The 57671-nt window shown below is 52.6% G+C and carries 50 protein-coding genes, 1 tRNA gene, 3 rRNA genes, 9 pseudogenes and 1 riboswitch (2 of these 64 running past the window's edge); of the genes and pseudogenes, 16 read left to right on the top strand and 47 right to left on the bottom strand.

All coding sequences use genetic code 11. The annotated features are described in order from the left end of the window. From LU633_RS01720 to LU633_RS01660, 13 genes are all read right to left on the bottom strand, one after another. Nucleotides 1-211: the 5' end (the start) of a scaffolding protein gene (locus tag LU633_RS01720; protein WP_016193239.1), read on the bottom strand. 698 nt of this gene lie to the left of the window's left edge; 211 of the gene's 909 nt are visible here — the first part of the coding sequence; it begins with the start codon at nt 209-211; its stop codon lies beyond the left edge, outside the window. A 13-nt stretch (nt 212-224) separates the two neighbouring features. After that, a complete protein-coding gene (locus LU633_RS01715) occupies nt 225-2339 on the bottom strand; it encodes a portal protein (protein WP_072052774.1) in 2115 nt (704 codons plus the stop codon). Next, a complete protein-coding gene (locus LU633_RS01710) occupies nt 2339-3832 on the bottom strand; it encodes a terminase large subunit (protein ID WP_046372154.1) in 1494 nt (497 codons plus the stop codon). Before LU633_RS01710 ends, LU633_RS01715 begins: the two co-directional genes overlap by 1 nt. Then, on the bottom strand, nt 3816-4298 hold the full coding sequence (locus LU633_RS01705) for a DNA-packaging protein (protein WP_046372153.1): 483 nt from the start codon (nt 4296-4298) through the stop codon (nt 3816-3818). The genes LU633_RS01710 and LU633_RS01705 overlap by 17 nt, the downstream gene beginning before the upstream one ends. 5 nt (nt 4299-4303) lie before the next feature. Next, entirely contained in the window at nt 4304-4558 is a 255-nt protein-coding gene (locus LU633_RS01700; RefSeq protein ID WP_046372152.1) for a hypothetical protein, read from the bottom strand. A gap of 17 nt (nt 4559-4575) precedes the next feature. Continuing rightward, nucleotides 4576-5004 carry a hypothetical protein gene (locus LU633_RS01695; protein ID WP_046372151.1) on the bottom strand — a complete coding sequence of 143 codons (429 nt, stop codon included), beginning with the start codon at nt 5002-5004 and terminating at the stop codon, nt 4576-4578. A gap of 9 nt (nt 5005-5013) precedes the next feature. Continuing rightward, nucleotides 5014-5784, bottom strand: a complete 771-nt coding sequence (locus LU633_RS01690; protein WP_233481981.1) for a hypothetical protein — start codon at nt 5782-5784, stop codon at nt 5014-5016. Nucleotides 5785-5838: 54 nt separating this feature from the next. Next, nucleotides 5839-6273, bottom strand: coding sequence for a lysis protein (locus LU633_RS26420; protein WP_016193238.1), 435 nt, complete (start codon nt 6271-6273; stop codon nt 5839-5841). Then, on the bottom strand, nt 6270-6695 hold the full coding sequence (locus tag LU633_RS01680; RefSeq protein ID WP_016193237.1) for a lysozyme: 426 nt from the start codon (nt 6693-6695) through the stop codon (nt 6270-6272). Before LU633_RS01680 ends, LU633_RS26420 begins: the two co-directional genes overlap by 4 nt. Further along, the gene (locus tag LU633_RS01675) at nt 6692-7231 is read right to left on the bottom strand and encodes an NUMOD4 motif-containing HNH endonuclease (RefSeq protein WP_016193236.1); all 540 of its coding nucleotides are present in this window, start codon (nt 7229-7231) and stop codon (nt 6692-6694) included. The genes LU633_RS01680 and LU633_RS01675 overlap by 4 nt, the downstream gene beginning before the upstream one ends. Next, nucleotides 7221-7472 carry a phage holin family protein gene (locus LU633_RS01670; RefSeq protein ID WP_407647021.1) on the bottom strand — a complete coding sequence of 84 codons (252 nt, stop codon included), beginning with the start codon at nt 7470-7472 and terminating at the stop codon, nt 7221-7223. Before LU633_RS01670 ends, LU633_RS01675 begins: the two co-directional genes overlap by 11 nt. Nucleotides 7473-7906: 434 nt before the next feature. Continuing rightward, nucleotides 7907-8332, bottom strand: a complete 426-nt coding sequence (locus LU633_RS01665; RefSeq protein ID WP_016191132.1) for an antiterminator Q family protein — start codon at nt 8330-8332, stop codon at nt 7907-7909. A gap of 74 nt (nt 8333-8406) precedes the next feature. Continuing rightward, nucleotides 8407-9141, bottom strand: a complete 735-nt coding sequence (locus tag LU633_RS01660; RefSeq protein ID WP_016191133.1) for a competence protein CoiA — start codon at nt 9139-9141, stop codon at nt 8407-8409. A gap of 113 nt (nt 9142-9254) precedes the next feature. Between LU633_RS01660 and LU633_RS01655 the strand changes: the two genes are divergently transcribed. Beyond that, nucleotides 9255-9422, top strand: coding sequence for a hypothetical protein (locus LU633_RS01655; RefSeq protein WP_157275232.1), 168 nt, complete (start codon nt 9255-9257; stop codon nt 9420-9422). Between the two features lie 46 nt (nt 9423-9468). Here the strand turns inward: LU633_RS01655 and LU633_RS01650 are convergent, their stop codons facing one another. Both LU633_RS01650 and LU633_RS01645 read right to left on the bottom strand, forming a co-directional pair. After that, a complete protein-coding gene (locus LU633_RS01650; protein WP_016191134.1) occupies nt 9469-11625 on the bottom strand; it encodes an AAA family ATPase in 2157 nt (718 codons plus the stop codon). Nucleotides 11626-11628: 3 nt separating this feature from the next. Further along, nucleotides 11629-11835: a helix-turn-helix transcriptional regulator gene (locus LU633_RS01645; RefSeq protein ID WP_016191135.1), complete on the bottom strand. Its 207-nt coding sequence runs from the start codon at nt 11833-11835 to the stop codon at nt 11629-11631. A 137-nt stretch (nt 11836-11972) separates the two neighbouring features. On the opposite strand from LU633_RS01645, the gene LU633_RS01640 reads away from it, so the two are divergent. After that, the gene (locus LU633_RS01640) at nt 11973-12602 is read left to right on the top strand and encodes a LexA family protein (protein ID WP_016191136.1); all 630 of its coding nucleotides are present in this window, start codon (nt 11973-11975) and stop codon (nt 12600-12602) included. A 407-nt stretch (nt 12603-13009) separates the two neighbouring features. Here LU633_RS01640 and LU633_RS01635 read toward each other — a convergent pair. From LU633_RS01635 to LU633_RS01605, 7 genes and pseudogenes are all read right to left on the bottom strand, one after another. Continuing rightward, a pseudogene (locus LU633_RS01635) lies at nt 13010-14331 on the bottom strand (IS4 family transposase). 119 nt (nt 14332-14450) lie between these two features. Next, on the bottom strand, nt 14451-14822 hold the full coding sequence (locus LU633_RS01630; protein WP_052734724.1) for a DUF2335 domain-containing protein: 372 nt from the start codon (nt 14820-14822) through the stop codon (nt 14451-14453). A 169-nt stretch (nt 14823-14991) separates the two neighbouring features. Further along, nucleotides 14992-16032, bottom strand: coding sequence for an IS481 family transposase (locus LU633_RS01625; RefSeq protein WP_046371818.1), 1041 nt, complete (start codon nt 16030-16032; stop codon nt 14992-14994). A gap of 137 nt (nt 16033-16169) precedes the next feature. After that, on the bottom strand, nt 16170-16367 hold the full coding sequence (locus LU633_RS01620; protein ID WP_016191137.1) for a hypothetical protein: 198 nt from the start codon (nt 16365-16367) through the stop codon (nt 16170-16172). A gap of 75 nt (nt 16368-16442) precedes the next feature. Beyond that, a complete protein-coding gene (locus LU633_RS01615; protein WP_016191138.1) occupies nt 16443-17096 on the bottom strand; it encodes a DUF2612 domain-containing protein in 654 nt (217 codons plus the stop codon). Beyond that, nucleotides 17093-18282 (bottom strand): annotated as a pseudogene (locus tag LU633_RS01610) (baseplate J/gp47 family protein). Before LU633_RS01610 ends, LU633_RS01615 begins: the two are co-directional and overlap by 4 nt. A gap of 2 nt (nt 18283-18284) precedes the next feature. After that, entirely contained in the window at nt 18285-18428 is a 144-nt protein-coding gene (locus LU633_RS01605; RefSeq protein ID WP_016191139.1) for a hypothetical protein, read from the bottom strand. A 420-nt stretch (nt 18429-18848) separates the two neighbouring features. Here LU633_RS01605 and LU633_RS01600 point away from each other — a divergent pair, with 420 nt between their 5' ends. Together LU633_RS01600 and LU633_RS01595 are read left to right on the top strand one after the other, a co-directional pair. Next, nucleotides 18849-18989, top strand: coding sequence for a hypothetical protein (locus tag LU633_RS01600; RefSeq protein WP_161796965.1), 141 nt, complete (start codon nt 18849-18851; stop codon nt 18987-18989). An 8-nt stretch (nt 18990-18997) separates the two neighbouring features. Beyond that, nucleotides 18998-20212, top strand: a complete 1215-nt coding sequence (locus tag LU633_RS01595) for an IS91 family transposase (RefSeq protein ID WP_046371879.1) — start codon at nt 18998-19000, stop codon at nt 20210-20212. Nucleotides 20213-20358: 146 nt separating this feature from the next. Here the strand turns inward: LU633_RS01595 and LU633_RS01590 are convergent. The 6 genes and pseudogenes from LU633_RS01590 to LU633_RS01565 all read right to left on the bottom strand — a co-directional run. After that, a pseudogene (locus LU633_RS01590) lies at nt 20359-20538 on the bottom strand (hypothetical protein); the annotation flags it as partial. Further along, nucleotides 20535-21290, bottom strand: a complete 756-nt coding sequence (locus LU633_RS01585; protein WP_016192275.1) for a Gp138 family membrane-puncturing spike protein — start codon at nt 21288-21290, stop codon at nt 20535-20537. The gene LU633_RS01585 and the pseudogene LU633_RS01590, both read right to left, overlap by 4 nt. Further along, complete coding sequence (locus LU633_RS01580; RefSeq protein WP_016192276.1) at nt 21290-22270, bottom strand: phage protein; 981 nt, start codon at nt 22268-22270, stop codon at nt 21290-21292. The genes LU633_RS01585 and LU633_RS01580 overlap by 1 nt, the downstream gene beginning before the upstream one ends. A gap of 34 nt (nt 22271-22304) precedes the next feature. Then, nucleotides 22305-22604: a phage baseplate plug family protein gene (locus LU633_RS01575; protein WP_016192277.1), complete on the bottom strand. Its 300-nt coding sequence runs from the start codon at nt 22602-22604 to the stop codon at nt 22305-22307. Then, a pseudogene (locus LU633_RS01570) lies at nt 22594-22983 on the bottom strand (phage baseplate protein); the annotation flags it as partial. The gene LU633_RS01575 and the pseudogene LU633_RS01570, both read right to left, overlap by 11 nt. Before the next feature lie 43 nt (nt 22984-23026). Then, nucleotides 23027-23200: a hypothetical protein gene (locus LU633_RS01565; RefSeq protein WP_157275260.1), complete on the bottom strand. Its 174-nt coding sequence runs from the start codon at nt 23198-23200 to the stop codon at nt 23027-23029. Between the two features lie 450 nt (nt 23201-23650). Here LU633_RS01565 and yihA point away from each other — a divergent pair, with 450 nt between their 5' ends. Both yihA and LU633_RS01555 read left to right on the top strand, forming a co-directional pair. Next, on the top strand, nt 23651-24310 hold the full coding sequence (gene yihA / locus LU633_RS01560) for a ribosome biogenesis GTP-binding protein YihA/YsxC (protein WP_016192279.1): 660 nt from the start codon (nt 23651-23653) through the stop codon (nt 24308-24310). Nucleotides 24311-24388: 78 nt separating this feature from the next. After that, nucleotides 24389-25429, top strand: a pseudogene (locus LU633_RS01555) (IS481 family transposase). A 68-nt stretch (nt 25430-25497) separates the two neighbouring features. On the opposite strand, the gene polA reads toward LU633_RS01555, so the two are convergent. From polA to LU633_RS01535, 4 genes are all read right to left on the bottom strand, one after another. After that, nucleotides 25498-28281, bottom strand: a complete 2784-nt coding sequence (gene polA, locus LU633_RS01550; RefSeq protein ID WP_016192282.1) for a DNA polymerase I — start codon at nt 28279-28281, stop codon at nt 25498-25500. Between the two features lie 400 nt (nt 28282-28681). Continuing rightward, nucleotides 28682-29311, bottom strand: coding sequence for a thiol:disulfide interchange protein DsbA (gene dsbA / locus LU633_RS01545; RefSeq protein WP_016192283.1), 630 nt, complete (start codon nt 29309-29311; stop codon nt 28682-28684). A gap of 48 nt (nt 29312-29359) precedes the next feature. Next, nucleotides 29360-30352, bottom strand: coding sequence for a serine/threonine protein kinase (locus tag LU633_RS01540; RefSeq protein ID WP_016192284.1), 993 nt, complete (start codon nt 30350-30352; stop codon nt 29360-29362). A 77-nt stretch (nt 30353-30429) separates the two neighbouring features. Beyond that, nucleotides 30430-30699, bottom strand: a complete 270-nt coding sequence (locus LU633_RS01535; protein WP_016192285.1) for a YihD family protein — start codon at nt 30697-30699, stop codon at nt 30430-30432. A gap of 146 nt (nt 30700-30845) precedes the next feature. Here LU633_RS01535 and mobA point away from each other — a divergent pair, with 146 nt between their 5' ends. Further along, nucleotides 30846-31358, top strand: a complete 513-nt coding sequence (mobA, locus tag LU633_RS01530; RefSeq protein WP_233481961.1) for a molybdenum cofactor guanylyltransferase MobA — start codon at nt 30846-30848, stop codon at nt 31356-31358. Here mobA and LU633_RS01525 read toward each other — a convergent pair. The 5 genes from LU633_RS01525 to LU633_RS01505 all read right to left on the bottom strand — a co-directional run bounded on the left by LU633_RS01525 (nt 31355) and on the right by LU633_RS01505 (nt 36752). Beyond that, the gene (locus tag LU633_RS01525) at nt 31355-31501 is read right to left on the bottom strand and encodes a hypothetical protein (RefSeq protein ID WP_161796987.1); all 147 of its coding nucleotides are present in this window, start codon (nt 31499-31501) and stop codon (nt 31355-31357) included. The two genes, mobA and LU633_RS01525, sit on opposite strands and share 4 nt — an antisense overlap. Before the next feature lie 137 nt (nt 31502-31638). Beyond that, nucleotides 31639-31754: ribosomal RNA gene (rrf, locus tag LU633_RS01520) — 5S ribosomal RNA — on the bottom strand. Nucleotides 31755-31957: 203 nt separating this feature from the next. Continuing rightward, a 23S ribosomal RNA gene (locus LU633_RS01515) occupies nt 31958-34860 on the bottom strand. Nucleotides 34861-35062: 202 nt separating this feature from the next. After that, a tRNA-Glu gene (locus tag LU633_RS01510) sits at nt 35063-35138 on the bottom strand. Nucleotides 35139-35210: 72 nt separating this feature from the next. After that, a 16S ribosomal RNA gene (locus LU633_RS01505) occupies nt 35211-36752 on the bottom strand. Together the 16S, 23S and 5S rRNA genes with 1 tRNA gene alongside form the textbook arrangement of a ribosomal RNA operon. A 590-nt stretch (nt 36753-37342) precedes the next feature. Between LU633_RS01505 and purH the strand changes: the two genes are divergently transcribed. Beyond that, the gene (gene purH / locus LU633_RS01500; RefSeq protein WP_016191401.1) at nt 37343-38932 is read left to right on the top strand and encodes a bifunctional phosphoribosylaminoimidazolecarboxamide formyltransferase/IMP cyclohydrolase; all 1590 of its coding nucleotides are present in this window, start codon (nt 37343-37345) and stop codon (nt 38930-38932) included. 14 nt (nt 38933-38946) lie between these two features. Then, on the top strand, nt 38947-40227 hold the full coding sequence (gene purD, locus LU633_RS01495; RefSeq protein WP_016191402.1) for a phosphoribosylamine--glycine ligase: 1281 nt from the start codon (nt 38947-38949) through the stop codon (nt 40225-40227). Nucleotides 40228-40276: 49 nt separating this feature from the next. On the opposite strand, the pseudogene LU633_RS26055 reads toward purD, so the two are convergent. From LU633_RS26055 to nudC, 7 genes and pseudogenes are all read right to left on the bottom strand, one after another. Then, nucleotides 40277-40531 (bottom strand): annotated as a pseudogene (locus LU633_RS26055) (hypothetical protein); the annotation flags it as partial. 199 nt (nt 40532-40730) lie between these two features. Next, nucleotides 40731-41171, bottom strand: a pseudogene (gene tnpA / locus LU633_RS01485) (IS200/IS605 family transposase); the annotation flags it as partial. Nucleotides 41172-41338: 167 nt separating this feature from the next. Continuing rightward, on the bottom strand, nt 41339-41611 hold the full coding sequence (gene hupA / locus LU633_RS01480; RefSeq protein WP_002438605.1) for a nucleoid-associated protein HU-alpha: 273 nt from the start codon (nt 41609-41611) through the stop codon (nt 41339-41341). A 188-nt stretch (nt 41612-41799) separates the two neighbouring features. Next, a complete protein-coding gene (locus tag LU633_RS01475) occupies nt 41800-42390 on the bottom strand; it encodes a YjaG family protein (RefSeq protein WP_016191404.1) in 591 nt (196 codons plus the stop codon). 67 nt (nt 42391-42457) lie between these two features. Next, entirely contained in the window at nt 42458-43126 is a 669-nt protein-coding gene (gene nfi, locus LU633_RS01470; protein WP_016191405.1) for a deoxyribonuclease V, read from the bottom strand. A gap of 1 nt (nt 43127) precedes the next feature. Continuing rightward, nucleotides 43128-44195, bottom strand: a complete 1068-nt coding sequence (gene hemE / locus LU633_RS01465) for a uroporphyrinogen decarboxylase (protein ID WP_016191406.1) — start codon at nt 44193-44195, stop codon at nt 43128-43130. A gap of 38 nt (nt 44196-44233) precedes the next feature. Continuing rightward, nucleotides 44234-45007: an NAD(+) diphosphatase gene (nudC, locus tag LU633_RS01460; RefSeq protein WP_016191407.1), complete on the bottom strand. Its 774-nt coding sequence runs from the start codon at nt 45005-45007 to the stop codon at nt 44234-44236. Between the two features lie 85 nt (nt 45008-45092). Between nudC and LU633_RS01455 the strand changes: the two genes are divergently transcribed. The 7 genes and pseudogenes from LU633_RS01455 to thiH all read left to right on the top strand — a co-directional run bounded on the left by LU633_RS01455 (nt 45093) and on the right by thiH (nt 51333). After that, nucleotides 45093-45602 carry an Rsd/AlgQ family anti-sigma factor gene (locus LU633_RS01455; protein ID WP_016191408.1) on the top strand — a complete coding sequence of 170 codons (510 nt, stop codon included), beginning with the start codon at nt 45093-45095 and terminating at the stop codon, nt 45600-45602. A gap of 119 nt (nt 45603-45721) precedes the next feature. Beyond that, nucleotides 45722-45822: riboswitch (TPP riboswitch) on the top strand. A gap of 91 nt (nt 45823-45913) precedes the next feature. After that, entirely contained in the window at nt 45914-47848 is a 1935-nt protein-coding gene (gene thiC, locus LU633_RS01450; protein WP_016191409.1) for a phosphomethylpyrimidine synthase ThiC, read from the top strand. After that, nucleotides 47845-48492 carry a thiamine phosphate synthase gene (gene thiE, locus LU633_RS01445; protein WP_016191410.1) on the top strand — a complete coding sequence of 216 codons (648 nt, stop codon included), beginning with the start codon at nt 47845-47847 and terminating at the stop codon, nt 48490-48492. The genes thiC and thiE overlap by 4 nt, the downstream gene beginning before the upstream one ends. Further along, nucleotides 48482-49243 (top strand): HesA/MoeB/ThiF family protein, encoded by a 762-nt coding sequence (locus LU633_RS01440; protein WP_016191411.1) that lies wholly within the window; start codon nt 48482-48484, stop codon nt 49241-49243. Before thiE ends, LU633_RS01440 begins: the two co-directional genes overlap by 11 nt. Then, nucleotides 49227-49427 carry a sulfur carrier protein ThiS gene (thiS, locus tag LU633_RS01435; RefSeq protein ID WP_016191412.1) on the top strand — a complete coding sequence of 67 codons (201 nt, stop codon included), beginning with the start codon at nt 49227-49229 and terminating at the stop codon, nt 49425-49427. Before LU633_RS01440 ends, thiS begins: the two co-directional genes overlap by 17 nt. A gap of 2 nt (nt 49428-49429) precedes the next feature. Further along, nucleotides 49430-50206, top strand: a complete 777-nt coding sequence (locus LU633_RS01430) for a thiazole synthase (RefSeq protein WP_016191413.1) — start codon at nt 49430-49432, stop codon at nt 50204-50206. Beyond that, a pseudogene (gene thiH / locus LU633_RS01425) lies at nt 50203-51333 on the top strand (2-iminoacetate synthase ThiH). The gene LU633_RS01430 and the pseudogene thiH overlap by 4 nt, the downstream one beginning before the upstream one ends. Nucleotides 51334-51391: 58 nt before the next feature. Here the strand turns inward: thiH and LU633_RS01420 are convergent. The 3 genes and pseudogenes from LU633_RS01420 to rpoB all read right to left on the bottom strand — a co-directional run. Next, nucleotides 51392-51990 (bottom strand): annotated as a pseudogene (locus tag LU633_RS01420) (IS110 family RNA-guided transposase); the annotation flags it as partial. Between the two features lie 112 nt (nt 51991-52102). Beyond that, nucleotides 52103-56323 (bottom strand): DNA-directed RNA polymerase subunit beta', encoded by a 4221-nt coding sequence (gene rpoC, locus LU633_RS01415; RefSeq protein ID WP_016191416.1) that lies wholly within the window; start codon nt 56321-56323, stop codon nt 52103-52105. A gap of 75 nt (nt 56324-56398) precedes the next feature. Next, nucleotides 56399-57671: the final stretch of a DNA-directed RNA polymerase subunit beta gene (gene rpoB / locus LU633_RS01410; RefSeq protein WP_233485079.1), read on the bottom strand. Its footprint extends 2756 nt past the window's final position; 1273 of the gene's 4029 nt are visible here — the last part of the coding sequence; its start codon lies off the right edge, out of view; it ends in the stop codon at nt 56399-56401.

The raw sequence follows: 57671 nt of genomic DNA, 5'->3' as shown, positions 1-57671 counted from the left end.
CAATGCGGCGTGCTGCAAACTTTGCATTCTCGTTTGCGGGGGTGTCCGGGTTGGCTGGTTCCTCGTCATTCAGAACAATGTCAAAGCCCTGTTCGCCCTGATCCTCTGGCTGATTTTCCGCTACTCCGGTCTGGACCTGCGGCTGTGCATTTTCCTGATCTGCGGACAGGGTTGATTCTTCAGTTACCTGAATGTCGGTGGTATCACTCATGTTTTTTTACTCTCTACATGGATTGAGGGAACTCGCCCGAAGGCGGAAATTGACCCGGCACCTGGCCGGTGGGTATGGATTGCTGTTGCCGGGTGGCAACCTCGTGCATCAGTTTCAGCGCTTCAATCACCGCTTTGCTGTCTATGTTTCGGGCTTGTGCCAGCTTATAAATAGTGTCAGCCTGTGAGCGCTGCGCGTCCTGCTGCGCGGTAAATGCTTTAATTTCGGTCTGCGCCGTCTCGTTCTGCGCTCTGGCAGCTTCAGCCTGCGCGGCGATCATCTGCGCCTGTGCGAGAACCATATTCGGATCCTGCTGGCCCTGTTGTGCCTGCTGAGCTTCCTGCAGCCAGCGTTCCTCTTCCGGCGTCTCCGGTTTTTTCAGACCCTGAACTACCAGCTGTTTCGTTGCGTAATCGCGGGTGATCTCGATGCCTTTACCGTCCAGCAGCGCCAGATATTGCAGCAACAGTACGTTCCAGACCTGATGCTCTGCCGGGACCGTTTTCAATAGCTCCTGAATCTCAGCCCGGTTCTGGTCCTTCATGCTCTGGAATGACGGCCCCGCGTCGGTGTAGCACTCATAGCGCCCGCGAATATCATTGAGCACCACCACACGCCCGGACTGATAATCAACGGCCTGTGACAGGGTCTGCACCTCGTTTTCGCTGCCGTCCTCAGCCGTTGTCAGCACGGTGCGCGGCACATCGTAGATGTCATTGACCATCGCCTGGTAAATTTCACCGTCGCGGCGCATGGCGGTAGCCAGGTTATCCATGAAAACGAAGGTTTCCAGGTCGGCGCGCTGGTTCAGCTGGTTCACCGTATCAAAGGCCACCTGGTTACCATTTACCTCCTGGCCATCCACGCCCGGATCTGCAACCTCTTTCACCGCCGCGGTGGCCGCCTCCAGCATGTAGGCGTTTGCCTGTGGCACTTCCGGATTATCCATATATGAAATGGGCCGCGCCGGAAGCTGGGCGTTCTGCTCGTCGGTACGATTCATCAGGTAATAAGGGAAATCGTCATCCCCGCTGTACATGTACTCGTAGCCCTCAATCTGCTCCGGCCAGAATATGGGCTTTTTCTTCGGTGTGCGGGCCACGATGTCGGCGTTGAACGACATGATCATGTTGCGCAGGCGCTGGCCGTCTTTCGTCAGCCGGACAATCCCCTCGTACACCTCCACATCGTCAACAAAGCCCCACTCCCCGAAGACCGGCACAATCGGCAGGTGCTCACCGGCTATCAGCTCCCGGTTTTTCAGTACGGCAGTGTTTGAGAGAATGGTCTTATACACCCTGCGGCGGGTGACTTTGCGCTCTGCGACCTTCTCCATGCCCTGCTCAGCCAGCTCATCGATCACGTCTTTAATATCGCGCTTGTAATAGCTGACGGGCTCGCCGCTCAGCGGGTCCTGATAAATGAATACCGTCTCTTTCTTTTCCTCGACCTCGTAATATTCAGCGATAAATACGGTATCGCTGGTCTGCCAGCTGAACAGCAGATCATTGGGAGACGTGAAAGTCGGCAGCTCGTCGGCATCAAGCCCGTACTTTTTCGCGAATGACTTCCAGCCTGATTTGCTGAGGGCGTTAATCACGGTCACATGCCGCGCGTCGGATTTATCCAGCTGCTTGCTGTTCGCATCCCAGATAACGTGGGAGCATGCGCCGTGTATCGGCACGCGACGAATAATCTGGTTGTTGCTGGTCGGGTCCTGATCTTCATGTTCCGTAACCAGACGCCAGGCACCCACCCCCGCCTCGATTTGCTCGCGAACAGCAATGTTTACAGAGGTTCGGGCAGTGTTATGCCGCATGTCAGTACGGTACATGCCCATCAGCACGTCAGCGGCATCCGGATCGGCTCCGTCTTTTGGCCGGTAACGCACATCAACAGGATTCTGGCGCATTTCTGCCACCAGTTTACGAACCACCGGCCGCACAACGTCAAACTGTCCGCGATACTGCAGCGTGGTGTACTGGCTGAGCCAGTCATCCCAATGGCTGACGCGGGAGAAAAACAGGTCGTTACGGGCTTCGGTCCTCGCATCCTCGCTGGCGGTCCAGTCGCTGTCAAACTGGCGGAGAATATCGTCCAGCCGTGAGTTTTTGTCTTCGTCGGCCATTATCTTCCTCGCTGTATCGGCCGGATGGGTGCCGGTATTTTTTTGGTTTTGGGTTTAAACAGATCGCGCTGCATTCTCGCGCTACGGCGCATCATGTACGCATAGCGTACGGCGGAAAGGATATCGTCGTTGAGTTTCACGATCTTGCCGTTCTCGTCCCTGTGATAGAGCCGGAACTCTTCGAAGAAGGGTTCGCAGGTGTTAAACACCCTGAAGCGCCCCTCGGTCATCAGGTCGCGCAGCTCGGTAACCCCCGGTTCAACCGCGTTCCCGCCGTCCGGCCAGGTGGCATGCTCAGGAAGCATCTGAAAACCAGCCTCGGCGTATTTCGCTTTGAGCTCTTCACCGCCCCCCTTCTCATGCTGATAGCCGTCATGCGGCCAGGCTGTGGGAATGCCCTTACTCCAGGCCTTCACCGCGCCCCATGCCTGTACGGCTGTGTTCTCGCGTTTCTTCCAGACCCTCGCCAGATAAAAAATATCAGCGTCCTTGTCCCACCAGAGCTGGATATGAGCCTGCGGGTGATCCCATCCGAAGTCCTGCCCGTTAATAACGTAAAAATGTTCCGGGCATTCGAACGGCTGACACTTGATCGTCTCTTCGGTGATCTGGAATATGCGACCACTGCCCATGGTCGGTATGCCGCGGGCGCGGGCTTCGCGTTCATGCTCAGGATACGAAGCAATGATCTGCTCGCGCCGTTCGTCGCTGTAGTGCTCAGCATCGTAGATCGTCATCGAGACGACTTTCTGCGCCTTGCTGGGGTTCTTCAGAAACTTGGTTACAACGTCTGACATCCCCATCAGCGGAGTGAATGTCAGAATCGAGAACTGACCGTATTTGTTGGTACGCGTCAGCCCTTCGGAATAAATTGCATAAGGCGGTTCTTCATCGAACCAGACGCCGTGAACGGTATCAGCCTGCCAGCGGGCGCGGCCCTGGGAGTAAGGCTTGAAGTAAACCAGGCTCGCGCCGTCTTCAACTCCATCTGCGTTGTGATGCTTCACCAGCACGCGGTCGATCAGACCGGGGAAAAATGGCGATTTAACATAGCTGATAATGTCGTCTTTGGGGATGGAACCGTACCCGGGTTCGTTGCCCTCATCAATACGCCCGCACAGTATTCGCTGCGTCGATTTGGTCACAGTCTCATTAGTTTCACCACCCACCCAGAAGACAACCGGCTCGCAGAACCTGCGCCCTTCCCACTCCCCCTGGTAAGCACCGTCAACGGGGTAACCTTTTGTGCCCGGGTAACGGCCGGTCAGGTGGAAAGCCACTTCCGCGCCGCCGGTCAGCGTTTTGCCCAGCTGGTTACCGGCCATGAAGCAGCGCTCGGTAAACTCGCTGCCCGCATCCATGAATTCACGTTGTTTAACGTATGGGGAGTAGTCGAAGAGGCGGTGAGTGTTCCGGTATTCGTCTTCAGCCTCCAGCAATTCCAGAAGTTCGATTTCTTCCTCTTCGGTCAGGGCTTCAGTTTCGTTTAGCACGGCTTAACAGCTCCTGAATGCGGGAACGGCGCTTATCACGGTCTCCTTTATCCGGCGTGACATCCTCGATCTGCTGCTGGTCCTTCAGACCCAGATCACGCGCAATAATGCTTGCGTTCAGCAAATCGGCAGCCGCGCCCGAAAATTTCTGGTCGTAAATTACATTGGAGATTTGAGTCGTGATCTCTTCAAATTCCTGCTTTGCGCAGTAGTTATTCCAGGTTGTGTGGGAAATATCGAGGAAAAGGCACAGGCCCTTTACTGTCATAGCCCGCATTTTATTAACCGTAGCGCGTGTTACAGCTCCCTGAAAACAAAAAATCTTCTGCTCTTTCAGGGGGTGTTTTTCTACCCACTCGAAATATTCAACACTCGCAGCCCACAGAGCCTCCGGAGATTCAAAAACGGGTTTTCGCCCGTGACTACTGCGGGCCTCCCAGAACCGGTTGCCCTTTGGTGGTGCCACGTTGATTACTCCTTCCCGGCATCGTTAACGCCATCATCAATAACAATTTCGCTGTTAATACCGTTATTGGCCGCCGTGTGCAGCCACAAATAACCTGCGCTTGTGTTGAGATATTCAGAAATGATTAACGCGTCCTTATTGCTGGCGGGAGCGGACGCACTTGATGAAACAAAAACCTTTCCGGAAATAACCTGTAGGACACCATCGCCTGTAGGGTATTTTTGCCAGCTATTGCCAATGGCGTAACGCTTAGTAGCCATTACTCCCCCGTTAATCTTTATGTTGCGGTAATAGTGAGCACTGAAACCAGACCATTCCAGCGGCATGTTATTAATACCTTGCCAGCCCTGAGCAAACCGAAAATCGTCTGGCCGCTGGCTGATGGCGTTTTATATGTCGCTATTGAAGGATCGGATACTGTCCATTCGACTGTGCTGTCCAGCCTGCCGTGGCTTGTGTCGCCATCAATATCACGAAGGAATACGCCAATATAGATCGATCCGCGCGGAGCTGTAGCATTCGGCATTGCGTACTGGGTGTTACTCAATTTCTGCACAGACCATATCGATGAGGGGTCTGTGTAAGTGTCGTTCTGAATAAAAATGTATTGCGTCACTTTCGGCTGCCGGTCACCCATTGCCAGCGCACCCGGTACAGAAATACCGCCAGCAGCGTTTATTGAAGGAGCGCCGGATATATTCATCATGTCGCCTCACTATGCCTGCGCCCGTTGATACCAGTATTCAAATGCATAATTAGGTTCAGAGCCACCGTCGCCAGACGTTACGCTAAGCGGCTTCATCGCTTTTGTCTTCAAATTGCAAAGCTGTGTCGCAGCCCCATATACAAAGAGGTAAATTTCAACCGACGGGGACGACGACGGGGACGACGTTGCCGACGCAAGCTGGTTGGTGATAATCACGAACGGAAGCGCGTTCCCGTCCGCGTCACATGGAATACCTGGTGTGTGATAGATATTCGCGCTGGCGATAACGCTGTTGCCCTTTTGGGCGGCTACGCATGAAACAGTAGTTTTCCAGTAGAGGGTTGTCCCAAATTTACCATGCGCACTGGAAGCGGACGGATCGTCCGGGTAGCCCACAGTTAGATTGCCAGTCGAGGTACTTCTGGCCCAGGCCGCCGCATCCTTACCATCTTTGCCGTCAGATCCCCGCGGAACAGCAGAGTAAGTGCTTTCGAACGATGCGGCTGGGATGTAAAGGTCCTGATTATCTGAATCGCGAACAAGATAACCGCCGACTTCCGGCGAGAAGATTGTCACGAATATCTGAGGCTCATATATCGCGTTGTAATCACCATCTATCGCGTTGTAATCACCATCCGGCACAATGGTGATTGAGCCATCGGTATGCGGCAGGATGCTGGAGATTTTAACGGCGATCACGTTTTCCACGCCGTCAGTGTAGACCGGCCACGGGTTGAAAATGTTCGTCATGGGCCATTGGGTGGCCGGAGATTGAGCCATGATTTAACTCGCTATATTGTGAATGAAAAAAAGCCCCGCGTTAGTGAGGCCCTATTAATGCAGGCATTGTTGCCGGATGTAATCCTGCAGGTATTTCACCTGCCCTGTGACTGTTGTGATTCGCTCTCTGAGGGTGAAATAATCCCGTTGAGCGGCGTCATCAAGTCTGGCGCTGGAAGCATCGCCCAAGCTGCCGGGTGCGGTGGATTGCTGCGTACAGGTTGCTGCGACCCGCAACCGCTTACGGCCAGCAGCAACGTCAGACTCAAGGTTTTTAATAGTGCGTTGAGCATCTGCCTGTTCCCTGATGTATTTTTCATCAAGAAGCGCAGCGTCTTTCTGCCTGCGCTGCATATCGGTAATGGTTTCCTGCCGTTCTGCTGCCAAGGTTGCCGCTTCGCTGTACTGGATTATGTAGTGGCGCGTGATGGCTGACAGCACCGCAACCGCGGCAAGCAGAGTGCCCACAGCCAGCGTATTCCCGTTCATGACAGAAACAGCTCGCGCTCGGCGGCGCGGCGTCTGATCAGACCCGGCAACTCCGTTTTACCTGCGTATATCCAGCGGCCAAACTCAGCCGCAGCGCCAGCATAATCGCCAGCGTTCAGTTTCCGCAGCAGCGTAGACCGGACGAAATTACCCGCGCCAACATTGAACACGAACGCTACCAGCGCGTCGAACTGGCCCTGCGTCAGTACCGCTTTGGCGTTGGTGTTTACCGTCAGCTCAGCTACCTGCAGGTCTTCCCTCAGATACTCCTCAGCCTGCCGACCGGTGACCGCGTCGCCCCGCTTAACGCCATGCGTATGACCGTAGCCAATGGTCCAGACGCCAGCCGGGCAGAGATATGCCGTTGTCTCAAGCCCTTCGGACTGCTTAATCAGGTCGAGGCCAGTTTGACTTATGTTCAATTTACCGCCCTCGTGAAGGTATAACCCCTGTGTGCATTCCTGCTGGCGTTGTTGATAACTTTGTAGACCTCGCTCGGGCTAAATCCATAGCGTTGTATATCTGCCGTACCCGCAAGAATTATAATTTTTCCGCTTTCAATATTGGTAGCGACGACCTTACCCTTAAAATTTCTGGATAATGTGCCGCTTGCACTCACGTTTAACCTCGTGCGAAATGCATGTTTTTGATTTTCAGAGCGAGTAGACCACTCTAAATTCTCAGCTCTGTTATCGTCTTTCACGCCATTAATGTGATTAACCTGAGGTTTCCCCTCCGGGTTAGTAACAAAAGCTTTAGCAACAAGCTGGTGCGCCGTAAAAGCTTTAGGGGACTTGTTTTTATATAGCCTGAATGAAACGTATCCGTGCCTCAGACGGTTTGATTTGAGGATCAAATAATTGCCTTTAGGCCGTTTACTTCGGACACGCCCTAAATTAGACACCTGATAACGCTCCTCATAGCCTGAAATGTCTTTCCAAACCTCATCAGTTTGCATTTTTCATCCCCGTCAGCCGTTCCCAGAAATAGTTCAGCGCAACGCTGCCCATAGTGCCGGACATGCCCGCGGCGACCAGCACGTAATAAATACTCAGGCCGGACTCGATAGCCAGCAGGCCACCAATCAGGCCTGCAAAACCGGATATTGCGACCTGGGCCAGCGCAGCTACCCAGCTCCACGCGAGCTTTTGCGTCCGGACATCGATGATATATTTCACGAAGCCCCCGTATATCGACATTGCAGTTATGAGCACCCACGCTAACAGCCCGTAGGAACCCGGATCACGACTTGGCATTGGTATCACTCCGCCGCCCAACGCGGGTGGCTCAGAAACGAAAACGCCCCGGCGGATGCCAGGGCGTCAGAAGGAGAAAATTGTGTTTAAATCAGAGCTTTTTAACATAATGGCTCTTAAGCGTACCGGCGAAAACAGGTTCATTCGGTTTACAGTCTGAAAGCCACAAAAGTTGATGTTTACTTGCGCGAAACAGGACGAATTCAGGAACAACATTTCATTAACAAACTACCGCTATCGGTGTTCGGCATGAACTGACAGCAAACTGCCTGTTTTTATCGGTTTTACATTCCTGACGCCAGAAACGCAAAAAGCCCCGCATCCGGAGAGCGAGGCTTCAAATCTGAGGTCAGAAAAATAAATCGTAATTATTGACGCTAGAAGATTAGCACAGGTTTTTGGGTACCCAAAACTTTTTCTTGCATGGCAATATCAGGATCCATATCCAGGCGTACGCCCATCGCTACCAGGCACCCTTCCAGGAACTCTTCTGACGCAACCAGCGACTTCCTGACCGCATTTCGATCCAGACTCATATTCTCAGCAATGTGTCGCGTAGTGTGGCCGCCTATGAAGCGCTGGCCCAGAATCAGAATATCCTTAGCATCGCGCACCAGACTCATGTGGGCAACGCAGGTATCGATCGCCGCGCCATCCTCATCCGAACATCCTGGCCTGGAGCTGCGCCGCAGAAAGCCACCGGGTGTGACCGACAGCGAAGGCCAGTCAATCAATGAGCAATATTCCTCGCTGGCAGCCCAACGCCCCCAGCGTTCGAGAACTTCCTGCATATCTCTGCGCATAATTTAGACCTCAGTTCTTTTTTGCCCTAACCAGACGCTCTCGCGTGGAGAGCGCAAAAAAATCATTTCATAAATCAGATATATTTATCCATCCGCATCCAAATTCTTCGAGCTGGGATATCGTATACTCCACCTGACCAGGCTTTAATAATCCCGCCATGTGTAAAGTCTTCAACTAAATGTGCTTTACGTTGCTTTATGGGGGTTCGAAATCGTTTCGATGTGCGCTCATATCCTCCACCAAAATCGGTGAGAGGAACTTCAATCATGTATTTATCAAATTTAACGGGTTGTACGTACCCTTTACCTATCCAGTAGTACGCTTCCCCTAATTGTGCGGCATGAGTCCATATCTCCCATTTACGTGGAGATATTTTATTACTGGACAGATCTTCACGTGGAAGCAGGATCCAAATAACACTCAGTCCAAGCTGGCAATACGCAGAGGTTCTACGATGCAAATCGTCAAAATTAATGGATGTTCGCTGTATTTCAAAAGCAACTAATTTTCCATCTATTCGAGCAGAAACATCTGGTCTGACGGCACCGAAAGATTTCTCCAGCGCAACATCGAGGGCCTGATCGTGATTAACCAGAGAATCAAACAACTCCATTTTTATCTGATGATGCTGTTTTGACTCCCCTTTGCCGTACTGACAGGTCACCGGGGGTTTATGAGCAAAATGATGAATAACAATTTTGCCCTTTTTCAGAGTCACAGTTCTCCCACACTCCGGGCATGTGAAAATCCCCCGTTTTTCCGTATCTCTTGCAATGACAACTTTTTCGTCCTGAATTGCCGTCAACATCTTGTGTTCTCCTTAAACCTTCACAGGCATTGCATATGAATATTCGGTGAATAAAAACCGCAACGGCTCGTGCGCAACAAACCCCTCCCCCCTAAAGGGGGGAGAGGGGTATTGTGTTGCGCCACTACGCTTGCCGTCATGTTGCGCTTGTTGCTCTTAAAAAATCCTTTGAAATCAGTGGTGAAACAATTTTTGTTGCGTTGTTGCGCTTTGTGTTGCGCCTGTTGGATAGAATCTTTGTTGCGCTGATTATTTATGCATATATATTGCATAATATTTGATCTTGCATTTTTATGCAGATTTGTAGCTTTTAGCGAATTGGCAAAATTACGCAAGTTTCCCCCCTCCAGTTGGCACGCTCTCGCCAAGAAAATCTTTAATTACGCCGTCATGTTCGACGATGTAATCCTTCTCTTTCATGCGCCCTAAAACAGTACGGAACTGGCCCGCGCTTCTGGCTGTCTCTTCCTTCCACTGCTCACGAAGCTCAGAACGGGCAATGCTCCCGCCAGAGGCTTCAAGTTTTTCCCACACCCACGATTCATCGCTGCTGCCTTTGATATCTGCATCGGTTTTAGCCATCATCAGCGGCTCAATCTCAGCCAGAGGGACGTCTTCGAAAACGCGCTCGGTTGTCAGCCTTACGGGATCGTAAACTTCGCCCTCGGTGCTGGTATATTCTTCGTCTGCCGCTTCGTTCGCCGCGATCACCTCGTCAGGCAAATGTACTTCAGACACGAGGTAGCCGCGGGTTGGCTGCGCTGGACCGGTACGCTGCTTCTCATTGATCAGGTTGACCGCGTCGCCGATACGCTCCACACGGATAACGGCGTCGGCGTTGGCAAATGCCGCGGAAGAACCGCGCATCCCCTTGCCGCTGTCTTTCCCGCTGTGATGGACAATGATGACCGCAGCGCCTGTCTCGGTGAAAACTCTGGTGGCACCCGCCATAAATTTTGCCACATCACTGGCGCTATTTTCTTCGCCCTGCATCATGGACTGTGACAATGTGTCAACGGCCACGACGCGGACAGGTTCACCGGTGTGCAATGCAATGCGCTTAACCTCTTTGATCATCGCTTTAACTTTTCCCTCGACGGAGAGGTCCACCGCCAGCGGCAGCGTGTAGAACAAATCCAGCGGCCGGCCGTCATTGTACTTATCAGCCCAGGCACCGACGCGGGGCATAACCGAGCTACCGCCTTCAGCGGCGACGTACAGAACGGCACCGCCTTTGAGGTTGCGGCCGCCCCAGCGATGGGTTTTCATCGCCAGACGGCACAACATGGAAATGAGAAGGTACGATTTAAAATGGGATGACATGCCGTAAAGCATGAGCACCCCGAGCGGAACAAGCCCTTCAATGACGAACTTTCCCGGCTTGCCATAGCCGCCAGTATGGGGGAACGAGCGCGGTTTCTCAGGGTCTTCAGGGGGTAACTCGTCGAAGTCATCCATGCTGGCAACTGAATCGCGGGGGCGGTTAGCGGCAGGATTAGCTACACCGACTTTCTGAGCATGTGCGAAGATAGCCTGATAGCCAGTACGATCGGCTTTCAGTTTATCTTCGTCCCAGCGCACTTCTGCCATCCCGATATCGTCTTTGCTACCACCGCCAGCAATGGACCAGTCAATCCAAAGTTGGCGAGCCTGCGCTTCCCACTCGGTTCCCTTAAACCACGCCAGGCGATTACCCATTGACGCCCAGGCATCATGCTTGCCGCTTTTCGGATGCGCATCAGCCAGTACAGCCGGATGCATCATCACTTTTCGGAGGTCGTCGAAGGTCTGCAGGGTTATGCCGTTCAGATCAACCGCACGTGAAAGGTCGTCCGGCCCGGATAAGGCCGGGGCCGTCTTGCGTATCTCGGGTAATTTCGGCGCAAGGGACAACAGCATGTCGACGGTAACCGGTACGCCATCGAAGCGCATAAAGATGGCGTTTTCATCAGGCCCGTAAACCATATGATCAGGGTTATAAACGGAACGATCCCATTTAACCGCATAGTCTTCCAGGAGGCTGATGCAATCCATAAGCCAGCGTTCCACCGCCGGGCCAAGACGCCTGTACTCTTCCGGCGTGACAGCCCGGTCAAGCTCCATACAGATGCGCCAGCGCTGCTCGCCGTTCGCCGTAGGGTGCAGGTGGCTGGGTGTCGAATATGCAAAACAGGAAAAGCAGGTCAGCGCGTCACACAATGCCCGCCAGGCTTGTGCGGTACAGCCGTCCATATCCATAAACAGCACATCACGATCGCCGGCATTGTCCGCTTTGCGTCTTCCGGAAACATCCTTCATGGAATGCCAGATATAGGGCAGGCGGGCCTTTTTGGCATACATCTGGTTTTTGGTATCTATCGGCGTGATACCGATAGCTCGGCGAAGTTCTTCCAGGATATAGCTGAAGCGCGAAAAGCTTTCGCACTCCGCTGGTTTTGGCCGGGCGTCGTCGGCTCTCTGGCCGGTTGAATAGCGTATTGCCATGAGTTACGCCTTATCTTCAGGGAAAACATTATCCAGAGAACAATCGACCCCCAGCTCTTTTAACGCCCTGACAATTTGCCTGCACGATTTGAGATCAGGTACGCGACCATTTTCATAGTTAGCGATCCGCGATTGCCACCATCCCAGATGGGCAGCCAACTGACGCTGGGTAATGTTTCCTGATTTTCTCAATGTTGAAAGGTTATGCATGGGTGGTTCCTCCTGAACCCATTCAAACACAAATCGTGTTTATAAGTAAACACAACTCGTGAGAGAAAAAAAACACACATTGTGTTAAAAATAAATTCAGTGTTATTAATCCAATGCAATTTGTGTTAAGAGGATTTATGGAAACGTTGGGCCAAAGGATAAAAAAATACAGGGAAGAACGTAACTGGAGCCAGGCGGAGCTGGCAAACAGATGCGGATGGGGTTCTCAGTCCAGAATTGGTAACTATGAACAGGACGTTCGTAAGGTTAGCGTTGAGGATGCAGTAGTGATCGCATCCGCACTGGGCATTGCACCGGGTGAACTGCTATTCGGAACCCCCGACAATGCGACATATACAAGCACGGGGCAAAGGTGGATACCGATGGTCAGCTATGTACAGGCCGGGTCTTTTACAGAACCCGATAACCTGCTAACCCCTGAGGGCATCACCGAAAGCATTTCATACGATGGGCCGGTTTCAGAAGTGGCCTTTGCTCTGCGCATCAAAGGTGATTCGATGGAACCTGAGTTCAGGGAAGGTGACACCATAATCATCGACCCCATGGTGGCCCCGGCACCCGGAGAATTCGTAATAGCTAAAAACAGCGATTACGAAGCCACTTTTAAAAAATTCAGGTTAAAGGCAAACGGTAGTTTTGAGTTAGTACCGCTGAACCCTGACTACCCCACCATAGACGCAGATCAACAGCAAGTGCAGATCATTGGCACCATGATCGAGCACCGAATTCACCGCCGTAAACGCTAAGTTTCGCCTCACCAGCTATCAAGCCCGCTTCCTGCGGGCTTTTTTTCGTCCCCAGAAAATAAACCACATATTGTGTTGACTTCATAAAACACATTGTGTGATTATCATCAAACACAAAACGTGTTATTGCTCTTTAACAATCAGGAATTCGCATCAGCAGGCAGTGGCATACGCTCCCGGCAAACTGAAATAGCGCCGGTAAGGATACCAGGCAGGCGAACAAGTCATCTGCGGGTGATAGTTCGCGTAGGGGACCACGTAGCCATAACCCGCTGCTATGCAAATTGAAGCGCCCTGATGAAAGGGCAAAGTGAACTTATAAAGCGTCCTCCGGGGCGCTTCGTTAAGACCACTGAAAAGGAAAGCACCATGCAACGACATACCGCGGGCCCATGGGTTAATGCTGGTCACTTAAGGTGACCAGCAACCTTTTTATCCGGATATTTCCTGCTCTTTACCCTCAACTCTCTCGGGTAACTTCGCTCTCTTCTACCCGGTAACACAAGCCATTTCGCCTGTTCATACAGGGTTCTCAGTTCTCCCGGCATTTTTCCCGGCGAAGCCCAGGGCAGGGTATCAGCATCCGGATTATTTCGCTTATCGCTCCACTGAAGCTCAGCTGGTAAGGCAGGTAATCTCCTTTCAGATGGAACGCCATCTGCACCATCTGATATCGCACCAGGTTATAAGCCAGCAGTACCCCCCATAGCTCCTGTCTCACCAGCTCCGGCAGGCGACTGCGTAATGTCCACCGGCTGTCCAGCATACCCTGCTTTGCTTCCCGGTAGCCCAGTTCTGTTTCCCAGCGGTGGCGATATAGCTCGCTGATATCTTTACCCGGATAGCGATTCGGGTCTGTCAGTGACGTCAGCACCTGCCTCTCTTTACCGTCTACCCTGCGGGTCAGCAGTCTTGCCACCATTTCTTCCGGGACCCCTGGCCATTGCTTCCTGGCTCGTGGACTGGTTTTCAGGCATATCAGTTCATCTCCACGCCCCAAACGGCGAACCACCTGATACTGTACGTGTTTTTTCAACGGCAACAACCAGTGACGGTGTTCTCCTGCTGTCTGCCAGTGATGAAGCAGACCCATCGAATAAAATCCCTTATCGAACAGGGTGATACTGTTATTCGGGGTTTTCTCCGTCAGGTGCTCAGCCAGCCGCATTTCACTGACTTTTTCACTGTCGAATGCACTGGCGGCGATCAGATGGCTGCTCAGCTCCATCAGACAAACCATTCGCACCTGAGGATAGCCGCCTTCGCCGTACTGGCTGCTGTGTTTACTGAAGACGGCTCTGTTTTCCGGCGTATCGGCGGTACGCCAGACCACGCCGTCGACAGCAAACAGATTCAGACCGTGCCATTTTGGATGTGCAGCCTGCTGATTCCAGTGCTGCTGTGTGATATCAAAAAGCTCCCGCACTGCATTTTCACCCAGAGTCTTACGGCGCTGAATGACAGCGCTGCGTGCGGTAAAAGGAGCTCCGGTCCGGTCAGTAATATCCATCAGATTGACGATTTCGGTCATCGGACGATCGCAAAAAATGGACATCCCAACGACAAGCCAAATCATGGATTCGAGGGAAAGTTTACGTTTACGCAAAGTAACGGTATCGGTCAGGGTGAGCGCCTGCTGAATAAGCTCGGGAGGAATAAGGTCGGCGAGACTACGGGCGCGCTCAGGAGTGGCGGCATTGATGATGCCGAGGGCCTGGGAAAGTTCCATTTAAAAAGGGTTCCATGATGAACATAGAACCCTTTTTACCGCATAAACCGGATCGGTCAACCGATCCTTAAATGATCGGCATTAACCATGAGGTGGGTTAATTTGAGGTGAATCGAAAATTAGAATGTTGCCGGTGTGTCTTTATCTTCTGTTTGTTGCACAGGTTTCGTACTTCGTCTTCCTATGACAAAGACAGCAGCAAGAGCAACGAGATCAATTGTCACCAGAGCCATTGCAAATGCACTGCTTCCTGTGTAAGCAAAGTAGCAGGCAATGAACAAAATCAGGACAGTGATACCAAAGCCCATCCATTGCCCAAGGCGATCCTTTTTCAGCGCACCGTCGATTGCCTTGTTCTGAATAGCATGTCGGTGCTGTTGCTCGCGCTCGGTAAGTGAAAATATTCTTTCTGCCGCGCCGGGTAGAACCTGATTATACTTTTCCAGTATATCCGGTGGAGGAAACGGGCCGGTGAAGGTTTCGGTTCGCACCAGGCTACGAATCAGGTTAGGATTTCTGGACAAACGCTCAACAACATCAGGCGAAACTCTCCCGCGTAGCTCAGGATCAAGGGTAACGGCCTGATATAACCCCTCTTTAAGTGTACTAGCTCAGACCTGATCTGACAGTTACCGGTTATTTATACAGGTGTCTGTCAGATTAAATCTGGTTCAGATTTTTTTCTGCCCAGACCCGTTTACCATCAAGTAAAGTTGCCATTGGCGTACGCCCGCAGCACATTTTACCCTGATGAGTTCGCTCATTATTGTAATGCCACAACCAGTTGTCCAGATCTGCCTGCAGGCTTTCCAGGTCTCCATATAACTTCTTGCGGAACGTAACCTGATAAAAATCCTGCAAAATGGTTTTATGGAAGCGCTCGCAGATACCGTTCGTCTGTGGAGACATCGCCTTCGTTTTCGTATGGTCGATATCGTTGATGGCCAGATAAAGCTGATAATCATGCTGCTCCACTTTACCACAGTACTCCGTACCCCTGTCGGTCAGTATTCTCAGCATCGGCAGTCCCTGAGCCTCGTAGAACGGCAATACGCGATCATTGAGCAGGTCGGCGGCGGTGATCGGCGTTTTACTTGTATACAGCTTGCAGTGTGCCACTTTTGAGTACGTATCCACAAACGTCTGCTGGTAGATACGGCCAACACCTTTCAGATTGCCAACGTAGAAGGTGTCCTGCGAGCCCAGATAACCCGGATGTGCCGTCTCGATTTCGCCGCTGGCCTCATCATCATGCGCCTTTTTCTCCAGCGCTGCGATTTGGGCATCGGTAAGCACAATGCCTTCTTTAGCGACTTTCTCCTCAAGCGCCTTCAGGCGTTTACGGAAGTTCTCCAGGTCGTGTCGTTGCCAGATGGAGCGCACGCCGCTGCCGGAGATAAACACGCCTTTTTTACGAAGTTCATTGCTAGTCCGATGCTGACCATGAGCCGGGAACTCAACGGCGTACTCAACAACCGCACGTTCCGTGGCCTCATCGGCGCGGTTCTTCAGGTTGGGTACCCTACGACTTTGATTAACCAGCGCATCAATACCGCCTTCTTCAGCCAGTTCCTGATAACGGTAAAACGTGTCTCGCGACACGCCCATGATCTTACAGGCTTTTGATACGTTACCGAGCTCTTCGTCCAGATTGAGTAAACCGGCTTTGTGTTTGATGATGGGATTGTTAGTATGAAGCATGAGAGTTACCTCGCGTTTTGTATAAGGATTCGACACCCATATCAAAACCGGTAACTCTCAACCTTTCAAGGCCCATTGTCAGATCAAGTCGCGACTAATACACTTTAAGCGCTACAGATGCCGCATCCTCCTGAAGTTCAGGCTGCGTTATGCTGTCCTGGTTCCCGGCTTTCATGCTGCACCATCGCCCTCATATCCATTGCCACACGGCGAACATCGCCTTTGATTGCATCCTGATCGGATGTTTTATCTATCAATTCCAGATAGTTAGTTGATGGCCAGATATCCAGCACGCTTGCAGCGGCATACAGATATCCTTTGATTGTTTCTGACATAGAGCCTCCGCACATCTGTAAAACTTCTCTTCATTACAGCATAAACGCACAGGGGATGCCACGTAAGCTGCACCGTCAGAGTTTCACAGCCCAACTCCCGGTATCGAAGCCGGAAATAAATTCATTGTTAACATCCAGACCGAAAATACCGTTATCACCTTCTGAACCGGTGTAGTTATTTACCCTCACCCCTTCCGGCTTGATATTGAGGTAGCCCTGCTTAAGCACCGCTTTTATTACCTCCGGCACAACGCCGCCCGTCAGGTAAACATCCATCGACATATTCTGATTGTCGGTGAAGAAGATTTTTACCGATTCATCGGGGATAACGCCCTGGTAAATATCGGCCAGCATTTTGCAGGTGCCGTCCCAGTGATTGGCGCGAATTTTTGCCCGTAATACAGAGCGCCAGGTATCATCGTCGAGTTCGGTAAAACCACTGTCCGCATCAAAGCGCCTTTTCCAGCTTCCCTGGTCAAAGCCCACCCCTTCCGTATCCAGCGCAAAATAGACGCCGGTTATCGGTGTTTTGACGTAGCGTGACAGGCCGATCCATTCCCCCACGGCATCGAGCTGTGGCCCGTTACCGTGGTCAATACTGAACAGCGCGTTCAGTTGCCCTGCCTGCGTGGCAATGTCGGTAAACGGGCGGGTGATAAGACTGATGTGCCGGACGAATTTATCTGCGGTCAGATGTGCAGGCGTAATGTAGTCGGTATAATCTCTCATGACATAACCACCAGTCGGACATCATCCGCCGTACAGCTAACCGCCTCGTTGAAGGCCACCAGCAGATTTTCTTCACTGACCGCACCCGCAGAGCGACCGATTTTTATCGCGGTAATATCACAGGTCTGTCCTTCCTCATCACCGGGCAGGTTGGCAGGGGAATACAGTCGGGTCAGTTACAGATTGTCGCCTATCAGTTGCGCATTAATGTATGCCGCGACCGCAGAACGGATTTTATCGCCGGTGAGCGTTGTGTACCCGGTAAATGCCGTCAGGCCGATCTCAACTGATACGCGCACATCTTTCGGGCGGGAAAAGCTGATCTTACGCGGCATCCCGTAACTGTCGGTCACCTGTGCTGCCGTATCGCCAAAGGTGCCTGCCCCGGCGTCTTTTTTAATGCTATAGCGCTGGCAATGGCGTTCACATCACCACCATCAACGATCATGGCGACAGAATGGGATGGAATACCATTTTTATCCGTCTCGCTGGTGTCGTTCTCAAACCCACGCTGACGCACCACGCCGGAAAGCAGTGCGACCGCGCCCTGAATGCCGTCAAGCACAGTGCGCGAGGGCAGTGCAACAGATTTCTTCTGGCGGTTGCGTAACTGGTTATCCGTCTCCACCGGCCTCCCGGTTGCCGCCACTGCCGGGTTAGTCACGCTCTGCCAGCCTCGTGTTGGCGTGGCAATTTCACTGATATCGCCAGGTAGCGCTGTAATCTGACCGGTCTGAGTACAGACGGCGGTCACGGTAGCGCTGCCGTGCGCGTCGAGCGTAACGGTTGATGGCAGACGCCACAGATTGCCGTTCTTATCGCGCACGCGGCCATTCTTTATCACCGTTCCCACCTGACCGGTGAGCAACACATCGGCATTCGAATACCCCGATGCCAGCCGCGAAATACCGTTAATGGCTACATTGTTTGACAGCGCTGCGCCCGTGCTGGTGGCCGGACTGTAGCTGTTATACGCTGCAATGACGGCGTTATTGGCATCGTGCATCGCCAGCGCATAAATGGCGATCATCTGGCCGTCCTTGCTGTCCGGCTCAAGATAGCTGTCCGCACCGTAGATCTGCCGGAAATATCCCGTGAGTTGGCTGAGTATCGTCTGATAATCAGGCGCACTTATCCCGCTGTCGGTCACGGTGGCCGCCAGCCCTAAAGAGTCTAGATTCAGCATGGTTAACCTGTAATTGAAGTGTCGCCGAAGCGGGTGCGAATGGTTGCGGTAAAGTTCATTCTGCGACTGTCAGCATCGCGGGTTACGGAGAATGCGCTGATTTCCTGCACGCCGGGGGTCACAAGGATCCGCTGCTTCACCGCCATGTAATACGCATCCGTATACTGTTTACCCAGAACATAGCGCCCTTACAGGGCGAGCGTCACGGCTCTGCCGTTCCGAGGGTGTTCATGACCGGCTCACAGCTTTATACTCTGCGGTATGTTAATTTCTCAGGAAATCATTCACATGGCCCGTAGCAAAGCCCCCAGAAAGCGTAAACCCACGCCCTCGTCCCGACGCGCTATACCCGGATATCCTAAGCGTTTTCTGGTGTCCATTCCGCCCCGGAGCGATTATGACGACCCCGACGAGTTTTTTACGACACTCCGCAGGATGCCATTCGTCACTGTGTCCACCTGGGGCCACAGTTTTTCCTCGATACACACTTCGACCCGCCTCTCGTCTGCATCATCCGCGGCTTTGAGCCGCCTGACTCACCCGACGGCGATGTCGTCCTTGAGTCCATGCCAGCCGATGTGTTTATTATCGCCACAGAATCCGGCATGCTGCCGGTGACCTTCGCTCCCTGGGATAAACACACCGACAACTGGGCCGATGACTGTGACGACTGGCACTATAATACCGGTGCCACTGCAGAGCGATAATCCGCCGCATGTATATCCCGCGCCCGGCAAAACTGCTGTTCACCACTGATGACGCCTGGAACCGGTATATGGATAAACACGGGGACACCCTCAGCCCCTGGACCGTACTCTGCGTCGAGCGCATGCTCGCCTGCGGCACTGCTGCCATGGGGGTGAAGCGATACTGCTGCGCCTCCCCGGACTGCACCCACACCCGCTTCTTCTGCCAGACCTGTAAATCAAAAGGCTGCAGCTCCTGCGGACATAAGGCCACGGAGCAGTGGATTACAGAACAACAGCAAATTCTGCCCGACTGCGACTGGCAGCATATCACCTTCACCATGCCCCATCTGCTGTGGCCCTTTTTCAACAATAACTGGCCTCTGCTCAATGCCCTGTTCCGCGCAGCCACCCGCGCCATGCTCCGCTGGGCCAGAAAACAGGGTGTGGAAGTCGGTATCTTCTGCGCCCTGCACACCTACGGTCGCCAGCTCAACCAGCATCCCCACATTCATCTCTCCGTCACCCGCGGCGGGCTTGATATTAAACACGGCGTATGGCGCGACCTCTTCTTTAAAAAGCATGCCGTGGAGGAAATCTGGCGCGGAGCCGTCATCCGGCTGCTGCGCCACAGCTATGACCTGATTAACCCCGGCAGGCTGCCGGGGCTGGGGCATATCCACGACAAAAAACAGTGGCTGCGCTATCTGCAGGCGCAGTACGGGCGCCGCTGGAAGGTCCACTTCGCGAAGAAGACCCGGGGGGCCTGGCGGAGCGTCAAATATCTGGGCCGGTACCTGAAACGGCCCCCCGTGTCGGCGGCGAAGCTGAGGCACTACAGCGGCGGCGCGGTGGTGCACCACTATTACGACCACCGTACGCAGCAGTACCGGCAGCAGACGCTGACGCAGGAAGATATGATCGGACGTTATATCAGCCATATCCCGGCGAAGCATTTTAAGATGGTGCGTTATTACGGTTTTTTATCAAACCGTAAACGGGGTAGCCTGCTGCCGAAGGTGTATGAAGCCCTGGAGATGGAAGCGCGGAAAAAACCGGAGAAGCCCGGCTTCGCCGCGCTGATGAAAGAATTTCTGCGCACGGATCCGTACAAATGCATTCTGTGCGGCAACCGACTGCGCTTCAGCAGTGCGCAGGCCGGGAGGCACGCGTCGGAGTTGGTGGCAGAAAGACTGCATAACATCGACCGGAAACGATGGCTTCTGGCACAGACTGCGGGATAAGTGCGTCTGAAAAACAGCTTTCAGGTTAAAAACGCGCCGCAAATGCCATTTTATGACCATAACGTTCCCGATGGCACATCATTACTGCATTACAGACACTGCTGCTCATGGTCAGGAAATTTTTAAAACGATGATTCAGTTTCCTAACCATGAACATCCTGTTTCCAGGGCGTCCCTTCTTCGGTATCCAGAAACCACTGACCTCGCCATAACGCCAGACGGGTTTTCACCGCCTGCGCTACTGCTTCCGGGGTATCAGTCAGAAAAGTGGCATCCCCCTGGCCAAAGCTGTAATCGCCGTTTTCATCTTCACGCCGGTATCTCATTGTGGTTTGCCCGTATTGCTGCTGCCCGACTGAACGCCGGAATGCACATGTGATGACAGACTGATCCCCACTGCGGTGACATCATTTTTTACCGTAACCGGGCCGTTAATGTTCGCGCTACCACCACTGCTACCCATCCCCTGAGACAGGTTGCCGTTGATGGTGACATTACCGTTAAGCACGATCTCTGGTGCGGTTATTTCCGCGCCACCCTCTGCGCTGGCCGACAGTTTACCCGGTGTTTTAACGGTAATATCATGCCCTGCGGCCACCTCAACATACGCCAGCCCGTCATCGCTGCGTAGTTGTGCACCGCTGCTGCTGATAGCGCCGATTTTCTGTTTCTGAGACTGTGGGCCAGGCAGCGCAAACGCATCGGATAAATCATGCTGGCGGGGATCGACAGATTCCTGCACCCCGCCGTTCTGCCACCAGAAATCAATACAGCGGTCGGCAAACACCACCAGACATTCATCACCTGTGGCAACCGGAAACGTCAGCGTGACGCCACCGCCACGCGGGAAGACAACGGGAACATCCACCAGCAACGGCAACGCTACCGACTGAGTACTGCCATTCTGGTCACTGATAACCCCCTTTATCGCGGGCTGTACCGTGCAGGTGACGGTCTCAGCGTCAAATGACTGGATAATGCCAGGCATGGCCACCCGGAGTTGTGACGACAGAGCATGATGCAGGGTATCGAGCAGTTCCTGTTCACCGCCCGCTCTTTCAGATACGGATATCGCCATTAGCTTGTCCTGTTCAGCGTTGATGCGTTCATCAGGTCAGCAGAGCCTTTAGCGATGCAGACCAAATCCATATACCAGGGCTTTCCGCGAGTATCCCCTGAATAACTGATATTTTTCACGATATAGTCCCCGTCAGTAGAAAGGCTGGCCGGTTGTGAAATGCTGCCGTTAGTTTGTTGCAACGCGCCGTCCGTTACTGTATCAATCCGTCCTGGTGCTGCGGCAATATCGCTGTCCGGAAGCATGGTGCGGTAAATCAGAGACTGATCCAGCCGTATCAGGCCGTTAACCTGAATATTAGGGTTGATAAGGCAACGAACGTTGACACCCGCCATGATGGTTTGTTGCGGCATACCGATAAGACCCGTAGTGCTGTTGATCACAATGGCCTCCTGGACATAGTTATCTTCCGGCACCATCACCAGTTGACCGTTGATATATTGCCAGGAAGCCCTGCACTGCCCCGCCAGATTGTCGGCGGCATCACGGGTCATGCCAAAATACGTTTTCCCTCGCGGGAAGCGCGTGGCGTCAAAATCCGGTGCTGCGCCTTTCACGATACCGTAAGGTGCCAGCCCTTCCAGCAGAGCATGGTGCTGTTCGGCCTGCGTATTCCCGGCACTGAGTGTGGTATTCATGGTCGCGTAATCGTAAGCATCATGAGAATCAACCGCCTGAATAATTACAAAGGTATCGGTTGGGTTATCCCTGCCGGTGATGGAGTAGCGGATTTTCCCGGTGAAAATCAGCCCGTAGTTATCCTGGTACCCCGCAATCAGTTGCACGCTGGCAAACTCTCCGGTCTGGATCCGGTTCGCCGTCTCAGGTTTCAGGTTGCAGACTTTAAATACCGCTGTACGTGGCCAGCGCGTATCCGGCCACGACATACTGAAGGTACAGCGAAAGGAAGAAAGCTCCAGCCCTTCGCCTTTTTCATCGGCAACGATCAGCGAACATTTTCTTATCCAGTTCTGTGACATGATTTTTGTCCGTAAAAAAACCTTCCGCAGCAGGTTAATCAGTAAGCCAGTAAAATTTTGCCGTCTGGCCGGGCGAGGTTTCGCCGGGTGGCTGTTCATCTTCCGTCACGACAACCAGTCTGCCCCCCGGATTAAGCCAGCCATATTGCGCCAGTAAATCTGTACCGGGGATTAGCGGTATGCCGGTTATGACCGGATCACCGGAAGCATTGAGCATATCAAGCACCCAGCCTGCCGCATCGCGCCAGATAAGTCGCATCTGCCATACCCGGCCTGACAGGCTGATAGTGAATTGCTGGCTGGTCACACTGAGCGGTATTTCTCTAAGCTGCATTGAACCACCCCGATAGTCGCTGTAACAGGCTGACATTCTCAACCGGTCTGGCATTTTTAACGCCGGTATTGCTCACACCGGTCGTGGTTGCCCCTTCCTTCATATTTTGCTGGCTGCTGACGGTCACCGTTTCCGTCTGAGTCATGTTTAATTCGCGTAGCGTCAGTACCGCCATCAGCACATTTTCACTGGCCTTGTCAGTCGTCACCTCAATCGCGCGGATCAGCATATTGCTGTACTGCCGTTTGCCGGTGATAACGTCGAATGGCTGACGGCTGGCCTGGAGATCAAGGATCTTCTGATACGTTTCCTCCGGGCTTAAGCCCATGCTGAGGCCAACATTTGACGTATCCCAGAAATCCAGGAGTGAACCGCCTCCGACCCTGTACACGATTCTGTGTAAATGCCTTCTGCAGAAGGACTTACTTCATTTCCATCAGGTAACCTGGCCACTGGCGTATACCCGCAGCACATTTTCCCCTGATGAGTTCGCTCATGCCAGTATCCTTTTTAGCATACAGCATCCTGGTTTTCCGTTGCGGTGTCCGCTTATCCTGAACGATATCCTTTCCATGACGCGCGTTGTTCCTTAGCACCCTTCATCCCTGCTCTGCATCTTCATGATATTCCCTGAGTGTTGCATCCTGAAGTAAGCTCTCCCGGCTCCGACAAATACTGTAGACTAAATGGTCAGACTCACAAGGCACCGTTGGTTATTTTTCAGCTCGCTCAGTTTTAAATTGCATAACACACGATCTTTATTATTGGAAAAAAAATTAACCGCATCTCGTCAGCCACGATGGTTTTTACCGGACAAAAGATACCAACACACCGACCCGTGTGGGCAATTTCAGTTTTTGGGGTATACGGCAGTGCTACAAATATGAGCCATTTTCTTGTCGACCATGCCCTGGATTTCAAAAATGCTGCTCACAAGACATCTTGCCCTGGACTCTTTTTCATTTTGCAGCCTCACCCTGTATACGTGATGATCGTTAAGTTAGGGTATACTTTACGCAACTTACCCTGTATCTGGAGTCTCTATTTTGTCCGGCTGGAATTATCACATTACTCATTTTGTTACCAGCGCCCCTGACATTCGGCATCTTCCTGCAGATGTCGGGATTGAAGTGGCTTTCGCAGGGCGATCCAACGCAGGTAAATCCAGCGCACTTAATACGCTGACCAATCAAAAAAATCTTGCGCGTACCAGTAAGACACCGGGACGAACTCAGTTAATTAATCTCTTTCAGGTTGCGGAAGGCTACCGACTGGTGGATTTACCTGGTTACGGCTATGCCGAAGTGCCGGAAGAGATGAAATTAAAATGGCAACGTTCGCTGGCAGAATATCTGCAAGAACGCGAATGCCTTAAAGGGCTGGTGATACTGATGGATATGCGCCATCCGCTGAAAGAACTGGATCAACAAATGATCCACTGGGCAGTGAACAGCAATATTCAGGTGCTGGTGTTGTTAACTAAAGCTGACAAGCTGGCTTCTGGTGCACGTAAAGCCCAATTAAATATGGTACGCAACGCCGCAAAGAATTTTGCAGGTGATGTTCAGGTCGAAATGTTTTCATCTCTTAAAAAAATTGGCATTGATCAATTGCGCCTTAAGCTGGATAGCTGGTTTAGCGAGTCTGCTTCATCAGCAGACGATCAAAACAGACGCTTAACATGTATTCGTCGCGACGTGATCTGACACCGGACCCTGCAAGGTTGGGGGTTACCGGTTCTGATATGGGTGTCGAATCCTTATACAAAACGCGAGGTCACCCTCATGCTCCATACTCACAATCCCATCATCAAACACAAAGCCGGCCTGCTCAATCTCGCCGAATAACCCGGTAACGTCTCAACAGCCTGCAAGAGCACGGGCGTGTCACGCGACACCTTCTACCGTTATCAGGAACTGGCTGCTGAAGGCGGCATTGACGCGCTGGTTAACCAGAACCGCCGGGTTCCCAACCTGACGAACCGCGCCGACGAAGCCACTGAACGCGCGGTTGTTGAATATGCCGTTGAGTTCCCGGCACCCGGGCAGTACCGGACCAGTGATGAGCTGCGTAAAAAAAGTGTGTTTACCTCCGGCAGCAGCGTGCGCGCCATCTGGCAACGACACGACCTGGAGAACTTCCGTAACCGCCTGAAGGCACCTGAGGAAAAGCTCGCCAGAGAAGCCATCGTGCTTACCGGTGCCCCAATCGCCGCGCTGGAGAAAAAGGCGTATGATGATGAGGCCAGCGGGGAAATCGAGACGGCTCATCCGGGTTATCTCGGGTCGCAGGACACTTTCTACGTTGGCAATCTGAAAGGGGTGGGCCGTATCTACCCGCAGACGTTCGTGGATACGTACTCGAAAGTGGCACACTGCAAGCGGTATACGAGTAAAACACCGATCACTGCCGCCGACCTGCTAAATGATCGCGTACTGCCGTTCTGTGAGGCTCAGGGACTGCCGGTGCTGAGAAGACTGACCGACAGGGGAACGGAGTACTGTGGTAAGGTGGAGCCGCATGATTACCAGCTTTATCTGGCCATCAACGATATCGCCCATACGAAAACGAAGGCGATGTCCCCACAGACCAACGGCATCGGTGAGCGCTTCCATAAAACGATTTTGCAGGATTTTTATCAGGTCACGTTCCGCAAGAAGTCATATGGGGAGCGGGAGAGCCTGCAAACGGATCCGGACAACGGATTATGGCATGACAATAATGAGCGGGCTCATCAGGGGAAAATGTGAGGCGGGCGTACGCCAATGGCCACGTTACTTGATGGTAAACGAGTCTGGGCAGAAAAAAATCTGAACCAGATGTAATCTGACAGACACCTGTATAAATAACCGGTAACTGTCAGATCAGGTCTGAGCTAGTACAGATAATGGTATCAGTGAGCCTGATCCCAGTTATCACCCATGCCTACATCAACCCGCAACGGAACATCCAGCTGCATGCTGTTCTCCATAAGTTCACGGATTTTTGCGCTGGCGGATTCAACGGCGGATGTTTTTACTTCAAACACCAGCTCATCGTGCACCTGCATAATCATTTTCACATCAGTATTCGTGTCTGACTTCAGCCAGTTATCAACGTCAATCATTGCTTTTTTAATAATATCCGCGGAAGTCCCCTGCATCGGGGCATTGATAGCCGCTCGTTCAGCAGCTTTACGGCGCATTACATTGCTGGCTTTGATATCCGGCAAATAAAGACGACGGCCTTCCAGCGTGGAAACATAACCCTGTTCTGCTGCCTGCTGACGAGTCGTCTCCATATATTTCAGCACACCTGGATAACGCTCAAAATACAGATCCATGTACTTCTTCGCTTCACCCGCCCCAATATTTAGCTGACGGGATAAGCCAAAAGCGCTCATACCATATATCAGACCAAAGTTAATGGCTTTAGCACTACGCCGTTGCTCTGTGGTGACACTTTCCAGTGACATGCTAAATACTTCTGCAGCAGTGGCTCGGTGAATATCCTGCCCTTCCGAGAACGCCTTGAGTAAGCCTTTATCCTGAGAGAGATGAGCCATAATGCGTAGTTCTATCTGCGAATAATCTGCTGCGATAATTTTATAATCAGGCGCAGCAATAAATGCCTGACGAATTCTTCGTCCTTCTTCATTACGCACCGGAATATTTTGTAGATTGGGATCGCTGGAAGAAAGTCGCCCAGTGGCAGTGACCGCCTGGTGGTAGGAGGTATGGACGCGTCCGGTCACAGGATTAATCATCTGAGGAAGTTTGTCTGTGTAAGTGGACTTCAACTTGGAGAGACCACGATGCTCCAGAATGACTTTCGGTAGCGGATAGTCCAGTGCTAATTCAGCAAGTACTTCCTCACTGGTTGACGGTGCACCACCAGGGGTTTTCTTTGTTGGCTTAATACCCTGTTTTTCAAAAAGAATAGTCTGCAGCTGTTTCGTTGATGAAAGATTAAACGGCTCACCAGCCAGCTCATGGGCTTTTGACTCAAGCTCACCCAGTCGGGTTGTTAGCTCCTGGGAATGCTTTGCCAAAATTGCCTGATCGATCAGCACGCCATTGCGCTCAATACGTGAAATAACCGTTACCAGCGGCATTTCAATATCAGTGAAAACGGCTTTTGGCCCGGCTTGTTTTTCCAGCTCTGGCCACATTTTGAGATGCAGTTGCAGCGTTACGTCAGCATCTTCTGCAGCATAATGCGCGGCCTGCTCGAGCGCTATCTGGTTAAAAGTAAGCTGTTTTTTACCTTTTCCGGCAATCTCTTCAAACGTCACCGTTTTATGGTTTAGCCAACGTGAGGCAAGGGTGTCCATATCATGCCGTAGGCCCACACTATTTAGCGCATAAGACTCCAGCATGGTATCGAATTTTATTCCCTGTAATTCAATATCATAATTTTTCAACACGCCACGATCATACTTAAGATTTTGTCCGACCTTTTGCTTTTTATCGTTTTCAAGCAGCGGTTTAAGGCATTGTAGCACGCTATCACGGTTTAACTGGGCAGGGGCATCAAGATAATCATGAGCAACAGGCAAATAAGCGGCCTCACCTGCTGCAATTGCAAAAGAAATGCCGACAATATTTGCGCTGATTGTATCCAGTGAGTCCGTTTCCAGATCGAAAGAAAATAGCTCACTTTTTTGCAATTTCATCAGCCATTCAGCAAACGCATCTTCCGAAAGAATGGTGACATAGCCCTCAGCTGAAAGCACACTGGATACCTCTGGCTGCTGAATTTCTTCAACCAACGCTTTTTGTGCCGGTAAGTTGCGTTTCTTGCCCTCTAACCAGGTGCCTTCTTCGAGATCGCTAATCCAGCGTTTGAATTCATAATGCCGGAACAGGTTTAGCAGCTCCTCAACCAGCGGTTCATCCACGGTTAGCTGCTCGCTACTGAGTTCAAGTTCTACATCGGTCTTAATGGTTGCCAGCTTATAGGAAAGCAATGCAGCCTCTTTATACTGTTCCAGCTTTGCAGCCATTGTTTTCGCACCACGAAAAGTCAGTCCGGTGACCTTATCCAGGTTGGCATAGATATTATTGATTCCACCTAATCCTTGTAGTAACGCCTGAGCGGTTTTTTCCCCTACACCAGGCACACCAGGAATGTTGTCCGATGCATCCCCCATCAAAGCGAGAAAATCGATAATCAATTCAGGAGGAATGCCATATTTTTCCACCACTTCATCCGGCCCTAGAATGGCGTTATTCATGGTATTAATTAGCGTGATATCCGGCCTGACAAGCTGCGCCATATCTTTATCGCCCGTGCTAATCAAAACAGGCTTACCGCGTTTTGCCGCCTCCAGCGCCAGTGTGCCAATTACGTCGTCCGCTTCAACACCCGTGACCGCCAGTAAAGGCAGACCCATCGCTTTGACCATTTTATGTAAAGGCTCTATTTGTGCGCGCAGGTCATCAGGCATAGGTGGACGATGAGATTTGTAGTCTTCAAAGAGCTCATCACGAAACGTTTTTCCTTTGGCGTCAAAAACCACTGCCACATGGCTCGGCTTATACTGCAATAAGAGGCTGCGCAGCATGTTCAGCACACCATACATTGCACCTGTAGGCTCCCCTGCACTGTTAGTCAGCGGCGGGAAAGCATGATAAGCACGGTAAAGATAAGAAGATCCATCCACCAATATGAGGGGGTTTTCTGCAATTTGAGCCATAAGTCGTCACGTTCTTCTTTGATTTTTGCAATGGCGTTAAGGATGCCACAGCTGCGGCGGAAAAATAAAATAACTCTGTGGATTAAGTTGTTTAGCAATCACAGATTATGGCGGGTCTCACAATAATGAATCTGTGGATAACTTTGTGCGTAAATTTTATAGCAGATTGTTACATCTGGAAAACAAGGACAAAATAAAATGAAAAATACATTATAATCATTAAGTTAACTGTTACATAAAAGGGATTTAATAAATGTTACCAGATAGATTTCATGTGGATATTAATTAGATGGGCGACAGAATTTACGGGGTAACTTCTGCCGCTATAATGATTTTGAATAAAGAGTGATATTGATAAAGCAACATCGCCAGCATAACGCTGGCGATGTTGTTGGGGACATTATTTCTGGGCCACCAGGAATTTCACAACATTCGCATATTGCTGAACATAGTTATCCATTGAGCTGGTATCCAGACCGTCGTTGTTTACCATATATTTACCATTGACGAACACCGCAGGAACACCGCGTAAATTCACATCTTCAGCGGCTTTTTCCTGTTGAGCGACAAGGGATTTGACCACAAAACTATTCCATGCGGCATCATATTGTTCAGGCGTTATACCTGCGGATTTAACAAAAACGTCTTTCAGGCTGGCCTGATCTGTAATAGTTTGCGTTTTTTGAATACCATCAAAAATAGGGGCTGTTACTTTGTCTTCCACGCCCAGCGCCATGGCTACCGCCCATGCCTGAGTTACCGTTTTACCCATATCGCCGCCAAGAAACTCAACATGATACTTAGTCACTTTGGTATTGGCAGGTAGATTTTTCTTAACAGCATCACTCACGTGCCAGACGTGTTCAAATTCATAGCAATGTGGACAATAGAAAGAGAAAAACTCCATGACCTGAGGCTCGCCCGTCACAGGCTTTTGTAAAGTGACATATTCCTTTCCATCGGTAAATTGAGCCGCTGATGCACTAAAGACTATCAGCATGCCAACTAAAGCAAAAAAAATCTTTTTCATCGGAAAACTCTCTCCTGACAACTAATAGGGGTCAATTAGACAGGGCAATTAACCCTGAAATGCAGGCATCAGCTGCAACGGTGGCTCCTGTAACAGCCTGGCCTGCTCGTTAAAGATGGAAATCTGCCTGCGCCAAAAATCCTCATCTCTCATCCATGGGAAGTTCACAGGAAATGCAGGGTCCTCCCACCGACGAATAATCCATGCAAGATAATAAACCATCCTCATAGTGCGTAAAGGCTCAATCAGTGACAATTCATGTAGGTCGAAATCACTGTACTCACCATAAGCTTCAAGTAATATCTCCCACTGAATACGCTGTTCCTGGATATCACCGCTGACCAGCATCCACAAATCCTGCACCGCCGGTCCGTTACGCGCATCATCCAAATCCACAAACAGTGGGCCATCCCGCCAGAGAATATTCCCGGGATGGCAATCACCATGCAGACGTAATGATTGCCATTGAGTATGCCAGCGGCTTTGTAGCATTGTGTGAATAAGTTCAATACTGCCTGATAAGTTGGCCTTCAGCCCATCTGGAATTAATGTGCTGATTTCAAGCTGCTGTAAGGGTTCAACAATGTACTCCTGCAGGCCAATGACGGGCCGCACCGCAAAATCTTTCTTACGTCCAATCTGATGAATTCGCCCCAAGTGGCGCCCTACACATTCAAGATGGCTGTAATTATCTGTTTCATAGTGACGGCCTCCCATACTGGGAAAGACAGTGTACAAATAACCTTCATAATGGTGTAACGTGTGATTATGTAAAACTACAGGGGCAACAATGGGGACACCAGCCGCCATGAGTTCAGTACTAAATTGATGTTCTTCAAGGATTTGCTGTTCTGACCAACGCTGTGGTCGGTAGAATTTCACCACATAGCGTTTTTTTTCCTCATCGTGAAACTGCCAGACTCTGTTTTCATAACTGTTTAGCGAATTCAGACCGGAGTCTACCCTGATCCCAAGACTCCAGAGCGCATCAAGAATGGTGTCAGGACTTAAATTTTGAAAGTTGAACGCGGGTTCTTTCATCCGGCATACTCGCTATCGCAATCAATAAGCAGCCAAGAATATCATTAAACCAGTGGATGACAGACCGCTGCATGCACTTAATCTTTAATTACTCCGCGTGCACGTAACAAGGCAGTTTTAAAATCTTCTTCATAATCCTTTTTGAGTCCCGGAATTTCTGAATGTTTATCCGCACCACGCATTTTAAGATGATAAATTAATACATCATCGGTTAATTCGTTAAGCGGCTGCGTAAATCCAGCTTCGACAGCAAGTTTCTGTAGAAACTCGACCAGATTAATATCAGGCTCTTGCTGCCAGGCAGGCTGTAGTAATGACAGCAATTCATTGAGACGATGGCAGTTCATGATGGCTCTCCTGTATTGATATTTTCCGTCAGGTTATCAGGCTTAAATCCACAACAAAAGAGGGCGTTAGTGTAATGAGCCTTTATTTGACTTATCCCAAATCTGATATGACAGGCGTCATCCTTGCCGGAGGGCGAGGAAGCAGAATGGGAAACAAAGATAAGGGATTGGTCGTCTGGCGTGGGAAAGCTCTTTATCAGCATGTCCTGTCACGATTAGCGCCACAGACGGACAAAGTCTGCATTAGCGCCAACCGCAACATTATGATTTATCAGCAGAGTGGCCTGCCGGTCATCGCTGATTCAATACCAGGATTTGCTGGTCCTTTAGCCGGGATGCTTGCTGCACTAAAGTATATTGATACTGAATGGGCCGCTTTTACACCCTGTGACTCACCGCTCCTGCCACCGGATCTTGTCGCGCGTCTATGGCACGCCAGACTGGCAGCACCAGCCGTCTGGCCGTGTACAGAGGAAGGAGATCATCCTGCAATGGCGCTCCTGAATGCCGGTCTGGCAGGGCAGCTGGAGCGCTTTCTGGCCCGCGGAGGCCGCAGGGTGAAGCTGTTTCTTGAACAGGCCGGCGGCCACGCCGTGTCCTTCGACGGAAGCACCGGCGCTTTTATGAACATCAACGGCCCTGACAACCTGTCGCCTTAACCGCCACGCGTCGCAGCACCGGCAGGGACACCGCTCCCCGTGCGGTCATCAGGACGGGAGAAAGCGACCACAACAATCTGTTCTGCCCTGACATCAAGGCCAAAGGTGTTAAAAGGTGTTAAGGAAGGGGACTGGCTGAACATCTGACGGCCTTAAGGAAGGTAAAGGTAACTGCACAGTCTAACCGATTAACCGGGTCACGCAGCTTTTTTTCCGGCTTTTTTTTCCAGCTATAGACGCAAAAACCCCCGGCCACTGGCCGGGGGTCCGCTTGTATGATGCCCGGCAGTTCCCTACTCTCGCATGGGGAGACCCCACACTACCATCGGCGCTACGGCGTTTCACTTCTGAGTTCGGCATGGAGTCAGGTGGGACCACCGCGCTAAAGCCGCCAGGCAAATTCTTTGTGCCCTGTCCCGTGCCTTTTGTGCTGATATCGCCTCGCTCAGTCACATACCCATGTATGCTCCTTACCGCCCTCTCAGCGCAAAATCCTTCGGAATCATCTCCGCAGAACAGTGCTAAATTCTTCTGTCCGTCACAAGCTGAATACCGATCGTGTCGTCTCTCAACACTCACCAGAACGCCTCTGGCGTTGTAAGGTTAAGCCTCACGGGTCATTAGTACCGGTCAGCTCAACGCATCGCTGCGCTTACACATCCGGCCTATCAACGTCGTCGTCTTCAACGTCCCTTAAGGTGGCTTTAAGCCACAGGGAGAACTCATCTCGGGGCAAGTTTCGCGCTTAGATGCTTTCAGCGCTTATCTTTTCCGCACTTAGCTACCGGGCTGTGCCACTGGCGTGACAACCCGAACACCAGCGGTGCGTTCACTCCGGTCCTCTCGTACTGGGAGCAAACCCCCTCAATTCTCCAGCGCCCACGGCAGATAGGGACCGAACTGTCTCACGACGTTCTAAACCCAGCTCGCGTACCACTTTAAACGGCGAACAGCCGTACCCTTGGGACCTGCTTCAGCCCCAGGATGTGATGAGCCGACATCGAGGTGCCAAACACCGCCGTCGATATGAACTCTTGGGCGGTATCAGCCTGTTATCCCCGGAGTACCTTTTATCCGTTGAGCGATGGCCCTTCCATTCAGAACCACCGGATCACTATGACCTGCTTTCGCATCTGCTCGCGCCGTCACGCTCGCAGTCAGGCTGGCTTATGCCATTGCACTAACCTCCTGATGTCCGACCAGGATTAGCCAACCTTCGTGCTCCTCCGTTACGCTTTGGGAGGAGACCGCCCCAGTCAAACTACCCACCAGACACTGTCCCCGCGCCGGATCACGGCGCAAGGTTAGAACACCAAACGTTAAAGGGTGGTATTTCAAGGATGGCTCCACACGAACTGGCGTCCGCGCTTCAAAGCCTCCCACCTATCCTGCACATCAAGGCTCAGTGTTCAGTGTCAAGCTGTAGTAAAGGTTCACGGGGTCTTTCCGTCTTGCCGCGGGTACACTGCATCTTCACAGCGAGTTCAATTTCACTGAGTCCCGGGTGGAGACAGCCTGGCCATCATTACGCCATTCGTGCAGGTCGGAACTTACCCGACAAGGAATTTCGCTACCTTAGGACCGTTATAGTTACGGCCGCCGTTTACCGGGGCTTCGATCAGGAGCTTCGCGTTGCCGCTAACCCCATCAATTAACCTTCCGGCACCGGGCAGGCGTCACACCGTATACGTCCACTTTCGTGTTTGCACAGTGCTGTGTTTTTAATAAACAGTTGCAGCCAGCTGGTATCTTCGACTGGCTTCAGCTCCGGGAGCACGTCCCTTCACCTACGCGCCAGCGTGCCTTCTCCCGAAGTTACGGCACCATTTTGCCTAGTTCCTTCACCCGGGTTCTCTCAAGCGCCTTGGTATTCTCTACCTGACCACCTGTGTCGGTTTCGGGTACGATTCTCTGTTGCCTGATGCTTAGAGGCTTTTCCTGGAAGCAGGGCATTTGTCACTTCAGCACCGTGGTGCCTCGTCATCACGCCTCAGCCTTGATTTTCCGGATTTGCCTGGAAAAACAGCCTACACGCTTAAACCGGGACAACCGTCGCCCGGATGACATAGCCTTCTCCGTCCCCCCTTCGCAGCAACACCGAGTACGGGAATATTAACCCGTTTCCCATCGACTACGCCTTTCGGCCTCGCCTTAGGGGTCGACTCACCCTGCCCCGATTAACGTTGGACAGGAACCCTTGGTCTTCCGGCGAGCGGGCTTTTCACCCGCTTTATCGTTACTTATGTCAGCATTCGCACTTCTGATACCTCCAGCATGCCTCACAGCACACCTTCCACGGCTTACAGAACGCTCCCCTACCCAACAACGCTTACGCGCCGCTGCCGCAGCTTCGGTGCATGGTTTAGCCCCGTTACATCTTCCGCGCAGGCCGACTCGACCAGTGAGCTATTACGCTTTCTTTAAATGATGGCTGCTTCTAAGCCAACATCCTGGCTGTCTGGGCCTTCCCACATCGTTTCCCACTTAACCATGACTTTGGGACCTTAGCTGGCGGTCTGGGTTGTTTCCCTCTTCACGACGGACGTTAGCACCCGCCGTGTGTCTCCCGTGATAACATTCTGCGGTATTCGGAGTTTGCATCGGATCGGTAAGCCGGGATGGCCCCCTGGCCGAAACAGTGCTCTACCCCCGCAGATGACTTCACGAGGCGCTACCTAAATAGCTTTCGGGGAGAACCAGCTATCTCCCGGTTTGATTGGCCTTTCACCCCCAGCCACAGGTCATCCGCTAATTTTTCAACATTAGTCGGTTCGGTCCTCCAGTTAGTGTTACCCAACCTTCAACCTGCCCATGGCTAGATCACCGGGTTTCGGGTCTGTACCCTGCAACTTAACGCCCAGTTAAGACTCGGTTTCCCTGCGGCTCCCCTATTCGGTTAACCTTGCTACAGAATACAAGTCGCTGACCCATTATACAAAAGGTACGCAGTCACACCACGAAGGTGCTCCCACTGCTTGTACGTACACGGTTTCAGGTTCTGTTTCACTCCCCTCGCCGGGGTTCTTTTCGCCTTTCCCTCACGGTACTGGTTCACTATCGGTCAGTCAGGAGTATTTAGCCTTGGAGGATGGTCCCCCCATATTCAGACAGGATAACACGTGTCCCGCCCTACTCTTCGAACTCACAGCATGTGCACCTTCGTGTACGGGAGTATCACCCTGTACCCTGCGACTTTCCAGACGCTTCCACTGATGCACAAGCTGATGATGGTTCCGGGCTCCTCCCCGTTCGCTCGCCGCTACTGGGGGAATCTCGGTTGATTTCTTTTCCTCGGGGTACTGAGATGTTTCAGTTCCCCCGGTTCGCCTTGCAGCACTATGTATTCATGCTGCAATGATGCACAAGTGCACCGGGTTTCCCCATTCGGGTATCGTCGGGTATCGCGGTTCATATCACCTTACCGACGCTTATCGCAGATTAGCACGCCCTTCATCGCCTCTGACTGCCAGGGCATCCACCGTGTACGCTTCGTCACTTAACCTCACAACCCACAGGCGTCCACAGGACGCATGCCGTTGCAGGCATTGAGAGACCGTACATGTCATCACGCCATTCCTGTTACCCAGAATGACAACAACATGTCGTTTCAATTTTCAGCTTGTTCCGGATTGTTAAAGAGCAAATATCTCAAACATGACTTCCCACCAGGGTAAGCCAGTTTTGAGATACTCTAGACATAACTTTGGCGTCCCCAAGGGGATTCGAACCCCTGTTACAGCCGTGAAAGGGCAGTGTCCTTGGCCTCTAGACGATGGGGACTCAGTATGGTTACGCTCGTTACTTTTCTATCAGACAATCTGTGTGAGCACTGCGCATGAAGCTATCTTATGCTAAGGAGGTGATCCAACCGCAGGTTCCCCTACGGTTACCTTGTTACGACTTCACCCCAGTCATGAATCACAAAGTGGTAAGCGCCCTCCCGAAGGTTAAGCTACCTACTTCTTTTGCAACCCACTCCCATGGTGTGACGGGCGGTGTGTACAAGGCCCGGGAACGTATTCACCGTGGCATTCTGATCCACGATTACTAGCGATTCCGACTTCACGGAGTCGAGTTGCAGACTCCGATCCGGACTACGACGCACTTTATGAGGTCCGCATGCTCTCGCGAGGTCGCTTCTCTTTGTATGCGCCATTGTAGCACGTGTGTAGCCCTGGCCGTAAGGGCCATGATGACTTGACGTCATCCCCACCTTCCTCCGGTTTATCACCGGCAGTCTCCTTTGAGTTCCCGACCAAATCGCTGGCAACAAAGGATAAGGGTTGCGCTCGTTGCGGGACTTAACCCAACATTTCACAACACGAGCTGACGACAGCCATGCAGCACCTGTCTCACAGCTCCCGAAGGCACCAAAGCATCTCTGCTAAGTTCTGTGGATGTCAAGGCCAGGTAAGGTTCTTCGCGTTGCATCGAATTAAACCACATGCTCCACCGCTTGTGCGGGCCCCCGTCAATTCATTTGAGTTTTAACCTTGCGGCCGTACTCCCCAGGCGGTCGATTTAACGCGTTAGCTACGGAAGCCACACCTCAAGGGCACAACCTCCAAATCGACATCGTTTACAGCGTGGACTACCAGGGTATCTAATCCTGTTTGCTCCCCACGCTTTCGCACATGAGCGTCAGTCTTTGTCCAGGGGGCCGCCTTCGCCACCGGTATTCCTCCAGATCTCTACGCATTTCACCGCTACACCTGGAATTCCACCCCCCTCTACAAGACTCCAGCCTGCCAGTTTCAAATGCAGTTCCCAGGTTAAGCCCGGGGATTTCACATCTGACTTAACAGACCGCCTGCGTGCGCTTTACGCCCAGTAATTCCGATTAACGCTTGCACCCTCCGTATTACCGCGGCTGCTGGCACGGAGTTAGCCGGTGCTTCTTCTGCGGGTAACGTCAATGCCGCTGGTTATTAACCAGCGTCCCTTCCTCCCCGCTGAAAGTACTTTACAACCCGAAGGCCTTCTTCATACACGCGGCATGGCTGCATCAGGCTTGCGCCCATTGTGCAATATTCCCCACTGCTGCCTCCCGTAGGAGTCTGGACCGTGTCTCAGTTCCAGTGTGGCTGGTCATCCTCTCAGACCAGCTAGGGATCGTCGCCCAGGTAGGCCGTTACCCTACCTGCCAGCTAATCCCATCTGGGCACATCCGATGGCAAGAGGCCATAAGGTCCCCCTCTTTGCTCTTGCGAGATTATGCGGTATTAGCCACCGTTTCCAGTGGTTATCCCCCGCCATCAGGCAGTTTCCCAGACATTACTCACCCGTCCGCCACTCGTCACCCAAAGAGCACGCTCTTCTGTGCTACCGTTCGACTTGCATGTGTTAGGCCTGCCGCCAGCGTTCAATCTGAGCCATGATCAAACTCTTCAATTTAAAGTTTGATTTGCTTCAACTCGTGAAGCAGTGCTCAAGGAAAACGTCGTAATGAATTACGTGTTCACTCTTAAGACTTGATATTTTTGCATCCGAAGATGCCGATATCTATCCTGCGAGTGCCCACACAGATTGTCTGATAAATTGTTAAAGAGCGGTGCGGTCAGTGCTTTCGCTTCCTGCCGCGAGGTCGCGTATACTACGCTTTCCTCCTTCAGAGTCAACCACTTTTACGCAGCTTTTCTCCGGCGGTTCAGCTCGCTTAACCTCTCAACACGGCGGCACCGAAGCCGTTGTTCCGTGTCAGTGGTGGCGCATTATAGGGAGTTTGTGCGCCCTGACAAGGCCTAATTTGTGAAAAATAGCGCGTTCGCTGTATTCCACAGCAAAATGGCTGTTTATACGCAGTTATGCACAAACTTATCCACATTCGTTAACAGTGGCTAATTTAGACGAGCATCGCGCAAACGTTTTCGCTACAATGCCCCCGCAAAATCCTGGCCCTTTTCTTTGCTCTGTTAAGGAAAGAAGATGACTAAGATTGATGTAACGCTCTTATCTATGCGAACCAAAGCCAAGGGATAAACCTCATGCAACAACCTCGTCCTGTACGCCGTGCTCTGCTTAGCGTGTCTGACAAAGCCGGAATCCTCGAATTTGCTCAGGCGCTGTCAAAGCGCGGTGTCGAGCTGCTCTCCACCGGGGGCACCGCCCGCCTGCTGGCAGACGCTCGCCTGCCCGTGACAGAAGTCTCGGACTACACCGGATTCCCGGAACTGATGGATGGACGCGTCAAAACGCTGCATCCTAAGGTTCACGGTGGGATCCTTGGGCGTCGCGGCCAAGATAATGAGATTATGCAGGTACATGGCATCTCGCCAATCGATATGGTGGTTGTTAACCTCTATCCTTTCGCCCAGACCGTGGCCCGTGAAGGCTGTTCACTGGAAGACGCCGTTGAAAATATTGATATCGGCGGACCAACCATGGTGCGTTCCGCAGCGAAGAATCATAAAGACGTGGCCATTGTGGTTAAGAGTAACGATTATCAGGCGATTATTGACGAAATGGACGCCAATAATAATTCACTGCTACTTTCGACCCGCTTTGATTTAGCGATTAAGGCATTTGAGCATACCGCCGCTTACGACAGCATGATTGCCAATTACTTTGGCAGTCTGGTCCCACCCTATCATGGTGAAACCAACGAGCCGGCTGGCCGCTTCCCACGCACGCTGAACCTGAACTTTATTAAAAAGCAGGATATGCGCTACGGTGAGAACAGCCATCAAGACGCGGCTTTCTATATAGAAGAGAATCTCTCAGAATCGTCGGTTGCTACCGCGCAACAGGTGCAGGGTAAAGCGCTTTCTTACAACAACATTGCAGACACCGACGCCGCCCTGGAGTGCGTGAAAGAGTTCAGCGAGCCGGCGTGCGTTATCGTGAAGCATGCAAACCCGTGCGGCGTGGCGGTTGGCAGCACCATTCTTGAAGCATATGAGCTGGCATACCAGACCGATCCAACGTCAGCCTTTGGCGGCATTATTGCGTTTAACCGCGAGCTGGATGAAAGCACCGCGCAGGCCATCATCAGCCGTCAGTTTGTTGAAGTTATCATCGCCCCCTCCGCAAGTAATGCCGCGCTCAACGTTACTGCCAGTAAGCAAAATGTTCGTGTGCTGACCTGCGGACAATGGCAGTCACGCCAGTCTGGCCTCGATTTCAAACGCGTCAATGGTGGGCTGCTGGTGCAGGATCGCGATTTGGGCATAGTAGAAACACGTCAGTTAAGCGTGGTTAGCAAGCGTCAGCCAACCACGCAGGAACTGCGCGATGCGCTGTTCTGCTGGAAAGTAGCCAAATTTGTTAAGTCCAATGCCATCGTCTATGCACGCGATAATATGACGATTGGTATAGGTGCAGGCCAGATGAGCCGTATTTATTCAGCGAAAATCGCCGGTATTAAGGCGGGCGATGAAGGACTGGAAGTGAAAGGCTGTGCCATGGCATCCGATGCGTTCTTCCCCTTCCGCGACGGTATTGATGCAGCAGCTGCGGTCGGCGTGAGCTGCGTCATCCAGCCGGGCGGCTCGATTCGTGATGAAGAAGTCATTGCCGCCGCTGACGAGCACGGTATTGCCATGATCTTCACTGGCATGCGCCACTTCCGCCATTAATGAGGGATTAAATGATGAAAATTTTAGTCATAGGCAACGGTGGACGCGAACATGCACTGGCGTGGAAGGCCGCACAATCACCGTTGGCAGAAACCGTGTTTGTTGCACCAGGTAATGCTGGAACTGAGCTTGAGCCGGCATTACAGAATGTAGCCATCAGCGCCACTGATATTCCTGGCCTGTTACGTTTTGCACAGCACGAAAAGATTGATTTGACCATTGTCGGACCAGAAGCACCGCTGGTCATTGGCGTGGTTGATGCGTTTCGCGCCGCGGGCCTGAAAATTTTTGGCCCCACGCAGGCGGCAGCACAGCTGGAAGGCTCCAAAGCCTTTACCAAAGATTTCCTGGCCCGTTACCAGATTCCCACGGCGGAATACCAAAACTTTACCAAAGTGGAACAAGCCCTGACTTATGTAAGAAGTAAAGGTGCGCCCATCGTCATCAAAGCTGACGGTCTGGCCGCAGGTAAAGGCGTTATCGTGGCAATGACTTTACAGGAAGCTGAAGAGGCCATTCAGGATATGCTGGCCGGAAACACCTTTGGTGACGCAGGCCACCGTATTGTGGTGGAAGAGTTCCTTGATGGTGAAGAAGCCAGCTTTATCGTGATGGTTGATGGCGAAAATGTTTTGCCAATGGCGACCAGCCAGGATCATAAGCGCGTTGGCGATGGCGATACCGGTCCTAACACTGGTGGCATGGGCGCTTACTCACCCGCCCCGGTGGTCACTGATGACATTCACCAGCGCGTGATGAATGAGGTGATCTGGCCTACCGTGCGCGGTATGGCAGCCGAGGGGAACGTTTACACGGGCTTTCTCTATGCCGGATTGATGATTGACAAAAATGGCCAGCCAAAAGTGATCGAATTTAACTGCCGCTTTGGCGATCCCGAAACACAGCCGATCATGTTGCGCCTGCAGTCAGATCTGGTCGATCTTTGCCTCGCTGCAGTAGAGGGCAAGCTCGACAGCAAAGACTCTCAGTGGGATCCCCGTCCTGCGCTGGGCGTGGTATTAGCGGCGGGCGGCTATCCGGGGAACTACAGCACGGGCGATCAAATTCATGGTCTGCCGCAGGAGGAAGTACCGGACGGTAAAGTATTTCACGCCGGCACAACCATGCAGGATGGCAGAGTTATCACTCACGGCGGCCGCGTATTGTGCGTCACGGCGCTGGGTGACGATGTTGCCGCAGCGCAAAAGCATGCCTATACACTCGCAAAATCTGTTTCCTGGAAAGGCAGCTTTTGCCGCAGCGATATTGGCTACCGGGCAATTGGTCGTCAATAACCGCAGGCCGCACTCGCCTCTTGATGCACCAGGGAAGGTGCGCTTCACGCTAGCGAGAAAGGGTCTGCTGGAGTGCGGAAACGGATGTCCTTGTATGTTTTGTTTGACATAGAGGTATACACTCTATGTGTTTTTCCTGATGCTGCGCATGACCGGTGTCCAGGGATCTCACCCCCTCTTCCACTGACATGGTGAGATCCTCCATCTCCAACAAAACCCAATCATTGTAACCGCACATCCGTACCACATAAAAGAACGCTTTCCACCACTGCAAGTCGTGGCCACAACCTACGGCAACATAATTTCATGCACGACGCACGGCGTGCACGGTAGAATGGTGTCATCGTGTGGGTACCACACAAAATAAACATCGTTGCCGCTGAAGAAACACAGCAGCGGAGGAAAAACAACGCGTGGACAGTGAAGTCTGACCTGAGTAAAAAGCCACCTGCATAGCAGGTGGCTTTGACACTGCCCCCTAAAAGGGGGCTTAAACACCACCTTTCCAGTCCGAGCTGTATGTGCCTTTCTTCTTCCTCTTTGACAACTTTGTCCTGGTACCGCACATACCTTCGAATTACTTCTTCTTTTGCACCCACCGAATCCACAAAATACCCTCTTTGCCAAAAGTGGTCACACCAAAGCTTGTGCTTCCTGAGATAAGGAAACTTCTCGAACAGCCTGATGTCCGTTCTCCCTTTCACAAATTCTATCAACTCAGAAACACCCAAGCCCGGCGGCGTCCTCACCACCAGATGCATATGATATATCTGCACATTTAGCTCAACTACTGTGCATTTTTTCATATTGCTGTAAATGTAGATGCTGCGGTAAACCTCTTTACCGAGATTACCTTTGAGGGTGTTGTATCTGTACTTCGGTGTCCATACGAGATGATACTGACAGCGATAGGATACGTGGGAAGCGGATTCATATCTGCTCATGCTATTTACTCCTTGATTTGCTGGTAACAAACCGGGGCAGTATTTAGCATGAGCATTCTACCGGCAAAGCCCCACATGAACGATGACCACCTCCACAGGAGGTGGTTTAGTGTTGATAACAAAAGGGGCTTACGCCCCCCTGCTTAAAACTTTTCACCGTCACACGATTACTTAACAGCGTCTTTCAGTGCTTTACCAGAAACAAATGCCGGTACGTTAGCAGCAGCAATTTTAATCTCTTTACCAGTCTGCGGGTTGCGGCCAGTACGTTCAGCACGGTGATTCACTTTAAAAGTACCAAAACCAACCAGTTGTACAGCATCACCTTCTTTCAGAGACTCAGTAATCGCAGCCAGGGTGGATTCCAGGGCAGCTTTAGCCTGGGTCTTAGACAGGTCCGCTTTGTCCGCAATTACATCAATCAGTTGAGTCTTGTTCATAAGTTGTCCTTACAGTGTATTTATCGCTTGCTAAACATCGAGTGCGAGGGAAAAACCAGATTCTGGCACTCTCCTGCATACACGCACCGATAGCCACTTTTTTCAGCCCCACAAATGTAGACCAGACTGGGGGCGAATGTGAAGCCTTAAGGCGCTACAAATCAGGCCTCAAGCCAGGTTTTCTCACCTTATTGCTGAAATTTTATACCAATATTGCTCATACCCGATTCCCGCAGATCAGAACGCAGTCCTTTTATCAATTCCTGGTCTCTTTCCTCGCAGGCACTGAGCAGGCGGAAAATCTCCCACTGAATATCCCATTCTTCTTCAACCGCAGGGTTTTCTCTCAGCTCTTCATCACTCATTTCACGCTCCGCCTGCGTCATTTCCAACATCGCCACGCTGGTAATTGACGCTTCGCTAACGGCAATAGCATGGGAGAGCGTATCGCCACTTAACCGGGAATGCAGCAGTTCGCTCAAGGCAACACAGGCATCAATGGCAGGATAGACACCGTACAGATCGTAATCGTCCGCTGCCGGGATTGCCTCTTCCAGCTTTTCAAGCTGGGTGTCAAAGTTAACTTTGACATCTTTCACCAGCAGCGTCTCCCAGACTAGGTCGAGAATACGGCGATAAAGCTGCCCCTCACCAAAGCCGGTCTGCTGGCAAAATGCCCAATAATTCGGGTTCATACGCTCACACAGGCAAGCCATGAAAGTAATGTGCTGCCAGCTTTCCAACTTTTCCAGCCGCAGGTGGATCGGATTACGTAACATGATGGAATCTCTTTAACAAAATCGTGCGCGTCATGCAGTGTAACCGAAAAGCATCCGCCCCACACGGTTAACCCTGTGCCAACAGCCGCAGGAAAGCAGGACGACGTGATGCCACCGCATCCGCCCAGCGGGTAGGCTCCGGCAGTCGATAACCTTGCAGGCAGTTTTCCACCCAGTGCAACGCGGTATCCGAACTGACCCGGTGACCGGGCGAGATAAACAGCGGATTACAACGCAACTTACTGCGTAACACCCAACCCAGCTGTTCGCCCTTATCCATCAGCGCCTCACGGGAGCCGGGAGATGCCGCCAGCGGTGCACATTCGCCACACAGACGACGTTTTGCCACGCCAATGGTTGGCACATCCACCAGCAGGCCAAAATGGCTGGCAACGCCAAGGCGGCGGGGGTGTGCAATCCCCTGGCCATCAACGAACAGCAGATCGGGTTGATGCTGCAATTGTTGCCAGGCTGCCAGCAACGCAGGACATTCACGAAAGGAAAGAAAGCCAGGGATATAAGGCATCGTGGTGGCAACCCGCGCTACATGGTGTTCCACCAGCCTCAGAGAGGGGTAATCCAGAATCACCAGCGCAGCACGCGTCACCTCTCCGCCCTGTTCGAACCCGACATCCGCCCCGGCAATCAGGCGCGGTGGCATTACCTCAAAATCATCTTCACGCACCACCTCTACGGCACGTTTCAGCTGCTCTTGCTTTAATGCCTGGATGTCCATGTTATCCCTGATGATACTGACGGGAAAGCCTGTGCACCGCCTCCACAAAGACACCAGCATGCTCAGGCGGCACGTCCAGATGGATACCGTGCCCCAAATTGAATACATGGCCCTCGCCATGACCGAAGGCGTTTAAAATATAGGTGACTTCCTGTTCAATACGTTCGGGCTGCGCGTACAGCATGGATGGATCCATATTTCCCTGCAACGCTACCTTGTGACCGACACGGTGCCGTGCATCGGCGATGTCGGTGGTCCAATCCAGTCCTAACGCATCACAGCCAGTCTCTGCCATCGCCTCAAGCCACTGGCCTCCACCTTTGGTGAAAAGCGTGACCGGCACCCGACTGCCTTCATTTTCATGCAGCAGCCCGTCAACAATTTTGTGCATGTAGTGCAGCGAAAACTGTAAATAATCACGACCGGTCAACACGCCACCCCAGGTGTCAAAAATCATCACCGACTGAGCACCGGCGCGGATTTGCGCATTGAGATAAAGCGTGACGCTGTCCGCCAGCTTATCAAGCATCAGATGCAGCGTTTCTGGTTCCGCATACATCATCTTTTTCAGTTTGGTAAAAGCTTTGCTGCTGCTACCCTCCACCATATAGGTTGCCAGCGTCCACGGACTGCCGGAGAAACCAATCAATGGCACCTGACCCTGTAAATTTTTGCGGATAGTGCGCACGGCATTCATCACATAGCCCAGCTCCTGTTCCGGGTCCGGCACGGGCAGCTTTTCCACATCCGCCCGGCAGGTCACCGGAGATGAAAAACGTGGGCCTTCACCAGCCTCAAACCAGAGGCCTAATCCCATCGCATCAGGGATCGTCAAAATATCGGAGAAAAGGATTGCCGCATCAAGCGGATAACGGCGCAGCGGCTGCAGCGTAACCTCACAAGCCAGTTCTGCGTTTTTGCACAATGACATAAAATCCCCGGCCTGGGCGCGGGTGGCTTTGTACTCCGGCAAATAGCGCCCGGCCTGCCTCATCATCCACACGGGGGTGGCATCTACCGGTTGGCGCAACAGTGCGCGCAGATAACGATCATTTTTCAGTTCAGTCATGTTTATGGCTCTCTGTTTGCAGTCGCGCAGTATAACATTCATTGTTCCGCAGCGCGGCAAAGCGCAACGGTGTCTTCAATCAGGCGCCGTGCGACAGTGCCTGGCGGCGGCAGGAACGGCAGCGCATCAAAGCGATACCAGCCCGCATCCAGCAGTTCTTTTGGATCGATGACAATCTCACCACAGTGATAATCGGCCATAAACGCCATCATCAACGACTGAGGGAAAGGCCACGGCTGTGACGACACATAACGCAGATTCTTTACCGTAATGCCGCTTTCTTCCATCACTTCACGCGCCACGGCTTGCTCTAGCGTTTCCCCCACCTCAACAAAACCGGCCAGTACCGTATAAATACCGTTACGATGGCGAGTATGCTGCGCCAGCAGGATCCTGTCGTCACGACGAATAGCAACAATAATACAGGGAGCAATTTGCGGGTAGTAACGTTGACGGCAGTGGTTGCACAGGCAGGCCCATTCGGTTCTGCTGTGACGCATTTTATGCCCGCAGTAGCCACACCACTGATGCGACCGATAAAATTCAGCCAGCTGCACGCCCCGCCCGACAAGCTGGAACAGACCAACATCCTGATCAAGCAACTGCCGCAGCGAGGCCATTCCCTCTTTACGGCTGGCGCAAACCAGAAAAACCGGTTCGCCCAACCACTCACCGAGCAACATTCCCTGGCTACCCACCAGCCCCAACGCATCGGCGCGCCCCTTCGGAAGCTGGCACTCCGGTAACCAAAGTTTCTGTTCATGGCTGACAACCCACCATCCAGCGTCTACGCTTGAGATCTCACGTTGCATAAGTTTGCTCATCCTCCGCTTCACAGGCATTCAGTATCACGGGATTGCAGTCAGACAATCAAAAATAACACTTACGGAGTCACTCATGCTAAACCAGTTAAACGTTCTGACCGCCCGTGTTGGCGGATGCAGTGACCTGGTGGACTTTTGTCTGCAATCGCGTAAGCAGTTGCTGGTTGCTTATTATCAAATGGTTGGCATCAAGCCTAACAAGGATTCGCTGACCACGCTCGATCAAAACGCGCTGGATACCTTCTGCCAGACGCTTGTGGATTATCTTTCCACGGGCCACTTCACCATTTACGAACGCTTTATTAAAGAGATGGAAGGCAGCGAGCAGCTGGCAAAAGCAGCCATCATTTATCCTTCGCTACGTTCGAACACCGAGCAGATTATGCAGGTATATGATTCTCATTTTGAAAATGCCATTGATGATGATAACTATCTGGCATTTCAACAGGCGCTGTCAGAAATAGGAGAGGCGCTGGAAGCGCGTTTCTCCCTGGAAGACAAGTTTATTAATCTGGCGCTGGACAGGAACGCTCTGCGGCTGGAGGATGCAGCTAACAATGCTGCCCTGGTGCGTCCGGCCTGAAAAACGATGGATTCGTAAAAACCTTGTAGTTTCCAGAAAGCCCTTTTATGATGAAAGGGTAATCATGTGGTCGCAAGTATGCGACCACTTTTATTCTGCTGCCCTGTGAGGTGGCAAAATTCTTCTTGTCGGAGTGCCCTTAGGGGCTGAGACCGTTTATTCGGGATCCGCGGAACCTGATCAGGTTAGTACCTGCGAAGGGAACAAGAGTAACGATTCAGTACGGATCTGACGCCCTACGGGCATCATTTTCTGCACTTACTCCTGCCGAACTCCAGACAAGCCATTTTTCCCTTACTGAGGAATGCGCTATGTCTACCGTTGATAAAAAATCCACCCGCCGTGAACAGCGAGCTGAAGCCCAACAATTTATTGAATCGCTTCAGGGCAGTGCTTTTCCCCGTTCAAAACGAATTTATCTGACGGGTTCCCGTGAGGATATCCGGGTTCCCCTGCGGGAAATCCAGCTCAGTCCAACGCCGATTGGCGGCAGTGGCGGCAACCCACAATTTGAAGAAAACGAGCCGGTACCGGTTTATGATACCGCCGGGCCTTACGGCGATCCGGCAGCCGCTATCGATGTACAGCGCGGCCTGCCGTCCCTGCGGAAAAACTGGATCGCCGAACGTAACGACACACAGCCCATTGAACACCTTAGTTCGAACTACAGCCAGCAGCGTCTGGCGGATGACTCGCTGGACTCATTGCGTTTTGCTCACCGCGCCCAAACCCGCCGAGCCACGCCGGGGCGTCGTGTCACTCAACTGCATTACGCACGCCAGGGGACGATTACCCCGGAGATGGAGTTTATCGCACTGCGCGAAAACATGGGCCGCTCACGCATCCTTAGCGAGGAACTGCTGGCACAGCATCCCGGCAACAGTTTCGGTGCCCAGTTCCCGGACACCATTACGGCGGAGTTTGTTCGTCAGGAAGTGGCTGCCGGACGCGCCATTATCCCCGCCAATATCAATCACCCTGAATCGGAGCCGATGATTATTGGCCGTAACTTTCTGGTGAAAATCAATGCCAATATTGGCAATTCGACGGTCAGCTCCTCCATTGAAGAAGAAGTTGAGAAACTGGTCTGGGCCGTCCGCTGGGGAGCGGATACGGTGATGGACCTTTCCACCGGGCGTAACATCCATGAAACCCGCGAATGGATCCTGCGTAACAGCCCCGTACCGATTGGCACCGTGCCAATTTATCAGGCGCTGGAGAAAGTCAACGGCATTGCAGAAAATCTGAGCTGGGGCGTTTTCCGCGATACGTTGCTGGAACAGGCCGAACAGGGGGTGGATTACTTCACAATTCACGCTGGTGTGCTGCTGCGCTATGTACCCATGACGGCGAAGCGTCTGACCGGGATCGTTTCGCGCGGCGGATCGATTATGGCAAAATGGTGTCTGTCGCATCATCAGGAGAACTTTCTCTGGCAGCATTTCCGTGAAATCTGCGAGATTTGCGCGGCCTATGACGTATCGCTGTCGCTGGGTGACGGCCTGCGTCCCGGCTCCATTCAGGATGCCAATGATGAAGCTCAGTTTGCTGAACTGCGTACGCTGGGGGAACTGACCAACATTGCCTGGGAATATGATGTGCAGGTGATGATTGAAGGCCCCGGGCATGTACCCATGCAGATGATCCGCCGCAATATGACCGAACAGCTGGAACACTGCCACGAAGCGCCATTTTACACCCTTGGCCCACTGACCACCGATATTGCACCAGGCTACGACCACTTCACATCGGGCATTGGCGCGGCGATGATCGGCTGGTTTGGTTGTGCCATGTTGTGTTATGTGACGCCGAAAGAGCATCTGGGCCTGCCCAACAAAAAAGATGTTAAACAAGGACTTATTACCTACAAGATTGCAGCACATGCTGCCGATCTGGCCAAAGGTCATCCGGGCGCGCAGATCCGTGATAACGCCATGTCGAAAGCGCGCTTTGAATTCCGCTGGGAAGATCAGTTTAACCTTGCGCTCGATCCCCACACGGCGAGAGCCTATCACGATGAAACCCTGCCGCAGGAATCCGGTAAGGTTGCGCATTTCTGCTCCATGTGTGGTCCCAAATTCTGCTCGATGAAGATCACTCAGGAAGTGCGCGAATACGCCGCAAGGCAGGAGGCCGAAGCCAGAGCGATTGAAGTGGGCATGGCCAACATGTCAGCTGCTTTCCGGGAGCGGGGCGGGGAGCTGTATCAGCCGGTCACAGCAGGTTCGTCGGAGGAAAAAGTATGAAACCTTCTCCCTTTCCGGCAACGGCCAGGCAGCTGGGGCTTTATCCGGTAGTAGATTCCGTTACGTGGATTTCACGGCTGCTGGACGCGGGTGCCCGTACGATTCAACTCCGTCTTAAAAACCTGACGGAAGACGCTGCCGGGCAGCAGGTGGCGGACGCTGTCGCGCTGGGGTATCGCTACCAGGCGCGTCTGTTTATCAATGATTATTGGCGGCTGGCCATCAAACATCAGGCTTATGGCGTACATCTGGGGCAACAGGATCTGGACAGTGCAGACCTGTCGGCCATTCAGCGCGCCGGTCTGCGGCTGGGATTGTCCACCCACGATGATGTGGAGCTGGATCGCGCGCTGGCCATACGCCCCTCGTATATTGCGCTGGGTCATATCTTCCCAACGCAAACCAAACAGATGCCCTCAGCACCCCAGGGGGTGGAAGAACTAAAGCGCCACGTTTCCCGGCTGCCGGGAATTTCTACCGTTGCGATTGGCGGCATCAGCCTGGCGCGCGCCCCTGTGGTACTGGCTACCGGCGTCGGCAGCATTGCCGTGGTCAGCGCCATTACGCAGGTTTCAAACTGGCAAAGCGCCACGCAGCAGCTTCTGGCGCTGGCAGGCCAGGGAGGCGACCCACATGTTCAGTGACAGCGATTTTATGCGCTATAGCCGCCAGCTGCTGCTGGAGGAGTTTGGCGTTGATACCCAACAAAAGCTGTTTAACAGTCGCGTGCTGATCGTTGGGCTGGGCGGTCTGGGTTCACCCGCCGCGCTCTACCTTGCCGCCGCAGGGGTGGGGACGCTGCTGCTGGCTGATGACGATACCGTGCATATCAGCAACCTTCAACGTCAGATTCTGTTTCATACCCATCAAAGTGGGCAGCGGAAAACGGAGATAGCCCGGCAGCATCTGCTGTCACTCAACCCAACGCTGGAGGTTGTCACACTGGATCAGAGCATGAATACCGACACCTTAAAGCAGGCGATAAAGTTGGTCGATATGGTGCTGGATTGCAGCGATAACATGCCGACACGCCATGCCATAAATGCTGCCTGCCTGCACCATGCCATTCCGCTAATCAGTGCTAGCGCGACAGGCTTCAGCGGGCAATTGCTGGTGCTGACGCCGCCTTTTCAGCATGGGTGCTACCGCTGCCTGTGGCCGGATGAAGCCGAGCCAACGCGTAACTGCCGGACAGCAGGGGTGCTGGGGCCGGTGGTAGGCATCATGGGAACGATGCAGGCGCTGGAAGCCCTGAAAATGCTGGCGGGCCTGGCCTCCCCGCTTACGGGCAAGCTGCAGCTGTTTGATGGCCGCCAGCAAACCTGGAGAACGCTCAATCTTGAACGTAGCGCTTTATGCCCGCTATGCGGAGGTGGCCTTGAACATCATCATTAACGATGAAGCTTTCACTCTGCCAGCCACACTGACATTGGCCGCGCTGCTACAACAGCTGTCTTATCCGTCATCAGGTGTTGCGCTGGCGGTTAATCAGCATGTTGTGCCCCGCGACCGCTGGGCAGATCGCTACTTGCAGGAAGGGGATGAGCTGGTTATTTTTCAGGCCATCGCCGGAGGTTAAGCATGTTACAGATAGCCGATAAAACATTTTCTTCCAGCCTCTTTAGCGGCACGGGAAAATTTTCCAGCCCTGCTGTGATGCTGGAAGCCCTGAACGCCGCCAGGACTGAGCTGGTCACCCTGGCAATGAAAAGGATCGATTTGCGCGGCAACAATGACGATATCCTGCACCCATTACAGCAGCTGGGCGTACAGCTATTGCCTAATACCTCGGGCGCGAAAACCGCCGAAGAAGCGATTTTCGCCGCACGGCTGGCACGGGAAGCACTGGGTACAAACTGGCTTAAGCTGGAAATTCATCCTGACGTTCGCTACCTGTTGCCCGACGGTATCGAAACGCTGAAAGCCGCCCAAACCTTGGTGAAAGAGGGCTTCATCGTACTGCCCTATTGTCACGCCGACCCGGTGCTGTGCAAGAGGCTGGAAGAGGTCGGCTGCGCCGCCGTGATGCCACTTGGCGCACCTATTGGCAGCAATCAGGGGCTTAAAACCCGTGATTTTCTGGCGATTATCATTGAACAGGCACAGGTTCCGGTGATCGTGGATGCTGGACTGGGCACCCCCAGCCACGCATGCGAGGCGATGGAGATGGGCGCGGACGCCGTGCTGGTCAACACCGCCATCGCCACTGCCAGTGATCCAGTCAATATGGCGCACGCCTTCCGCCGGGCGGTGGACGCTGGCACACTGGCTTGCCGCAGTGGACCCGGCCGCCGCCAGCAACAGGCCTGCGCCACCAGCCCACTGACACGATTCCTCACTGAAGGAACCGCGCAATGAAAAGCTTTATTTCACAATGGGAAAAGCTGAACTGGGATGATATTCGCCTGCGAATTTACGGCAAAACTGCTGCTGACGTTGAACGGGCGTTAAATGCACAAAGGGTGAGTCGCGAAGATCTGCTGGCATTACTGTCCCCGGCAGCCATGGCCTATCTTGAGCCACTGGCGCAACGCGCGCAGTTACTGACACGACAACGCTTTGGTCATGCGGTAAATCTGTTTGTGCCGCTGTATCTTTCCAACCTTTGTGCCAACGACTGCACCTATTGCGGCTTTTCCATGAGTAACCGGATTAAACGTAAGGTCCTGGATGCACAAGAGATTGCGCGGGAATGCCGCGCTATCCGCGCACTGGGGTTCGATCAGCTATTGCTGGTGACGGGAGAGCACTAGGGCAAAGTCGGGGCGGACTATTTCCGGGAACATGTGCCTGCCATACGTCCACATTTCAGCTCGCTGATGATGGAAGTGCAGCCGATGAGTGAAGCGGACTATATCGGGCTGAAAAAACTGGGACTGGACGGCGTGCTGGTCTATCAGGAAACCTATCATCCAATGGTGTATCGCCAGCATCATCTGAAAGGCAACAAGCAGGATTTCTTTTTCCGGCTGGAAACCCCTGATCGCCTGGGCCGTGCCGGGATGGACAAAATCGGCCTGGGAACGCTGATCGGCCTATCGGGCTGCTGGCGCACCGACTGCTATATGATGGCGGAACATCTGCTTTGGCTGCAAAAAAAATACTGGCAGAGCCGCTATTCGGTGGCATTCCCTCGTTTACGGCCGTGCGTGGGAGGGATTCAGCCTGCATCGCTAATGGATGAAGCACAGCTGGTACAGGTCATTTGTGCGTTCCGGCTGTTTGCACCTGAGGTAGAACAGTCACTTTCAACGCGTGAATCGCCGCAATTTCGCGACCATGTTGTGCCACTGGCAATTAATTCTCTTAGTGCCTTTTCAAAAACCCAGCCCGGCGGCTATGCCGATGGTAAAAACGAGCTGGAGCAGTTCTCTGCGCACGACGAACGCCATCCACAGCAGGTGGCAAATGCGCTGATCGCATCTGGAATGCAGCCGGTCTGGAAAGACTGGGACCCTTATCTCGGTCGCCATCAGGCACGGTAATACCATACACATTTCAAACAGGTGTAAAGCCTGATTAACCGACAGCGTGTCTACCGCGCAATGCCGTTTCAGGCCCGGTGATCTGTTCGACAAGGTAAAGATAATGAGCATGTAAGCGCATCAGCAACTGTGCCAGATAGTGTGGAAGTTCATTCTCTGCAAGGACGGTTGAAAGCTGTTTTATCACTGCGGCTCCGATTGGGAATACTGCTGCCAAATTCCAGTAAAAAAGCATGCATCTTATTGGTTGTTTTGACTTTATCTCTGAGAAGCGATTCCCTGACGCGGTGAAGTGCCCGCATGGCCTGCCGGGCTTCAGTTCGTGGTTGCACAAATCGCATTGAGGGACGGGGTTCTGCTTCGCATATGGCTTTCGCATCGACAAAATCGTTCCTGTTGCTCTTAACAAAAGGGCGGACGAACTGCGGAGAAATCAATTTTGCTTCATGGACTAAATCAGCGAGCCGGCGAGCCATAAAATGGGCGCCGGCGCTGGCTTCCATCACAACGGTAGCCGATGTGCAGCCAGCCAGAAACTCAATAAGTTTGGTACGGGCAACCTTTTTACGTAGTAATGCCTTGCCTGATTTATCCTGGCAGTGAATGTGGAAGGAATGCTTGCCGAGAACGGATACCAATACACGTAACGTTTTGCATGATGGCCTTCCCCAGAAAGAAAAACCCCCTGTCAGCGTAGCGCTCACAGGGGGGTGGGGACCATCTCATTAACCGCCCCGAAGAGCGGTTTTTTACATTGTGCCAACGATGATTAATCGTCGTTGCCACCAAGACCAGCATTCAGCAGTTCTGCCAGACTGGCAGACGCTTCGTCTGCGGTCACCTGAGGCACCACTGGCACTTCGCCAGCTGCCTTGCGGCGCATACGATCCTGGTGATAAGCGTAACCTGTACCAGCTGGGATCAGACGGCCCACGATGACGTTCTCTTTCAGGCCGCGCAGTTCGTCGCGTTTGCCCGCAACGGCTGCTTCGGTCAGGACACGCGTGGTTTCCTGGAACGATGCTGCAGAGATGAAGGACTCGGTTGCCAGAGACGCTTTGGTGATCCCCAGCAGATCGCGCATGTAAGTTGCCGCGATTTTGCCATTGGCTTCCAGCTCACGGTTAGAGATCTTAACGCGTGACACTTCAACCTGCTCACCATCCAGGAAGTCGGAACTGCCTGCGTTTTCGATGGTTGCTTTACGCAGCATCTGACGAACGATAACTTCGATGTGCTTATCGTTAATCTTAACACCCTGCAGACGGTAAACTTCCTGCACTTCGTTAGTGATGTAACGGGTCACCGCGTGTACGCCACGAAGACGCAGAATGTCATGTGGTGACTCTGGGCCATCGGAAACCACGTCACCACGCTCCACGCGCTCACCTTCGAACACGTTCAGCTGACGCCATTTCGGAATCATCTCTTCGTACGGATCGCTGCCGTCCACCGGGGTGATAACCAGACGACGCTTCCCTTTGGTCTCTTTACCGAAGGAGATGATGCCGCTGATTTCAGCCAGGATTGCCGGCTCTTTCGGACGACGGGCTTCGAACAGATCAGCAACGCGTGGCAGACCACCGGTGATGTCCTTGGTACCGCCAGATTCCTGCGGTACACGCGCCAAGGTGTCACCCGAGCTGATCTTGATACCATCTTCCAGCTGCACAATCGCTTTACCCGGCAGGAAGTACTGCGCAGGCATATCGGTACCTGGGATCAGCACATCGTTTCCGTTAGCATCAACGATTTTCAGCGCAGGGCGCAGGTCTTTACCACCGGCAGTACGTTCCGCACTGTCCAGAATCACCAGAGAAGACAGACCGGTCAGGTCATCCGTCTGGCGGGTAATGGTCTGGCCGTCGATCATGTCGGTGAAGCGAACGAAACCGCTCACTTCGGTGATAACCGGCATGGTATGCGGATCCCAGTTTGCTACGGTCTCGCCCGCGGCAACCTGCTCGCCGTCACCTTTCGCCATGGCTGCACCGTAAGGAACTTTATAGCTCTCTTTGGTACGGCCAAATTCGTCTATCATTTTCAGTTCAACGTTACGTGAAGTGATGATCAGTTTACCAGCAGAGTTGGTGACCGACTTGGCGTTGATCAGCTTCAGCGTACCTTTATTCTTGACCTGAATGCTGGATTCAGCAGCCGCACGCGATGCCGCACCGCCGATGTGGAAGGTACGCATCGTCAGCTGTGTACCCGGCTCACCGATGGACTGTGCTGCGATAACGCCGATGGCCTCACCTTTGTTGATGATGTGTCCACGTGCCAGATCGCGTCCATAACAGTGGGCGCACACGCCGAAGTCAGTTTCGCAACTTACCACGGAACGCACCTTCAGGCTGTCGACTGAATGCTCTTCCAACAGGTCACACTGGTGTTCGTGCAGCAGCGTGTTACGCGGCAGCAGAATGTCAGCAGTACCTGGCTTCAGCACGTCTTCCGCGGTCACACGACCCAGAACACGCTCGCGCAGTGGTTCTTTAACATCACCACCCTCGATAACCGGAGTCATCATGATACCTTCGTGGGTACCACAATCGTCTTCGGTCACCACCAGATCCTGTGCCACGTCAACCAGACGACGAGTCAGATAACCGGAGTTCGCAGTTTTCAGTGCGGTATCCGCCAGACCTTTACGAGCACCGTGCGTGGAGATGAAGTACTGGAGTACGTTCAGACCTTCACGGAAGTTCGCGGTGATCGGCGTTTCGATGATGGAGCCATCAGGCTTGGCCATCAGACCACGCATACCGGCCAGCTGACGAATCTGTGCAGCAGAACCACGCGCACCAGAGTCGGCCATCATGAAGATGCTGTTGAAGGAAACCTGACGCTCTTCTTCACCATCGCGGTTAATCACGGTTTCAGTCGACAGGTTTTCCATCATCGCTTTCGCAACGCGTTCGTTAGCGGCGGCCCAGATATCGATGACTTTGTTATAGCGTTCGCCGGCTGTTACCAGACCAGACTGGAACTGCTCCTGAATCTCAGCCACTTCCGCTTCCGCTTCGGTGATGATTTCCACTTTCTTCTCCGGGATAACCATGTCGTCGATACCAACAGACGCACCAGAGCGAGCCGCATAGGCAAAGCCGGTGTACATGGTCTGGTCAGCAAAGATAACCGTTGGTTTCAGGCCCAGAATGCGGTAACAGGTGTTCAGCATTTTAGAGATGGCTTTCTTACCCAGCGCCTGGTTGACGATGGAGAAAGGCAGGCCTTTTGGCACGATCATCCACAGGATAGCGCGGCCAATGGTGGTATCCACGAGGCTGGTTATCGCGGTCCATTCACCGCGATCGTTTTTCTCGTGCTCGATGATACGTACCTTAACGCGGGCATGCAGAGAAGCCAGACCCGCACGGTAAACGCGTTCCGCTTCTTTCGGACCGGTCAGCACCATGCCTTCGCCTTTGGCGTTAACACAGTCGCGGGTCATGTAATACAGACCCAGTACAACGTCCTGAGACGGAACGATAATTGGCTCACCGTTGGCTGGTGACAGGATGTTGTTGGTAGACATCATCAGCGCACGCGCTTCCAGCTGGGCTTCCAGCGTCAGCGGTACGTGAACAGCCATCTGGTCACCATCGAAGTCGGCGTTATAAGCCGCACAAACCAGCGGGTGCAGCTGAATAGCTTTACCTTCGATCAGCACAGGCTCAAAGGCCTGGATACCCAGACGGTGCAGCGTAGGCGCACGGTTCAGCAGCACCGGGTGTTCGCGGATTACTTCGTCAAGAATATCCCAGACCACCGCTTCTTCACGCTCAACCATTTTCTTGGCGGCTTTAATGGTGGTTGCAAGGCCACGCAGTTCCAGCTTGCCGTAAATGAACGGTTTGAACAACTCCAGCGCCATTTTCTTCGGCAGGCCGCACTGGTGCAATCTGAGGTATGGACCTACGGTGATAACGGAACGCCCGGAGTAGTCGACACGTTTACCCAGCAGGTTCTGACGGAAACGGCCCTGCTTACCTTTGATCATATCGGCCAAAGATTTCAGAGGACGCTTGTTAGAACCGGTGATCGCACGACCACGACGACCGTTATCCAGCAGGGCATCAACCGCTTCCTGCAGCATACGTTTTTCGTTACGCACGATGATGTCCGGCGCTGCCAGATCCAGCAAGCGCTTCAGACGGTTGTTACGGTTAATCACGCGACGATACAGATCGTTCAGATCCGACGTAGCGAAACGACCACCGTCCAGCGGAACCAGCGGACGCAGGTCCGGCGGCAGCACAGGCAGCACGGTCAGGATCATCCACTCTGGCTTGTTACCAGACTGCACGAACGCTTCCAGCAGTTTGATACGCTTGGTCAGCTTTTTACGCTTGGTTTCGGAGTTAGTCTCGTTCAGCTCTTCACGCAGCTGCTCGCACTCCTGCTCCAGATCCATGTTTTTCAACAGGGACTGAATCGCTTCCGCCCCCATTTTCGCGTCGAACTCATCACCAAACTCTTCCAGCGCGTCAAGATACTGCTCTTCAGTCAGGATCTGGCGCTTTTCGAGGTTGGTCATGCCGCCTTCAACAACCACATAAGATTCGAAGTACAGAACACGTTCGATATCACGCAGTGGCATATCCAGTAGTAAACCGATGCGCGATGGCAGCGATTTCAGGAACCAGATGTGCGCAGTTGGAGAAGCCAGCTCAATGTGGCCCATACGCTCACGGCGGACTTTGGTCTGTGTCACTTCAACGCCACACTTCTCACAGATCACACCACGGTGTTTCAGGCGCTTGTACTTGCCGCACAGGCACTCGTAGTCTTTAACCGGCCCGAAAATACGGGCGCAGAAAAGCCCGTCACGTTCTGGTTTGAACGTACGGTAGTTAATGGTTTCCGGCTTTTTAACTTCACCAAAAGACCAGGAACGGATCATGTCTGGCGAAGCCAGCGCAATTTTGATCGCATCAAACTCTTCGGTTTTAGTTTGCGCTTTCAGAAACTTAAGTAAGTCTTTCACGGATTAGCTCCCGTCGGAGTGAGACTTCTCAGCACGCCCGGAAGAGCGTGCTGTAACCAGTACAAATGCGAGTGCTTACTCGTCTTCCAGCTCGATGTTAATACCCAGCGAGCGGATCTCTTTCAACAGTACGTTGAAGGATTCCGGCATGCCTGGTTCCATCTGATGGTTGCCGTCAACGATGTTTTTATACATCTTGGTACGGCCGTTCACGTCATCAGACTTCACGGTCAGCATTTCCTGCAGGGTATAAGCGGCACCGTATGCTTCCAGCGCCCACACTTCCATCTCACCAAAACGCTGTCCACCGAACTGCGCCTTACCACCCAGCGGCTGCTGAGTCACCAGGCTGTAGGAACCGGTAGAACGTGCATGCATTTTATCATCCACTAAGTGGTTGAGTTTCAGCATGTACATGTAGCCCACGGTAACCTGACGCTCGAACTGTTCGCCGGTGCGACCATCGAACAGAGTGATCTGACCGGAAGAAGGCAGGCCGCCGAGCTGCAGCAGCTCTTTGATTTCGCTTTCTTTCGCGCCGTCGAACACTGGCGTGGCAATCGGCATCCCTTTCTTCAGGTTTTCTGCCAGACGCAGGACTTCTTCATCAGAGAAAGTAGACAGGTCAACTTTCTGACGCACGTCAGTGCCCAGATCGTAGGCGCGCTGGATGAACTCACGCAGTTTGGCCACTTCTTCCTGCTGCTTAAGCATCGTGTTGATTTTCTCGCCAATGCCTTTCGCTGCCATACCCAGGTGGGTTTCCAGAATCTGACCAATGTTCATACGTGAAGGTACGCCCAGCGGGTTCAGTACGATGTCTACCGGCGTGCCGTTTTCATCATAAGGCATGTCTTCGATCGGGTTGATCTTAGAGATAACACCCTTGTTACCGTGACGACCTGCCATTTTGTCACCCGGCTGGATCTGACGTTTAACGGCCAGATACACTTTTACGATTTTCAGCACGCCCGGTGCCAGGTCATCGCCCTGGGTGATTTTGCGGCGTTTCGCATCAAGTTTTTTCTCAAACTCATGCTTCAGCTCGTCGTACTGCTCTGCCAGCTGCTCCAGCTGATTTTGCTTCTCTTCGTCGGTCAGACCGAGTTCCAGCCAGCGCTCGCGTGGCAGATTATCCAGTTTTTCCGCTTCCACGCCGCCGGAAACCAGCAGGTAGTGAATACGGCTGAACAGGCCCGCTTCGAGGATTTGCAATTCTTCAGACAGGTCTTTTTTCGCCTGCTTGAGCTGCATCTCTTCGATTTCCAGCGCGCGCTTGTCTTTTTCCACGCCATCGCGGGTAAAGACCTGCACATCAATAACGGTACCAGACACGCCATTTGGCACG

It is taken from the genome of Erwinia tracheiphila (assembly GCF_021365465.1).
In the GTDB taxonomy this organism is placed as follows: domain Bacteria; phylum Pseudomonadota; class Gammaproteobacteria; order Enterobacterales; family Enterobacteriaceae; genus Erwinia; species Erwinia tracheiphila.
This window is presented reverse-complemented; position numbering and strand designations above follow the sequence as displayed.

Coding starts and splice junctions, on each gene's coding strand:
- LU633_RS26420 (WP_016193238.1), bottom strand. CDS start 6,273: ATGAACGGGAATACGCTGGCTGTGGGCACTCTGCTTGCCGCGGTTGCG.
- LU633_RS01665 (WP_016191132.1), bottom strand. CDS start 8,332: ATGCGCAGAGATATGCAGGAAGTTCTCGAACGCTGGGGGCGTTGGGCT.
- LU633_RS01605 (WP_016191139.1), bottom strand. CDS start 18,428: ATGGCGGTGAAGCAGCGGATCCTTGTGACCCCCGGCGTGCAGGAAATC.
- mobA (WP_233481961.1), top strand. CDS start 30,846: ATGGGAAACAAAGATAAGGGATTGGTCGTCTGGCGTGGGAAAGCTCTT.
- LU633_RS01535 (WP_016192285.1), bottom strand. CDS start 30,699: ATGAACTGCCATCGTCTCAATGAATTGCTGTCATTACTACAGCCTGCC.
- LU633_RS01580 (WP_016192276.1), bottom strand. CDS start 22,270: ATGTCACAGAACTGGATAAGAAAATGTTCGCTGATCGTTGCCGATGAA.
- LU633_RS01475 (WP_016191404.1), bottom strand. CDS start 42,390: ATGTTACGTAATCCGATCCACCTGCGGCTGGAAAAGTTGGAAAGCTGG.
- nfi (WP_016191405.1), bottom strand. CDS start 43,126: ATGGACATCCAGGCATTAAAGCAAGAGCAGCTGAAACGTGCCGTAGAG.
- LU633_RS01525 (WP_161796987.1), bottom strand. CDS start 31,501: ATGTTCAGCCAGTCCCCTTCCTTAACACCTTTTAACACCTTTGGCCTT.
- thiE (WP_016191410.1), top strand. CDS start 47,845: ATGAAACCTTCTCCCTTTCCGGCAACGGCCAGGCAGCTGGGGCTTTAT.
- LU633_RS01455 (WP_016191408.1), top strand. CDS start 45,093: ATGCTAAACCAGTTAAACGTTCTGACCGCCCGTGTTGGCGGATGCAGT.
- LU633_RS01650 (WP_016191134.1), bottom strand. CDS start 11,625: ATGGCAATACGCTATTCAACCGGCCAGAGAGCCGACGACGCCCGGCCA.
- thiC (WP_016191409.1), top strand. CDS start 45,914: ATGTCTACCGTTGATAAAAAATCCACCCGCCGTGAACAGCGAGCTGAA.
- dsbA (WP_016192283.1), bottom strand. CDS start 29,311: ATGAAAAAGATTTTTTTTGCTTTAGTTGGCATGCTGATAGTCTTTAGT.
- LU633_RS01660 (WP_016191133.1), bottom strand. CDS start 9,141: ATGTTGACGGCAATTCAGGACGAAAAAGTTGTCATTGCAAGAGATACG.
- LU633_RS01430 (WP_016191413.1), top strand. CDS start 49,430: ATGTTACAGATAGCCGATAAAACATTTTCTTCCAGCCTCTTTAGCGGC.
- LU633_RS01615 (WP_016191138.1), bottom strand. CDS start 17,096: ATGAGAGATTATACCGACTACATTACGCCTGCACATCTGACCGCAGAT.
- LU633_RS01690 (WP_233481981.1), bottom strand. CDS start 5,784: ATGGCTCAATCTCCGGCCACCCAATGGCCCATGACGAACATTTTCAAC.
- LU633_RS01600 (WP_161796965.1), top strand. CDS start 18,849: ATGCCAGCCGATGTGTTTATTATCGCCACAGAATCCGGCATGCTGCCG.
- nudC (WP_016191407.1), bottom strand. CDS start 45,007: ATGCAACGTGAGATCTCAAGCGTAGACGCTGGATGGTGGGTTGTCAGC.
- LU633_RS01715 (WP_072052774.1), bottom strand. CDS start 2,339: ATGGCCGACGAAGACAAAAACTCACGGCTGGACGATATTCTCCGCCAG.
- LU633_RS01620 (WP_016191137.1), bottom strand. CDS start 16,367: ATGTCAGAAACAATCAAAGGATATCTGTATGCCGCTGCAAGCGTGCTG.
- LU633_RS01625 (WP_046371818.1), bottom strand. CDS start 16,032: ATGCTTCATACTAACAATCCCATCATCAAACACAAAGCCGGTTTACTC.
- LU633_RS01575 (WP_016192277.1), bottom strand. CDS start 22,604: ATGCAGCTTAGAGAAATACCGCTCAGTGTGACCAGCCAGCAATTCACT.
- purD (WP_016191402.1), top strand. CDS start 38,947: ATGAAAATTTTAGTCATAGGCAACGGTGGACGCGAACATGCACTGGCG.
- LU633_RS01540 (WP_016192284.1), bottom strand. CDS start 30,352: ATGAAAGAACCCGCGTTCAACTTTCAAAATTTAAGTCCTGACACCATT.
- purH (WP_016191401.1), top strand. CDS start 37,343: ATGCAACAACCTCGTCCTGTACGCCGTGCTCTGCTTAGCGTGTCTGAC.
- hupA (WP_002438605.1), bottom strand. CDS start 41,611: ATGAACAAGACTCAACTGATTGATGTAATTGCGGACAAAGCGGACCTG.
- polA (WP_016192282.1), bottom strand. CDS start 28,281: ATGGCTCAAATTGCAGAAAACCCCCTCATATTGGTGGATGGATCTTCT.
- LU633_RS01645 (WP_016191135.1), bottom strand. CDS start 11,835: ATGCATAACCTTTCAACATTGAGAAAATCAGGAAACATTACCCAGCGT.
- LU633_RS01670 (WP_407647021.1), bottom strand. CDS start 7,472: ATGTCGATATACGGGGGCTTCGTGAAATATATCATCGATGTCCGGACG.
- LU633_RS01700 (WP_046372152.1), bottom strand. CDS start 4,558: ATGGCTACTAAGCGTTACGCCATTGGCAATAGCTGGCAAAAATACCCT.
- LU633_RS01440 (WP_016191411.1), top strand. CDS start 48,482: ATGTTCAGTGACAGCGATTTTATGCGCTATAGCCGCCAGCTGCTGCTG.
- LU633_RS01640 (WP_016191136.1), top strand. CDS start 11,973: ATGGAAACGTTGGGCCAAAGGATAAAAAAATACAGGGAAGAACGTAAC.
- LU633_RS01585 (WP_016192275.1), bottom strand. CDS start 21,290: ATGGCGATATCCGTATCTGAAAGAGCGGGCGGTGAACAGGAACTGCTC.
- LU633_RS01675 (WP_016193236.1), bottom strand. CDS start 7,231: ATGCAAACTGATGAGGTTTGGAAAGACATTTCAGGCTATGAGGAGCGT.
- LU633_RS01695 (WP_046372151.1), bottom strand. CDS start 5,004: ATGATGAATATATCCGGCGCTCCTTCAATAAACGCTGCTGGCGGTATT.
- hemE (WP_016191406.1), bottom strand. CDS start 44,195: ATGACTGAACTGAAAAATGATCGTTATCTGCGCGCACTGTTGCGCCAA.
- LU633_RS01595 (WP_046371879.1), top strand. CDS start 18,998: ATGTATATCCCGCGCCCGGCAAAACTGCTGTTCACCACTGATGACGCC.